This is a genomic window from Vibrio sp. QJM3NY_27 (assembly GCF_057785955.1).
The window spans coordinates 1,268,775-1,326,445 of the sequence record NZ_CM173511.1 but is presented as its reverse complement, the minus strand read 5'-3'; the positions used below and the strand labels follow the sequence as shown (position 1 = coordinate 1,326,445).

Sequence of the window (57,671 nt, the reverse complement as noted above, 5' to 3'; positions counted from 1 at the left end):
CAAAGCTCTTAACCAAAGGGGGATGGCACGTCGAATTTTGCTAGTAACTCCCGCAGGTCTTACCCAGCAATGGAAAGAAGAGTTACATGAGAAATTTGGGTTTGGCGATTTCCGTATTTACGGTGATAACTTTAACATCGATGAACCTCGCGAATGGGGTATGTACAATCACGTAATTGGGTCTATCGACAGGTTTAAAGATCCCGAACATCTGATGAAATTAATGCACGCGGATTCTTGGGATATCATCATTTTTGATGAGGCGCACCGTTTAAGCCGTCGTCAAAACGGTATGAGCTTTGATAGTTCAATGCGTTTCAAACTAGCTAAATCTCTGCGGAAGAAGACTGATGCTCTAATTTTGCTTAGCGCTACACCTCACCAAGGAAAACACGACAAGTTTATTAGCTTGCTTGAACTACTGCGACCAGACCTAAAAAAGAAAATCGACACTTTAAAGCTCAACCCAGAGCTTTTGAAGGAAATGCTCTACCGAAATAACAAATCTGATGTAACTGATGCTGAAGGCAATTTCATCTTTGAAGGCAAGGTCACTAAAGCGATTACAGTTGAAGTTGATGAAGCATTTTCAGCTTTTGATCGTGATTTGCAAAGTTATCTCCGTAAAGGCTATGCACAAGCAAAATCTCTCGGTAGTGCAGGTAACGCTATCGGTTTTGTTATGACCATATACCGGAAGCTCGCAGCTTCAAGTGCTAAAGCAATAAACTCCGCACTTCAACGCCGTAAAGCACGTTTGGAAGGAGAACTAGGGCAACTACCAAAACTTGAAGACCTGCTAGATGCAGACCAACGATATATCGGTGAGTCCGAAGAGAATTTCGACCACTCTGCTAAAGAGTTTTTCGATGGCGAGATAGCGCTTTTGGATGAATTAATTGCTAAAAGCGAAACCCTACTTCTCAATGATAAAAAAATTAACGAATTTCTAAATGGAATTATCAGCCAGATACTTAACAATAACCTCAACGAAAAAGTTCTAATCTTCACCGAATATCGCTCCACACAAAACTACCTACTTGAAGCATTAAACAAAAGGTTTGGTTGTAATAAGGTCGAACTGATCAACGGTTCAATGAAACATCCAGATAGAAGGGAAGCGATAAAACGATTTGAAGAAAGTGGTCAGTTTTTGATTTCTACCGAAGCTGGTGGAGAAGGTATTAACCTCCAAAAAAACTGTCACATTATGGTGAACTATGATCTTCCTTGGAACCCTATGCGCTTAGTTCAGCGGATTGGGCGCTTATACCGCTACGGTCAAAAGAAGCGTGTTATTGTTTTTAATATCCATTCCCCTGGAACAGCTGATGAACAAATCATTGAGCTCATGTACGAACGAATCAATGAAGTTGTTAATGATCTGTCCACCGTCGGTGATGAATTTCATGAACGGTTGAGCGATGACATCTTGGGTGAGATCGCGGATTTGGTAGACGTTGAATCTATTCTACGAGAAGCGACTTTAGAAGGAATTCATAGAACTCAGCAGAGAATTGATGATGCATTAGAAAAAGCTAAGAGTGCCGCTAATGTTCAGCAAGAGTTATTTGAGCATGCATCAAGTTTCGATCCAAGCGATCTTAGAGGCGGCTTCATACCAAGCGAGCACCACTTGGCGAGTTTTGTTGAATCAATGTTTGGTTATCTTGACATACAAATCATAGATAAAACGCATGGCGGACAGGTGTGGCAGGTTCGCTTGTCCGAGGAGTTACAAGACTCTTTAGGAACGCGAAAATCTCGTTTGGATTTAACACTGAATCGGGATATTGCATCTAACCGCGAGAACATTGAAGCTCTCGACCTTGACCACTTGTTGATGCAGCACATGTTGGAAGTCGCTAAGTCCTACAGCTTCCAAGGGCAAACTGCGTCTATCCTATCTCCTGCCCCATTATCGGGTTCTCTGTTCTGTGGATTTCTGAGATGGCAAAATAATCAAGGAGTTAGGCAGCGCCAAGAGTACATGACTTGGTATGTAGACCCTAACGGTGATACGCGAGAAAACGACTCTAGTGTAATAGATATGTTTAAGAACCAATTCTCATCGTCTCGTTATACTCATGAACCTGAGCAAAACAAATTCGACTTCAAACTCTTGGAGATTTCCGTTGATGACAAGTTAGCGGAGCTTTCAAGCAAATGGATGCAGCCTGAAAACTCTGAGCTAGTTGCTGCTGCTTGGCTAAATTCAGACAGTTGATGTTCTATAATTCTCTCCAACAAACGCAAATAGGCGAAAGTATTTAGGTCTAAGTAATAAAAAAGTTCGAATTCCGAATAAGGAATCCGAACTTAACTTACAAGCTTTAGCGGCCTAGGTAAGCCGCGATAGCCTCTTCTCTTCCATGCCCTAACTCTTCGGTAATGACCATTCTTGCTTCAAAGTCGTGCTGTTTGTCCATTCCGGTTAGTCCCTTGGTTAACGGCCCCCTCCCGCAGCAGGAGCATTAAAATCCGTCAATTCAAAGTATCGCTGAGCCGCATACGCATGCAATGAACCATGCACTTTATCTAAGCCTATTTAGATAAAAATTCTTTTGTGTTTTTTCATCTAAGAAGCATATTTAGTATTACTGAAATCATTACCCCAACACATATCAACAACCTCACTATTTCAAGTACTTATAACTTGTGCTTTAATGCACCAATATGCTACTGGGTGAATTGAAATGGCAAAAAAACATGATGGGATTATATGGCACTTAATGGACGCTCCATGGTGGCTAAGCGTATTGCTATCAGCATGTATTTATTTTGGACTTTCATATCTATTGCCTAGCTTAGCCATTGAAAGTGATAACTTTCTCTTTAAAGCTATAGCTCCAAATTTACCCTTGATGGCACCATACTTTACGTTCTTATTTTTGCTTCCTGCACCGATAGCGTTTTTCAAGCAGTACAAGAGGAAGAGAACCTTTCTTACGACGAGCTCTCAGCTTAGAACGCATAAAAATACCTCACCGCTAAATAACCTAAACTGGATAGAGTTTGAAAGTTACATTGGGGAATACTTCAAGTCTCAAGGATATTCAGTAAAACAATCCTTCACTCAGAAAGCTGACGGTGGTGTAGATATTTGGCTGACAAAGGATAATGAATTAAGCCTTGTTCAATGTAAGCATTGGAAAACTCGCAAAGTGGGAGTGCAAGTTCTAAGGGAAATGTACGGTGTCATGATCGCGAACAATGCCAGCAAGATGATTATTGTAACATCAGGAGACTTCACTTCTGAGGCCGTTACCTTTTCCCTAGATAAACGCCTTTGGTTGGTCAACGGCAGCGAACTAATTCATATGATTGAAGATGGGCGAAGCTTTCAGAATAAACCATCAATACCTACTCCAGCACCAACAGCTATCGGTGAGTCTAGGACCTGCCCACGTTGCCAGTCTAAGCTCGTAATACGTGTCGCTAAGCGGGGAGCTAAAACTGGAATGTCTTTCTATGGTTGCTCAACGTATCCCAGATGTCGTTATACATGTGATTGTTGAATTCCCATGTGAATATTTGTTGTGTTTTTATTGAGAGTACGTATAGGTATTCCCCTCCTAACTTAAAAATATCCAGAACCTTCATGCACTGAATCTTACCCCGTGGCACTTTAGCTCGAAAGTACTCCATTGCTTCTTAGCTCCGCCGAACAGAGTCCTTCGAACATTCTAGAACAGACCATAATTAAACTACTCCATGTGTACGGTAGTTATACGGATATTTTCGGTAGGTTTCTTACGAATATCTCTTTCGATTCACACAATAGCGTTATACTTATTGAGTTTCATAATAGACGACAGCAACATAATAAAAACGCAGATACGGAAGAGTTACCTCCGTAAAGCCTTAGGTATTTACATATAGTTTTAGCTATGAGGGGGTCAAATGGGTGACTGGGATCATTTACATGACATGCATAATGAAGGTTATAACGCTGATCAGATAAGTGACGCAGCAGCTTGCGGGTATAACCCATATGATATTAACCTAGATCTATATGCTTTAGGGTTATCTCCTAAAGAATGGGAGGCGGCTGATAGTAATTTCACTTCAGAGTTGCCTAAAGTTAACCCCAAGTTAGAGGTGATCTTTGAGGAGCTGGTAAATAATGCCGAAGCTTTCTACAAGCTTACAAATCGTTATTTGCAGATTTGGGGGGAATTAGGAGAGTTATACGCCGAAATTAACTATGGGATCAAGCGGCATAAACCACAAACTAAAGGGTCAGACGGAAAGCTAGGAAATGACTTTATCGAAATAAAAACGATTTCTCCTGAAAAGAATAAAGAAGAAGTGAAAGTGAAACGCGCTGGAAACTTTAATAAGCTTCTAATTGTAAAAATATCTTCCGACTTTACGTTTGAAGGGCAGTTAATCGCCCGAAAAGATCTACCGAAAGGTGAAGGGAAACATGCAAGAGCTTCATGGGCTCGTAAGAAAACTGTAGGTACAAAACCACAAACTGTAATCACAAAATCAATGACTGGCTCACCTGAAGCCAAAATATATGCAGCCCTAAAGCTTCCTACTTATTTAGACACCGAACTTCAAAACAAGCTTGGTTTGTCAGAGTCAGATTTCACCAAAGCAGTTAGTGAGCTTTCTAAATCCCAAAAGATTAAGCGTTCACTAGAAGATAGTAAAAAATGGATACGTAATACAAAGTAACCTGGTAAATCGACAAGACAGATTTGCAACGATTGGCATTCTCAGTTCAAGTAGAATTTAGTGCTTACAGTTCAATTCTAAATAAGTTGAGTGATGGCGTCGTTCACTGCTTAATGCTACATCAGTCAACCCTCAATCTAGTAAATTAGTAAAATCGGTAACTAATAATTGTCCAGAATAGTGCCGACTGGTACGTACAAAACGAAACTGCCTCAAAGTCATTTTGGGTAGAATTTCTACTACTTTTCGATTCAGCTAATTTGTCATAGCTGAAGTTATCAAAATGCTCACACCTTTACTTACGTGGTCAGATTTACCGTATCATAACGTCAGTAGGCGATAAGAGTAGGGCTGTGATTAAGTAACCTGCCCCTTAAACAACCTCACCCTGCCCTCTTAAACTTGACCTTAACAAAAGTCATACTAATAGTGTGGTTATCTCCCAAAGTGCAACTAGTATTGTATGTGATATCTATTCATTCGACTAAAACTGATTATGGAGGTCATTTAGAATGAAACATACAGATGGAATTGAATTTTTTGACTCAGATGACATTGAAGAGCTCAATGCAAAACAGATTAACGCGTTGTCACCTGACGAAAGAGCAGCTTTGAGCAGTGCCGAAGCAAGACTGAAGAGTAGCTATACCGAAAAGCAACGTCTCATGGATATGTATACCGATGAGATGAAGCTATCTGGAAAATCACTGGGTATTAAACATCAAAAAGCCTCAACGTCGAAAAAAGAGTTCATAGAAAAATCGCAGGCTCCTAACTACTTCATTTGCTTAGCAGGGATTAAAGAATATTTCGAGTCTAATGAGAATCTGATCGCTTTCAAAAACACTGGAGGACTTTTTAACGCAGGTGTGTGTTGGTGGCATTCGCGCTTGCAGCGAGCTGCATTATACCTTACTACATACAGACCAAATGAACCTAAGTGCTCCAAGAAAGAAGCGAAAAAGATCATCCGCAACCTAATTAAAGCCAAAGAGGTAGCAGAGATTAGCGGGTTCAATAATTTTTCTGAGTTCTCAATAGAATTCAAAGAGGAAATACAAAAGTACCTAAATCTATGGCAGCTTTATGATGGTCTCCTACTTTGGCAGTGGATCAATGGGCTTTCTGGTAGCTATGAGACAACACCTGAAAAGCTAAAAAAATACATGGATGAGATCTATGAAGAAGTAGCGGTTAGAAAAAGAATCGCTTACGTAAAATTGCAAATAAAAGGGATCGATTCTCATGCATTATTAATAACTGAAATTGAACAAGCTTCCGATGGTCAGGGGTACATCTTTAATTTCATTGATAGCAACAGTCCCGATTCAGCTTTTACTGCTTACTACATGTACGGACAAACTCACCTAGACCTATACAATAAATCCGTACCGTACCTGCAAAGAGAGGATGACATCGATAAGTTTTTAAGTGCCATCGATAAATACAGCACTGGCCTATGAACTTAATTATGGTTCCTAATACTTCAATTTCTGAACAGAGTAGCTTCACTATACGTTGCTACTCTGTTACTTGGCACCAAAACTACGAGCCCGTGTTATTTTTTACCCTGTTAAGATACCCCATTTAAGTGCTCAATTTCCGTCTAATACGCTTTTACCCATTTTTTATCAAAGACGGCACCAGCTCAATCGGTGTCGTTCTGCGTTTTAGGCGACTAAAAGTTACCCGAACGACAGACAACGCGTGAAGCCTGTAACAAGCTTTTGCCCCATTCCTTTTCAGCGCGAAAGTTTACTCACAATCTGTGATTGTACGTTTGCCTTACCTGTAGTTATCCGAGGGAGTGTCGAAGTAAGCTTTTTAAAAATTATGCGTCATTTTGCAATCTAATACACAATATCTATCATTAACCCATTGATTGTAAATTGATCAATGATTAAAAAGGCTGCATGATAGGAGTATAAAAAGCGTTATGTGTAATCCAAAGTTCAGGGAAAGAATGAAAGTACTTATTGCAGGAGCCAATGGATATATTGGTAGCCACGTGACGAAGATGTTTGTTGAAAGTGGTTTTGAAGTTTCGACATACAGCAGGGCTAGCGGTGTCCTACCTGATGCTAGAAAGCTCACTAAAGTGCCCGCAGATTTATCTGGTTACTTTGATATTGTTGTAAATTGTGCTCGTCCACATTGGTCAGAATTTTCGCCAGAGGAAATAGTTGATATAGAGTCCAAGCTGCTAACGCAGTTGGATAGGCTAGCGGCTGAAGGTGCGACCAAAATTCACACTTCGGGCGTTTGGCTATTCGGTAATGCGTCTCACAACGACCTCAAAGTGTTTAGGTTGAAGCCTTTAGATGTGGTGAAACTGGACGCAGTTACAATAGGTAGTGCTATTAAAAAGAAGTGGCATGTAGTTTATTGTCCTAGTTTGGTTTATGGCGGTGAAAACTGTCAGCTAAAGCGAATTGTCGACTCTTTATCTGACCAAACGATTCAAGTAGCTATACCATCTCAAGGTCATAACCAATACATCCACGTCAATGACATCGCAAGGTTTTATTTATCGTTGGTGCAAGGTCGAATTTCCTCAGCACAACATTTTATTGCCGAGGCTAAGGGGTATAGCCCTGAAGAGTTTTCCCAGTTGTTGCTGGACTCTCGAATCATAAAAAAAGTCAGCAAAAGTAATTGGCGTGAGTTTGAAAATATCTTTAGCTTTTCGGCAGTAGAAATAGAAAAACTGAATCTTAAACTTCCAGTTAGCCCTTTGTTTGAACCGAAAGAGTCCTTAAGGAAGTACATAGAAAATTACACATACAAGCGTTTAAGGTTTCAAGATACTTTGTCTAATCCCAATCTCGCATGTTAGAACCAATACTCTAACGCGCTTCTGTCCAATAGCGAGTTATAATTATTCGGATTCCGAATTAGGAATCCGAACTTAACTTGTGAGCTTTAGCGACCTAGGTAAACGGCGGTAACCTCTTCTCTTCCGTGTCCTAATTCTTCAGTGATCACCATTCTTGCCTCAAAGTCACGCTGTTTGTCCTCTCCTATTAATCCCTTGGTTGACGGCCCTCCCGCAGCAGGAGCATTAAAACCCGTCAACTCAACGTATCGCTGGTGCGCATACGCATGCCGTAACCCATGCGCTTTGTCTAAGCCCATTTTGATACAAGCTCGTTCGTATCTTTTCATCTGAGAAACGTACTTAGCATTTTCTGGAATTAAAGAGCGATCCCCTACCCACTTTTTCACCTCATCAATTAACTGACGTTGTTCCAAAGTCCGAATAGGCACATCTCTAGGTCTTGCGCCTTTGGTTTTTACTAGATGTAAATGGTCGCCTCTATCTGCCAAATGAAGCTGGACTTTCATACATTCTTCTCGGCGCAAACCAAACGCGGCTTGCAAACGAAAACTCGCGTCAAGATACCTGTCATCGAGTGTTGCTAATTTTGAATTTACTAAGAATCTGGCTTTATTCTGGTTGGTGACATATTTGCGGTTTTCAATACCAAGGGAAGCGTTGCTTTTAGGAACTAACCCTGGCTTCCCGATTTTTTCAGAGAGCCAGCGCAGGTGAGTCATACGCGTCTTGATTGTGCCTGCTGCTAGACCTTGATCTTGCCAATGAGTTACAAGCTTCTCGATATGCTTGCGGCCCAAGTTCCTTAGCTCAAGCTTTCTGACGTTAAGCTCTCTTAGTTGTTTGTCAGCTAACTTTAGTATCTTCTTTCGCTCTGCTTGAGTCGCTTTAGAGCCATCGGGGTTACGATTTAGTACTCGGGTAATTTGGTAAAAAAAGTTCGTTGCCATAGTGCTACCTCAATATGTTGATTCTAAAAAAAAGAGCCGCTTTCGTTGGCGGCTCTTATCTCAGTCATTTCAAGGTTCTTATTTCATGGGTACAGTAGTAAGTATCAATGCGATTTCAGATTAGTGTTATTGCTCCCGTTCATTTCGAATGAACGCCTACTGCTTAAATCAAGTCAGTAAGTAATGAAGCGAGACTACTGCGCGGTTCAGAAATTCCGAACAATTGAATGACTGTAAGCCATGTGCAATTGCTAATTCCCAGAAGCCCGTTGGGCGTTTGAGATAAGAATGCGCTGGTAATTAAAGGATTTCTTCGTCTAGTAGTCTTTGCAGCAACGGCTGCTTTTTAGTTCTCTTCCATTATTGTCTCAGCTCATTCTACTCGCAACTTTTGAGGCGCTCTCAGCGCCATAGATTCTCGCCGTCATTCTTTTTCAATTCCGATAATTCGCTTGTAGCCCCCTATTGGTGAGTGCTGCCCGTCCTGTCACTCCCCAAATTTTGGAGTGACAGGACTAGATACCCTTTTAGCTAGGCGCAAAAAAGGCCGAATATATTCATATTCGGCCTCTACAATAGAGCTATTTCGACTGAAGTCTTTTAGCTTTATGAGATTGGTATTAACCTACTTCATTTACTAGGTTTTCTCTTAGCCAGATGTTTTGTGGATCATTTTGATTTATCAAAACATCAAGTGGAACTTTTACTCCACGTATTAGATCAGCACTTCTTATCTCTTCCCTTAGGGTGTTAATCTCATTTGCTAAGTTTATTGGAAAGTTAACATTTGAAAGCTGTATTTCCCCTGTATACCCTAAGGTTTCAAACTGCTTTGCAAGCACTCCTAAAAAACCAATGACATAATCACCAATCCATTTACGGCTCGAAATATCTCTATATCTATTCGGATACTTAAACATAATATCGAGTTCGCGCATCTCAATACAGACGGTTTTACCAGAGAAGTTATAGTAACCATATGCTCTGATACCGAACGATGAAAACTCTATCCAGGGGTTTACTTTGTTTTTGACTCTATTCATGACAATTCGACTTGCCAGTACTGTCGATACAGTACCATCAACAAATTCAAGTTCATTGATGACGGATTTAGCATCGCTCCAATCAAACGAGTCTCCCAATGAAAGGAGATGGTTCACAGCAGCATGAGATATACAATTTAACCTATTGTTTACTACTGCTCCCAATACGGAACAATCCAAATGGATATCGGGGTTCAAGTGAGCACGAATAGCAGGTAAGTGAGGTTGTAACAAGACCTTCAATATTTCTAAGTCCTGCTTGTTTGGAATTGTCGAGTATTTGTTCTTACTGTCGAGTACCGCTAGATCAGAGCTACTGCATAACTCTTTAAAATTGTCACAACCATACATAAATGCGACAGCTTCTTTTGCAAAACTGAGCTTGATCTTTAAAGTTCTTGAAATGTACTTTGCGTGGGCCTCAGATTGGCTCACTGATGGGTATTTAAGCATGATTAAGCATCCTATTAGATTCACGGGCTCACGAACCGTAATAAAGATACAAAATCGATGAAGTGATAATTCACTTCGCGCTGCTTTCGCTTCATCCGTGAGCTGATAGGTCGCGCATAACCTATATCTGACTGTATTCAGTAACCGTTTTCGAGTCAATACCATGTGCATAGATTCAAATTAAAGTTAATAAGGTAAAGCGACCCTTTATCAAATTCGGATTCCGAATTCCTCCAAAACTAAACAACTGACAAAAATCATTTCTGACCACTTTTCGGCATAACCTCAACAGGTGGCACTTGGTGCCAAACAATGTCACTTGTGCCTGTATAGATTTTTGTCGTTTTAGCGTTCGCGTGTGCCATTCGCTCGGTAGCGCTCTGCCCTTGCTGTTCAATCATTCGAGCAGCTAACCCTCGAATTTCATGATAGGTCGGCCTTAGCGATTTCTTTAGGTGACTATAAAGCCCTAAAGAGTCTCGAACCTTACTGAACTCTTTACTTATATTGTGGTGATGCACTTGGTAAAGATGGTCGGTCTCTTTTGAAATGCCACGTTGCTGCTGTTTGGGTTTACGGTGAACGATATAAGGACAAATCAATCTCGATGTTTTAGAAAGATCGACAATGTCTTTAATCGTCTGAGTGACAGGAATGGCGACAGTGGAAGCATCGGACTTTTTCACCTTTTCTCGGTGAACATATAGCATTCCATACACAGCATGCCCATCAACATACTCCACCTCTTTGTCAGGGTTCCAAAGAATCCCACAAACGCCTTCCCGTGGTTTATATATACGATAACGAAGCCTATAGATCTCCCTCACAGCATGAGTCGTCTCAAGAGTTAGGCTCATTGCGACCTTAAGAAACAGTGGCGCTGCATCGTAGACCTTTTGGTAGTTTTCGATATCTAGGTCGTGGCGAGCTTTGGTGTAATCTTCTCTGGTCAATCGACGCTGTTTTTTATTGAGAACAAAATTACTCTCTATAGCGCTTTCATCGGCAAGGTAGGAAAACACCTTTTTAAGGTTACTGATCTTATTGTTGAGCTGACGATTACTTAACTCTGAATAGTATTTCGAAAGGAACTCATTGATATGCTGTAACTTGATCGATTTGGTTGGCAACCGCCCCATAAACTCATCAAGGCGGTAACAGTCCCTCTCCAAATTTCGATAAACGTCTTTGGAAAGCCGTTCTTCTTTCTTCACACGAGACAACACTAATGGAAGCCACTCTTTTAAAGGCCGATTAAATTTGTCCTTGCGGCCTTTAGAGACAGCTTTGCGAAATGGGGTCATCTCAGAAAGGGAGAACGCGCTTCCTAGCTCAGGGCGATACTGCAAGTTATAAACATGCGCAGCTTGTATCGCTTCTTGCTCTACAGTCCCGATAGGAAATAGCTTCTTCACACCATCTACGGTTGTAAACCGAAATCGAGATTGCCCCCTATGGCTCATTTTCACCAAGAATGGAGGGTAATGAGCCGTTTCTTTGCTTCTAGCTCTACCAACCATTTATGACTCCAAGAATCTTAGAAGTTCACTCACCCTATCTGCAGGGTTCCCGATCTCGTCGTCAACACAGACTAAATATCGGCCCGTTGGCGTTCTAGTGCCCTCAAGCTTGCCGTGTTTAATCCAGTTTATGATGGTGGTATTGCATATCCCTGAATCAGGGTAAAACTCATCAATAAATTGTCTAGGTCTGATTTTACGCGTCGCCATGTCATTCTCCTTACCTTTCTCACTACATGAAAATTAAGATTTTTCATCTACTGGTAGAAAAACTATGCACGATTTTTTCAGTGACATTCTATTTGCGCAGCAATTAACGAAAAGGATTCCCGAAGCGTAAAACGATTCAACGAATCGATTTCAAGCCCACTTTAGGGTGGACTAATACAGTAGTACCGAGTTGCTAATACATTGATTTTATTTGACTATTTCATTGGCCTTTTTAACCGTTTTTTAGGTCAATTAGAGCTTAACCACCAGCTCTAAATACATGAAATGCATATAAATCAATACTATACAGCTAAGATTACTACCAACATCGGGGTTTCACCGTTTTTGAGCCCTCAAAAACGTCGTAAACATGTTATCGAATCCAAACTAAAGATACCTACCCACGCGCTCTACTTCTTTCAAAGCAATACCATCGGCTGCTATACCAACAGGAGCTGAACCTAGTGAATACCACTTAACATCATCAGCCTCTTGAGCGGTGATATCTCCTTCCCAGTCACTCACGATAAAATAATGAATCAACTGAAGCTCTTTCGTAGGATGGTAAAGCGAGCACAAGTATTTGTAATGAATAGGAACAACATTAAGCTCTTCATCGAGCTCACGAAACAACGCCTGTACCTGATTCTCACCTTTCTCAACATGACCGCCAGGTATGGTAATCAAGCCGGGATCCGTTTCTTTAGATTCACTACGCTTTTCCAATAATACTTGTGATTCGTTCAGCAAGATAAAAGAGACACACTCATATACATCCATCGGGGTTTCCTTAAACCGTTATAACGGCAGCTAAGTTTGTTTTCTAGCTTGTATTAATGCTTAACTTACAACAAGCTTTTTGCTCAGCCTTTCATACAATTCAAAAGCTTCCGTTTTAGATATCAAATTTCCGAGAGCGTATTGATGTGCTAACTCAATATCATCGTTTAGATTTGGGTAATAGCACTTGGCTACTGCAGCGCACTGAGACAAATCTGTGTACCAACTGCCGTCTTTCTCGGCCACAAAGTAATATGCTGCTCGAACTAGCTTCTTGCCAATCACCTTAACAACATCCGCATCTGTCATTGTTTTGAAACTCAGGGTCATTTGCTTAAGAAAAGTCGATAAATCGCCATTAAGAGCTTGGGCTATTTCAATGCTTGGTTTGTATCGTGAAAACTCAACAGATAAATCATTACCCCAAACACAACTGCAACAGTGCTTGAGCCAAAAGTGCCAATGGTATTTTTCTTGAGGCAGCAGAACATCCCGCTGGAAGCCAGGATCGATATCAAGCTTGCTCACTTGAGAATATGCTTTGGGAATGGTGTCAGAGAGATGCTTAAATACTCGCTTCTCTTTTGGGCCAATAGGCGTAGTCAGTACGATAGAAACATCCAAATCAGAGCTACCAACAATGGCCGTTCCTCTAGGCACACTCCCATACAGGTAGATACCATCAACTTGACCTGGGAGCTCTCTTAGCAACGAATCAACGACTGCTGACACCACGTCTTGAAATTCAGGCGCAATGTTCTTTGGCGAATAAAGATTTTGAATGAACCCTTCTCGATCGAGTCCTCTAGTTTGTTCTTGCACCTTGGGTTCCTATTTTAATCGTTATAATTAATCACACCGGATTCTGATGATGATTTGAGGAGTGCCAGTGGTTAAAGTAACATTAACTCTCGCTTAGTTTTATCGTCCAGCTTTTCAATCGCGTAGCGAAAAGCAACTCTTGGTATTACAGCATGCTTAGCGTTTAAATAACCAATAACCTGTTGAGGTTCCTTTTTACTGAGGACTTTAAGCATCCAACCATATCCTTTCTGTACGAGGTCATGATCATCTTTTAACAATAAATCCGACACACGAAACGGATCCAACGCAGAATATCGATTCTTATTGATAGAATAAATTAAGGTGACAGCAGCAGCTCTACGTACAGAAAAATTGGAATGCTCGACCCATTTGGTTGTGAGTTCGAACAAATCATTGTACTGAGACAGTAACTCACCAAACGCATGAGTACAGAAATCATCACAATCATTCCAGTCAGTAACGTAGTGGAGTAACCAATGTTCAAATATGAAGAACGTTTCTTTAGAATATTGTTTTCTTACTCTAAAAGCCCAGTCGTAAGCAATAACACCTAACGCCCAATCCCTTTCTTCAAGCAATTGAGTACACAGGGACAAAACATTAGAGATATCTTTATTTTTGATGGTTTTAAAAACGAGCGCCGATATAGATCGAACCTGCCCTGTTTTAACACTAGCCTCTGGATAACCAACGTCTGAAAGATGAAGCTTTACCGTTTCAACGATATTCATTAATTGCCAAACCTTCATAGAACTAAAATTAATATCAAAGTGAGATACACAGCACTTAAACCATACGCATTGGATTTATAAAATATAAGTTACCTTAATCACAACATTCATTATTGAGCATTTAAATTACCACTAAAATAAGGATATTCCCTTTGGTAAGAGTAACTTATAATGCATACTAGCGGCCTTTAAAAGAGGTGCTAAATGAAAAAGAACGGTTTTACACTTATTGAGCTTGTTGTCGTTATTGTGATCCTTGGAATACTCGCCGTAACTGCTGCTCCAAGGTTCCTCAACGTAAGTACTGATTCTCATATTGCAGTTGTAAAAGGCACTGGAGCCTCTTTTAAAACAGGGGTCGATCTTGCCTATTCAAAAAATTTAACCTCAAACGGTGGCGGTGCTTCCACGAACGTCCCTATCTATGATGACTCTGCAACAGGTCAGCTCGATTTCAATGAATGGGGATACCCGGCCCAACAATGGCACTTACCCGAAGAGTCCCCAAGATTAGATAACGCTGAAGACTGCATTTCGGTATGGGGCGCACTGCTCCTCGATCCACCTAGTATTTCAAGTTTCAATTCACCAGAAGAAACCGACTACATTGCTGAATATATACAGACGGATCAGTGTATCTATCATTATCGAGTCGTGCCGGGAGTTTCCATTAACTACAACTCAATGAATGGTGACGTCACTGTAGACGATGAGCCAGATAACTAAGCGCTAAATGTTGGTCTTTCAGAGTACTTGGGAATTTACGGTTTCTCTCAATAAAAGTGCCACACATTAAGAATCAACAGCACACATTTAAGACTGACTTATTTTGGCGTAAACAAGCGTGCTGTCCATATCTCCTGATGGCAAACGTCGATCATTGGCTAAGCGATCTTCAAGTTGATAGCCACATCGTTTGGCCACGGCCTGACTTTTAAGATTCGAGCCTGCCATCCTAATTTCGACTCTTTTCGCACCTTTTTGAGTGAATGCATATTCTTCGATAATTCGGACAGCTTCACTCACGTAACCCAAGCCCGTTTTTGATGTTCGCAACCAATAGCCGATTTCAAAGTAAGGGACAGTATCGTCTCTGATCATAAAACCAATAGCCCCGATAAATACCCCTGTTTGCTTTTCAATAATATTGAACCAGAACTCGCCAGTAAAGTTGGCGAAATTATTGGTAGCATCTTGAATGTTAAGTTCTAGCTGCTCTTTACTTAGAGAATCAGAAACCCAAGGTAAGAATGGGGAAAACTCGGCCTTGCACTCATTTATCACCTCAAACATCTCTTCGCTGTATTTTAATGATGGAGGGGTTAATTTGAGCCTTTCACTTTCCATCACCAAGCCTTTTTCCAATCAGAACGTAGAACCGCCAACACAACGGTATCCCACCATTGACCTTTGAAGAATCGATGATCTTTAAAACACGCTTCTTGTTTCATTCCCATTGACTTACATAATTTAATCGCAGCCAAGTTCTTGCTGATGGTTTCGGCGTAGATACGGTGTATGCCTAACTCTGAGAAACCAAAATCAGCGAGGGCTTCAGAAGCTTCTATAGAAAGCCCTTTTCCCTGAATTTCCCTCGAGAAAGCACAGCCCATTGAAGCTTGTTTATCGCGTTCAAGGCGTAAACAAACTGTTCCAATAAACTTCCCCGAGTCTTTGCTTTCAACCGCTAATTGAAAAGACTGGCGCGGAACTTCCAAAGCCTGCGCAACAAACAACTGAGTTAGCTCTCGATATTTGTTAGGTTCACAATCACTTTCGTCATAGAAACGCTGATACTTTACGTCTTGAGACATCGCAACAAACGCACACTCGTCTTCGAGACTCATATCTCGAAGAATCAACCTGTCAGTTTCCAGCTTAAACATCAAAGTTCCTTTTTATCTTATAGCCTTGAAGGGAAAAGTCGCGGAGGTGTTTACTCGTATACTTTCCCGTTATGCTATAACCAACCATGAGTGTGATGATTACGAGGGTCTTTGTGCGTCCAGTGCATGACGCCACCTTTCTTGTTCCATTCATATTCACCATAAAATTCAACTCGATCGCCCTTTGCCAGCCCCTGAACACGAGGTGCTAAGTCAATATTATGCGCGACTAACAAGGTTTGTCCGCTATCTAGTCGCAAAATGAATTTCTGATGTCGAGATCCTTTATTATCATCAGGAAGTACTCGATACACCGTACCCGAGCCGCGCACCTGAACGTCGCTTTGGTGATTTTCGTAAGCTTGCTTAAATCGCGTATCATTCGCTTGAACATGACTGATGCCGAAGCTAAGCAGCACCAAAAGTAGAGCGCAAAATTGTTTCATTCCTTTCATTTCCCATATCTGTGTGTTGATTTGGGATACTGACTGGGCATCCCATCTTTTAACGATGCTTGTACTGAGTCGGACAATAACCTCTCGAAACGTCCGAACTGCGCAGTTTTACATGCTTGGTCGAGCGCCCAGAAACACGTGAGCGCCACAGCTTAAAACTGCCAAGCTTGAGATGGCTACGCATAAAACGAGTCACTTGCGATTCATTCAAACCAAATTGCAGTTCTATTGCTTCAAACGGCGTTCGGTCTTCCCACGCCATTTCAATAATTCTTGATTCATTCTCTTTAGATAACATCATGCATACTCTTCCTTTATAAACTGAGAGAAATACGCTCGTCTTAGATTTAAAGATCACAGGGTGACCACTTTGAACTCCACGACTTATAAAGTTCGATAAAACAACAGGCTAGCAGCGAGGCAATCATGGGGTTAAATAAGCTTGTACGAACTCTCTAAGCACTCTCGCATTGTTGTGGTATTTGCTATCCCCGCACTTTATGCCATCCACTCTGATGTCCGGGCTGGAATAAGCAGGTATAACATCTCTCTCATAAGACATTACTGTGCCTCTCTCTGAACAAGTAGCACCGAATGAATATGCAGGAGCTTTCGGATAGCTGCCAGCGATAAAATGATCGATACTCTCGTGATCTTTTAACACCTTTTTATAGTCGTGGTTAGCGCCACTCAAGTGACCAATTTCATGTTCCATTGTCGAGTCTGGGCAATTTATCGCCAAAGAGAAAAAACGAGATACCTGAGATGCGACACCACAATATCGAGACTCGAACGCAGAATGATAATTAGAAAACACAACCCCTGAAAAAACAGGACGGCCGTCTTCTGTGATTTCTTTAATTGGCTCTTCCATCGATAATTTGAGTAGCCTCTCTGCTGCGCCCAAATCTTGAAACCAAAGGCTGTCGATTTCTGGCGTATAAGTCACCTTGGTAACTTTTCTCGTCATAGGGATGCAGGAGTTCTTCAATACCAGATTCGAATAGCTTTCCCATGTCGCTATCTTAGAGGCTATAAATGCTTTGGAATATTCGGCTAACACCGATTCATCAACATAAAGGTGTATTTCTGTATTCAAAACCTCGCTCTGTGCACAAGTAGGAAACTCGATGCTTTGAGCATTGGAGAGTCGACTATTGCTCAACACTATAATCAAAACACAACCAACTAACTGGATGAGCCTTTTAAAAGAACTCTCACTGACTCGTGTATTCATTTCCACCCTCTCCCTATATTCAAAACCACAAAAAGCATCACAAATGCCGTGACTTAAGATTCATATCAATCACCATTACACATATAAGCATTGGCCTCTCAAAGTAACCTGCACTATCTGTGTTTTTCAGAAAACAAAAAGCTCGCCATGCAATGACGAGCTTTATTGATTATGGGAGTTCAACGGTTATAAGACCCTGGCATTAACAAGGCCCAAATACGAAGAAATCTAAAGTATTAAGACACCTGATCGCGCAAAGCCAATTCAACGTTTTTCAACACTTTGAACTCTTCGCGAGTACAACCGCGTGCCACGGAAACCCAATGGTCGCCAGTTTCATCGGCTCCTTTAAACTCTGCACGCAATTCATATCTTCGCCATGTAACAAACGCCAAGATAAAGGTCAGTGCAAGCATCGGTAAACCGAACTGAGGAACAAATGCCCAAGTCGCAGCCGAGAGAACTAAAGCCAACGAAACAATATTGATTGCGTTTTCTTTAAGACCCAATTGACGAATTTCTAACTGTTTGATTTTACGTAAGCTATACACATCTTTCTTCACTCGGAGTTCGTTAGAGCTCACCAGAAAATCTGATGCTTTGTATGACCTACGGAGTCGCACTAAATTCGCTAACCTGTTGCGTGTTTGGTTCTTTTTCATCGCCTTTCTCCATGTTATTAAAGGTTAGTAAAAACTAATATAATCATGAAGTTAATGAACGAGCGCTTATTTTATAAATCAAACCAATATTAAAATCAAGCTTATACAATTAATAACACTTATAACAACACCATCTTACATGTTAAATTTCAATAGAAAGAAGGCTTATTAAGGAATCTACTCATCATAAATCGGTGTACTTTAGTTAAGTGAGATATAGGCCGATAGTGATTCCGATAATCGACCGAACATACTAAACGGCGGGCATGGTTCACCCTGCTTTGTAACTACTTATTTCAAAGAGATTTTTGCAATGAATCTCACGCTCTAGGAATGCTGAACCACGGTCACATAACGCTCCATCTTCCATAATCAGAACAGCCACCCTCCCTCTTGATCATTGATTTTTTGAATACCAAAATCATTCAATTGAACATATCAACATAGCTTATCAATTAAGCAATTGATCTCATAACAAAGAGACTGTACGCTTGCGTTATGCACACGGTTACCCAATGGAGATCACGATGAATGAACTACTGACATGCGCTATGGAACAGAAACAACGAACAACAGTGACGAGTTTATTCGCAAGAAATGGATTCAAGATCGCGGCTACTGACTTTGATGATGTGACTTTCGAACGAGAGAGTGTATTGGTCAATGTTCGTTTTGATGCGTCTTCAAACGTTGAATCGATTTCAATTCTAAACAACTAACGAGCTCACAAGCAGGTCGCTAAAATAATTGAATGCCAACATTCGAGTCATTTTAGCGTATCTTGCGACCTGCCCTTTTCTACTTCATCCCCGTCCTCTTCTCTTCCAAAAGCCACCGAGTGACAATTAAATCAATAACTCGCAATTCCATCAGCTTGGCTTATATTTATTAGTACCCTTTGAACAAAAATTCGAAATAATGCCTATGTTCCTAACTCGGTTAATTTATGTCAGTACGCTTTCCGAATGTTGTGATTCCAAAGCATTGGAGGAGATACTCGCTATCTCGCGAGATCATAATCGGCAGAGCCATTTAACGGGGCTTCTCAGCCATAATCAAAAGTACTTTCTTCAATGTATTGAAGGGTCTAGAGAGGCCGTTAACCACACGTACAATCATATTCTTAACGACGAGAGACACAATCACGTCGCAATACTTTATTTTAAAGAGATTGATAGTAGGGAATTTGGAGACTGGTCGATGGGAGACATTCCGCAGTCCAATTTAACCGAGCTGTTGAACTTACAGTTTTCAACATCTGATCAATTTAACCCGTATGAAATGTCTGGCGAAAGTGCTTACCGAATGCTTTTAGAGTTAAAGCAAAATTTGCCATCTGAATAGGTCTTCGACCCAACTTAACCCCTAGAGCGAGCAACAAAAAGCCCCAACGTAGGGGCTTTTTGCGTTTTATAGAGGCATCTATTTGTTATTCTTCAGTAATTTCTACTCTCGCTGCTCACCGTCTCTTATTCACTGCCAGCAAGCGCTTGCTGTTCGGCAGTAATATCAGATTCTTTAAACACAATAAATGCACGACGGTTTAACGCATCGGCTTGCTCTGTTCGCTCATTAATCGCTGGCTGTAACTTACCAAACGACTTCACTTCCCAAATGAACTGCTTAGGGTCGAGTTTGGTTTTGAGGTATTCAACCACCGTTTCGGCGCGGCGCTCGGCCAACTTCTCATTATAAGAGAGCGAACCCGCTTGGTCGGTATGCCCTGCTACCATGATACTGCCTTGCAAGCCACTCAACTGAGCCGTGAAATCATCCAACTGAGTTAAGTCTTCTGGCTTAAGCACTGATTTATCAAAATCAAAGTGCGGCGTCATTGCCATGTACACCTTACGTTCTGGTTTTGGTGGTTCACAAAAAGGCATCACTTCGTACTTTTGAGCCTCTTCAAATACGATAAATGCACGGCGGTTTTCCGCTCGGTCTTTATCAGTTTTACCAAACAACAGAGGTTGAGTCTCACCAAGGTGCTTCACTTCCCAATCGTAATTCGTTGGATCGAGGTGCGCTGTCAAATAGTCTGCGACGGATTTAGCGCGACGCTGTGAAAGACGTTGGTTATATTCCAATGAGCCTTTGTAGTCGGTGTGACCAACAATTGTGATACGCCCTTTTAGACCTCTGATCTCTTCTACAAAGGCATCTAAGTTGATCGCATCTAAGTCGCGTATTTTGTATTTATCAAACGCAAAATGCTCTGCGATAGCAACATGCACCTCACGTTCAGGCGCCAAACATTCACTGATTAAAAACTTAGACACATCTAAGCCAGCAAACTTGTCTCGGTTTTCCTGGCTCACGTAGGTGTCTGTTGCACAGCCAACAAGCAGCAAAGCGCTCATTACACCACTGATTAGGCCAATTGTTATTTTCATCTTACTTTTAGTTCTCAACTTACTTTTCGTTTTCAATTTTTAAGTCTCTACTTTCACCCCTCTTGGGGGCTGGCTTAAATCTTACCGACCAAGTTAATGAACACGCCTGAAGCATCGTAATCGTCATCGTTGGTTAGATCGCTATCAAACGCAGAGAAGTTATAACCAATGCCTATCTTTAGGTTCTCGCCAATGTGCTTGTTCACCGAAACTAACGCTCCGTGTTCTAACTCATCATTGAGTGTGTCTGTTTTCCAGTGATACTCACCCGTGACGTCCCACTCCTTCATCACACGATAAGAGGCGCTAAGTCCGTACAAGTCGATGTCACTTTTAACCATCTCATTCGCACCAGATGCTCGCTCGAAGGCTTGTTCTTTATCTTTATGTGCGTATTTAGTACCGACATCCCAGTGTTGGTCGATCGAATAGATCGCTTCTACTTCAATGATCTGGCTGGTTTCGTCTTGATAATCCACATCGCGATCCAATTGATCGAAATCTGCAATGTAGGTGTAGCGACTCAGTAGGTTCAATCGATCGTTGTAGATCGGACGATACGCTAGTCCACCCGTTGCTTCGGTAAATTGCGCCATGGTTTCGCCCGTTGTTTCGCTTTCGGTGATGGAGTAGTTGTACTTGCCAAACAATGTGTACTCTTCCGTTAAGTGATGCGTATAACGGTTGGTCGTCACGATTTGTTGAAGCTCTCGTTGAGCGATGTCTGGATCGTCTTCGCTCTTATCCACTCGATATTCAAATTTGTGGCTTAAGGTGATGTCATCCAGATCAATCGATGCATTGAAACTGATGGATTCACGCTCTGTGGTGATGTTCTCGTCATCTTCAATTTCACCAAGCTGATAACCGATGCCCATCTCGACGTCTTCCGTCACGTCGTAACCAAAGCCATACGAGTCGATACGACCGTGACCATCGTTTTCATCAACGAACTGGTTCTCTTGGTAGAAATCGACACTGCTGGTGAGGTCCGCACGCTGACCGACAATCACGTTATTTTCGCCTTCGTAGTTATCATCAACGTAGGTCACGTATGTAGAGTGGTCATCAGATACATCGTAAGTCACCGTTGCTTCAGCAACTTGGCCACGGTCGCCGTCGGTGTATTCACCACCCAACGACAAGTCTTCCAATACTTGGAATTCAGCACCAATCGACGCGCTATCGTTCTCGTCGTAGTCATCCGATTGAGAGACTGTGGTTTGGCCTTTAATGTAGACGCTATTGTCGCTGTCCCACATGTATTCCAAACGCACACCCGCCAAGGTCGCATCGCTGTGCTCGTCGTTTTGGTTAAGCTCTTCAGTTTGTTGCCCTGCCGCCGAAACTTTGATGTGCTCGGTGATTTTAACTTGAGTCTCGACCTCAATGGTTTCAGTATCCGCTTCTAAATTGCCGTCGACATCACGCTCTTCATTGGTAGAGAAACGAGATAGAACCGCCAAGCGATCGGTCGCTTGCAAACGAAGTTCTGCACCGTAGGCTTCTTGTTCTAGGTCATCGCTACTGCTTGCGTAACTGTATCCTGCATCTTTGTCTCGATACCAAAGTTTCAGGTCATTGCCAACGGCACCAAAAATAGTTGGGGCAAGATCGTAAAGGCTGGTCACAGCAGTAATTTGAATGCTGTCACCTTCACGATCTTCTAATGTGTCGCCAATTGGCGTAAAGGTTAAACCACCATCAACCGAAACAAAATTCGACTCTGTTTGAGTACCTTCACTGTGTGCAAATTCAGCTTTAATGTAGGTGCCTTCTGTCGCACGTAACGTTAAGTCGGTGCCGTAAGACTCGTAGTCTTGATTGTCCTTTTCTTGAGTCGCATACGTCACGCCCACGCCAATGTAATCGTTGACCCAACCTTTGGCACGACCACCGTAAGACATCGCGTCTAACGAATCCGAACCTTGAGGGACATACTCATAATCGACAACCAGAAAGTTTTCGTAGTCGTCGCCGTTTTCAATCACGCTGCCGAAGCTATCAGACAAGATATTATCGAGCGGCTTGGTCAGAATAATACGGCCTTGGTACGGGTCAAAGTCATAGTCGACACCCGGCTCAAGCGGGATTTCATTTTGTACTAGACCAGATTCATCTTTTACTTTTACGTAAACCTTGTCGCTTCCCGGTACCGCTTCGCCGTGGCGAAGAAAATACAGAGAACCGCCCGTACCTAAGAACTCATCATGCGCATACAAGGAGTCAGCTTCTGCCGTAAATCCGACCACGTTCAAGCGGTCTTCACCGTATTGGGTGGTATCGCGAGTGCGGTAATCAGCTTTGAAACCATATAAGCTACGGTTGTAGTCGTTGTTCTCAGTACCGGTTAAACCTGTGTTGTAGTTACCCCACAAGTATTGCGATTTATCGTATTCCACATTGAGGTAAACCTTACCCTTAGTGTTGACCACTTTTTCGATGTTTGAGCTGTCACCATAGTTACCGTAATACAGCTCATCGTCGTCTTCGAGGATATCGAATACATCCGAATCGTCTGATGCGAACGGATGTTTGAACATGTCTTTGATCTCACTTTCTCGAGTATCGAAGTGAGTGGTCACGCGAAGCTTGTCACCAAATTTACCTTGACCAAAGTAGGCTAAACGACCTTGATTATAGATGTCATTTTGATACTGGTCATCGACACTTAATGCATCGCTATTGCCAGAAACATTGTTCTTACCAACATAAAGATCAGCCAAACCCGTTTGCGCGTAATAAGTATCTGGGATACGAACGTACAACTTGTAACGGCGTTCATCACCGTTATCAAACACAACCTTGGTTGGGAAAATATAGGAGTCTGTAGGTAAGTACTGCTCTGCGTATAAGTTGCCGTCTTCAACGTCAAATTCGTCTTCACCGATGATGACCTTATCGACGCCTTTTAAACCGGTACCAATGAATTTGGCTAGGCCTGCATTGGTCGGGATGTTGTGACGCATCAGCTTTGCCTGTCCGTAACTTTTACCTTTGCTCTCTTCATCGTCGTTATCGTTGCGATCGATATCGACTTCAGAATCAGGCTTTACTAAGTCCGTCACACTAACGGTAGTCACATCCATGTTACCATCTTTGTCCCACGCTTTTAGGCGGAACATCAACTGCTCACCAACCGCAAACTGGTAGTCGACATCGGTTTGACCATCCCAGTTGATGTCAGAATCGTTTGCCAGTTTATCGCCATCAAGCACAGCGATTGGCTCAGACAAGCCAAAGTCACCCACACGGTACACTTCCAATTGGTACTTTTTGATGTAGTAACCATAGTTGGTGGTGATGGTGAAACCGACGCTGTCACGCAGTGTGCCTTGTTCGACTTCTAATTCATCACTGACACTGACATCTAATACTGGGTCAAAGCGAGTGATGTCACGGCTTGCCCAAATAGCGCCTTGCTCTAGGTAAATACGTGAGCTGTCTTGGTCTTGATTCGGTTTGGTGATTTCAATGCCAGTCGTCTCAGAACCGAGTTTTTCAAGCTTACCTGTGTCTTTCGCTACCGCCATCACTGGGATGGCAGTCAACACACACGTCGCTAAACGAGACTTACTAAATACTTTCATACAATTTCCAGATACGGTTCCAATGGCTTACTTCTGTTCACTTTCTTGATCTTTGCGATGAACGCTAAAGTTGAACTTGGTGAGCTTGTTCGGGGTAATTCGCAACACTTTCGGGTTTTCGCTCACCACTTCCATAGAGGTGGATAACGAATCAGTGTCCAACTTCACTAGGAAGTTCTTACCTTTCTTATTGAGTACCCATTGGTCGGGCACGTGGTAACGACCGTACTGGTCTGTGTAAATAACGATTCCCTCAACCGTCATCAACTTAACGCCCGGAATACCATCTTCGTAAATACCTTTGTTCTCGATAACGATTTCCCACAGGTAATCCTCGCCATCACGATACAGGTTTCTGGTTACGTTGAGGTTTTCCGCGCTCAGTCCCTTCTTCTTATCGGATTCATGCTTAAACTGAATCTGACCTTTTATGTCGAACTCAATACGAGAGCCCGCATCGGTCGTGACATAGAAATCAAAGCTCTGCTGTGTGCGAGTCTTAAATTGGATAACCACTTTGCTGGTTTCTGGCAGTGTTCGGTTTACTGAATGACCCCAAAGATCGCCAAGATCCAAGCCCTGCTCAAGCCCAGAGTTTATCGCGCCATCTTGAACTGCAACGTCTTGACCATCACGGATGATGTGTGTCGAGTCAGCGATGTAGCCTTGCGTTGATAGGTTCGCAGTTAACTCAACATCAAAAGCGGTTGCATCAGCTTGGAATCCATCCTTGTTATGATCTTCAAAAACTTTACCGATGATTGATGAGGTATCGAACACCTTATCCGGCTCTACGGTCACTTTAGCGGTGTCTTCATTGGAAACAGCCGAGCCATCCACTTTCGCGACTGCGGTGTTGATGTAGTCACCAAAGGTGGCACCTACCGATACACGCAATAAGTATCGAATACGTATCTTCTCGCCCGGATCAAAGTTCAACGAAGTGAACATAAGCTTGCCGGTGTCAGATGGCTCTTGCGAGATAACCTGATCGTCTTCCGTATCAAACTCACCATCGATACCGCTCAACACGATTTCTGATGTGTCCACGATATACTTTAAGCCCCCCGGATAACGGTCTTCTACCGCCACGTTCTTAAAGTAAGATTCATTGTTGTTTTCGACGATGACCTCGTACTCAACCGCATCACCGACTTGCGCGGTATCTTGCAGTGCAGATTTAGTCAGCTCCAATTCCCCAGAGTTATCAGGAATCTTCTTGATGTGAGTGGTTACGCTGTCGCTGGTTTCGGTACCGTCAGATTCGGTCGCCGTGAAGGTATTAGTAATGTCGTCATCCAAACCTTTACCTAATGTACCCACCACTTCAAATGCATAGGCATTTCGCTTTTGGGACTTCAGGTTAACGGTAGTGTCTAGGTCTTTGCTCGACGGGAAGCTATGACGCTGAATCACCGAGCCTGTGTCATCGACTTCCACGCCTTCAATCGTCCAGTCAGTAAACACTTTGTTGCCAACGCTATTTTGCAGCTCGCTGATCTCATCAGTGAGTCGCACATTCGCTGCATTACCTAAACCATTGTTGGTCACGGCTAGGTAATAAGTGACACTGTCGTCATCTTCAGTGTATTCAGGTTTGTCTGAACGCTTTTCGACAACCAGATCTGCACCCACTGGCGGTAAATCCAGAGCTGATACTTGGTCTGCCACTGCCTGCATCGAGGTTTCTGATGCCAACATGCCTTTAGAACGAGCACGCATCGTTGGGCTACCGGTTAAATCAAGGTAGTAGCCAAGCACATCGATGTTGGTCAGCATGTCTTCGTTAACTGTCAGGGTGAAGGTGTAATCAATCTTGCCGCCCGGCGCGATATCGACCAAAGTGAATAAGTCTTTGTCATGATCAAACGTACCCGGTTGCGTTTCAGCCCCTTCCGATTTAGCGGTAAGTGTCCAACCATCAAAAGCATTGCTGCGAGAACCGTCGATGTAATCACCCATTGACTCAGAGAACTGGGTGTAAAGCGCGACATCTTTAGCGATGCCACGACCAATGTTTTGTACCACTAAGTGATACTCGACTTGGTCGCCCGGCACGTAATAAGGTGCGTCTGTAAAGAGATCGGCTTGAACAACCGCGGCAACAGTTTGAACCGGAGGGCTAACCACATCACCGCCGTCGACTTGCGCTGTATTGATGATACGCCCAGTCGCAGTATCGACCACGGTACCTTTTGAGCGGAATACAACCGTACCGTGCGGAGCAATATCCACACTGTATTCCGTCGGGCTAACTTGCTCGGTCGTAGTCCCGACCGTGGTTGAGTCAACAACCAAAGAAGTGGTTCCGTCAACAAAAGCAGGCCCAGTGGTACCATCGTAATAGCTCACCTCAATGGTACTCATATCATCGACAACGCTTAGGTCACTGATGTAGTTGTTTGAGGTGTTTTCAATAGTGATCAAGAATTCTAGCTCACCACCCGGTTCATACTCGGTTTGTACGTTGGTTTTCGTCGCAACAAACTCAGAGCCTTTCGGCGTAATGACTACCGTCGAGTCTTGTGGTGTACCGTTGTAAGTGATGGTTGCCGTGTTACTGATATCGCCAATCGCCGTAGTACGAATCAACGCCTTAACGTGGAAAGTCACTGTGCTCTGTGGCGCAACATCCATACTCACATCAATGTCTTCACTGAGGTCGAACGTCTTTGGAGTTACTACGGAGCGATCATCTGAGGCTTCAAAGCTCACTTCCCATAATAGAAATGCCGACTCTTGTTTATCCGCGGTCGTGTCGACTTGAATGTCACTGATGATGTCTTGCAGCTGAACGCTAGATGCAAACGCCTCAGAACTGTTGGTTACGGTGATGTCGTAGTTAATCAGTTTGGTTACTTCATAAGATGGCGTATCAACCGTCTTCTTGACCGAAACCGTCGCCAGCACTGGTGTGCTGGTTGCCGAGTCATTTAAAGTTGTGCCATCAAAGGTCGCTGATGCGATGTTAGTAATATCGCCTGTCGCAAGCGCATTCGTCGCTACTTGAATCGTAAAAACAATGCTGTCTTCCGGTGCGATATCGAGCGTCTCCTTGAGGTCTTCACCACTGGTTGCGTCTGGTACTGGCGTTTCACCCGTCGTCGATACCGCTGAAATTTGGATTGAAGCAGGATCAAAGGCTTGATTCATCTCACCACCAGCAATCGTGGTATCAACCGATTTCAACGCATCTTCAATCACAACATCTTCTGCCCAACCTAAGCCGTTATTTTTAACGGTCACGGTGTATTGAAGTGTTTCTCCCGGAAGGTATTCCGCTTTATCGACGTCTTTCGTGATCTCGACTTGTGCGTCTTCTGGAATGTAAGTCGCGTCTGCGGTGTATTCACCATCATTGCCAGCCACTTTAACAACGTTAGTGATCTCACCTTTGGCTTTGTCATTCACGGTATTGGTGACAACAAACGAATAGCTATCGCCGGGGTGAATGCTGTAAGTGGCGCTGTAACCTTGAGTGGTATTGGACACATCTTTGCGAGCATTCAATGTTGGGTCGCCACTACCATCAATCTGCTCATCGCTGATGATCCAGTTGCCGGTAAGGGCTTGTTCTTGATCTGGGCTATTCGCCACTTCTGTCATGATGGTATCAATACGATCCGTCAGGATTTGATCGACAAGATAACCTTCACCCGTGTTAGCCACAGTGATCTTGTAGGAGATAGGTTGACCTGGTTGGTACTTAGCGTCAGGCTCGACAATCGGGGTGGCTTCTTTGGTTAGCACCAACTGTCCCGGTTGAGGCGTGATGTACCCCTCTCTTAAGCGAGCAATTTTCGAATCGTCCAAGCCATGTCGTAGGTATGCAGTATTGGTAAAGCGACCAATCGCGTCATCACGCACCTTGCCTTCAACATGGATTCGAACAACCGTGTACTTGTCACCACCGCCAGTGCCCGCATCATCACGCCCTGCCATCTTGACTGACTCTGCAGGTAAATCGATGTCTGGGCTGCTTTGCCCAACGAGCTTGTCTAACTCTGAGAAATCATTCGCGTTAGGATCAGATGGTGCAGAGTTGTATAAAATATCGTAATCGACACGCCACTCTGTGAGTGCGGTTTGCATTGAACCATCGACCGTTTCGACTTCGAAGCCACTGATGATGTCGCGGATTGAGAACAGGCCAGAATCCACATCGTCATTAGTGATGTCGATGTAGTAATTCACCGTTCCACCCGGTACGTACGTGGGTGTATCTGTCCACTTATCGATTAAGATATTCGAGCGACCGGGGTCAAGTACGATGTCGTTGGTGTCATCGCCGTTCACTTGTGCCGTGTTAGTAATGGTACCTGTTGCCGATGTTGAAACCGTGCCTTTAACATCGAACACGATGCGTTCGCCGGGGCGAAGATCGACAGTCACATCCAACGGGACACTTCCGTTGTAGTCGCCCTGTACGTCATAAGATCCTACCGGTTCAACTGCAATCGCTGTTGCCCAATCAGAGAACGCATCATCGCCATCTTCCGTTTTGATGGTATGGATGGCATCGATAACACGTACATCATTGGCAATGCTATCGCCCGTGTTATCTAACGTGACTTGATATTCAACATCACCACGTGGTGCATAAGTACAGCTGCTGCCATCGTTTGAAGGAACTGAACAGCCAGCCGATTCACCATCGGTGTATACCAAGGTTTTGAAGTAGTCGAGTTCAGCCGCTTGTGGTGGAATCGTTTCTGATGTTGCAGACTCATTTTCTGCCGTCACTCGGTTAGCTTCAATAATCCCCAAAGCGTCATCACGGATGACACCCGTTAAGTTGAACGTCAGTATCTCACTTGCGGCAATATCGGTTTCGATATTCAGGTTACTGTTTGGGTTATAGCTAGGAACATAGGTATCTACGTTAGCATCAATACCATTGCTGATTTCGTGAGTGATATCGCCCGAAACAAAGGCAGATTCCATTGTTCCGCCAATAACCTCAACTTGAATATCCTTTACCGTGTCTTTGATCTGAATGTCATTTGCCCAACCGTTTTCAGGGTTAGTGACCACAAATTCATACTCAACTTCATCACCCGGCAGATAAGTATCTCCATCGTTAAACGGGTTACCATTAATCGACACCACGCGTTTTTCAACGCTGATATTATTGCCAAGAGGCATTAGAGTCGCAGTGCGAACCATACCGTCATAATTCGCTTTGTTTTGAATATCACCCAACGCATCCTCACGAATCACAGCATGGATGGTGAACGTTAGGCTTTCTTGAGGTGCGATAACAATGTCGTTATCAATATCGATGTTATTGCCCGGTACAAAGTCAATCGCGTCGGTAATAGAGCCTGTCGCCGCCGTTTTATCTAGGCTAACTTCCCAGCCAGCCAAGAACGGTTGTCCTACAGGATCACCACCTGAAGTGGTGCTGTCTTCTGCAATACGAGTCTGGATTGCAGAAATGGTATCTTCAAGATGAGAGCCATACTCAATGCCGTTACCCGTGTTCTTAATTTGAACTCGGTAGTAAACCTCACTCTCACCAACGGCTTGAGAATATTCAGTTTTTTGCGAAGAGAACCCAGCATCATAAAACGCCTTTTTCGAGAATGTTATCTCAGGTTCTGACATCGACGTGGGTGGAGACACAGCGATAAACTGGTTGCCATCATCTTCATCGATATAAGCTTTGTTGGTAAAAGAGCCTACCGCTTTCGGGCTGATTTTGGCTTTGATAACATAACGTACAAAACCTGATGACATTGCGCGACCAAAATTATCTGCCGAGATATCGAAGTGCGTATCGATTGGTTGATTGTCTTGGATCGAGTTATCAACATCTGGGTCAGAAATACCTGAGCTGTCTGCAGACGTTTCGATAGTCCAACTATCAAACGCCGGACCTCGACTACCATCGTAGTATTGAGTGGTTATCTGATCGATGTCATCACGCAGGCTGATGTCATCAACGTGAGCCGCCGCGATATTCTCGATATAGATTTCATACTCGATGTAACCGCCTGGCATGTAGCTCGTTGCTCCCGGAATTTTGTTACCATCGGTATCGTAGTAATCTACTATATTTTTTTCATAGTCAATTTGGCGAACGGTTTGTGAAATATCATGGGAGATCGTATCTCCATCGACAGTGAGCACATTGATAATATTGCCATTGGCTTTATCATTAATAGTCGCGACCACTTGATATTCAAGCGTGGCACCCATTGGAATATCGGCTTCTAGATCTAAGTTACTGTCTGTTGATGTATAAACCTTGCCCGCACCCGCACCTGCATCCACGTATTCAGAATCAGTGCCCGTTGCGATAGAGGTAATGGTCCACGTTGAATACGCAGGTCCAGTCGTTCCGTCTACGAGATCGACGGTAATATCTTTGAGGTTATCAACGATTGGAATATCGTGAGCGTTACCTTTGCCGTCATTCTCAATCACTAAATGATAGGTCACGGTTTGAGCGGGCTCGTACACCACTTCATCGGTGGTTTTATCAAAATCTAAGTGGTAATCATCAGGGATGACCACTGTATCTCGATAGTGAATATTACCGACCGCATCAGGCCTAATAGTACCGGTTACCGTGTAAGTCACGTCTTCGCCGGCATCGATATCAATAGAGGTCACAATGTCAGTGTCGTTCGCAACATCACCGTCTTTTGTCCCATCGGTCGTACCCGCGTTTGTAGGGTCACTCTTAACTACCGCAACCGTAAACTTGTTGGTACCCGTTCCACCGTCAAAGAATGGATTGCCTGAACTGCCATCTTGTAGCTCCACTGATATGTCATTAATCAGTTCGTTAACGTCAACGTTGTTTCGATAACCGCGCCCGTCTTGAGAGTTGTACTTGATGGTATAAGTCAACTGATCGCCCGGAGAGTAACGATTAATATTGGTTGTACGAACAACGCCGCCACTGTTATGCACTTGATGGTTTTCAGCCACGGCACGTTTGGCATACTCACAATCGTCAGTACAACCGGCATTATCGTCATGAATCAGCACTGCTTCGTTGCGGATTATGCCGCCGTCTCTGTCAGCGACACCGTTAGATACCGCATTGTCTTTGACATGCGCCTTAATACGCACCGTGACAAAGTCTTTGGCCGGAATTGAAACTGGGAACTCCACATCTTCAGTCGTTTGAGGACCGAAACCTGAGCCAGTATCAACAGACCAATAGTCAAACGGGTTTTGATTAAGAACATCTTCTACTTCACCATCTTTATCATTCGCTAGCGTAGTGGTGATCTCACTCAGGCGATCCATGAAGATAAGATCGGTCTCATCAGTGTCGCTATTATTGCCAATAACGATGGTATAGGTGAGATCTTCACCCGGCGTGTAGCGGACAACATCGGTCGTTTTGGCTAATGAAACATTGATGTCATAGGTACTGTGTGAGTTATCTATTTGAGCGGAAGAGCTGTGGTCACGGTCTGTAATAGGATCGTAAACATCAACACGGTTGGATACTTGTTCTTCTTCATAGTCAGACTTAACAATGCCGCTCACCTCATAGTGAACCCACCCTCCAGGAGTGATATCAACGTCGGTATTGATGTCAGTGTCGTTAGCAATGTCACCGTAACGAGAACCCGGTTTATCGGTGTTGGTCGAACCTACAATTGTCCAGCTATCAAAGAAATTAAGTGTTGAAATGCTATCTTGTACCGTTGCGTCATTTGCGTAGCCGATGCCACGGTTATAGATATAAATATCGAACGTAGCGCGCTCACCTACAAGAAAATCGGTATTACGAGCTGTCTTAGCGACAACAAGATTAGGTTCATTTGGGTATGTGCGAACGGTATCCGATAGGTTAGTATCTGGTCCCGTCACTGTTGCGGTATTGGTGAACGCTCCCCAAAGAATCTCGCTGTCGACACTGCGATCGAGTGTCCCAACAATGGTATAGGTAATCGTCGCACCTGGCGGGATCTGAGCGGTGGCATCCAAATCATTATTATCCGAGAACGATCCAGGGTCGGTTACGGCTTTCACCCACGGAGAGTCTGCTTCTCTTTCTGCACTGATCGTCCACGATGAGAACACAGGCTTGGTTTCACCCGGTTCATGCAGTAACTCAGCCTCTATCGTGCTGATTTCATCTTTAATATTGATGTTAGACGCGAAACCATTCCCTTCTGGGTTGGTAACGCTGATTGTATAAGTGACTTCCTTTGTCGTATCGGTGTAAGCGTTTTGTTCATTGTTGCCATCGACACGCTTATCCAAGACTAGGTAATAGTCTCTTGGGTATGAACCTCTGTCGGAATAAAGCACGCTGTCTACCGTCACTTCATTTCGAATCTCATCATCGGCAATCGGGTTTACCACCGCTGCAATGCTGTAGATGATTTTGTCGTGTGGGGCTAGCTTCGCTTCCACATCCAAAATGTTCTTATTGCTCTGATTACCTAAAATTTCACCGCTAAAACCGGGATCACTGTTTATTGAGACTAAGTCATCCGAACCATAAGATTTCGCCGTCACAACCCAGCTCAAATACGCTTTGGTCGGCTCATCCGTGATTGATTTGGTCATGATTGATGCAATGTCATCGTATACTGGCACATCGATCGCGTAGCCATCACCGTTGTTTTCTACAGTAATTTCATAATTAAGATCGCCACCTGCAGAGTAGTAGCGTGAATCCACTTCTTTTTGGACTTTTAATTTCGAGTTTGGCATTTGAACACCAGAGCCTGACTCGCCTAAATTATCCCCTAAGCACAAGCCCGCATCGGTACCATCATCAACAATCTGACCAACACTTGTGTCTGCTACCTTTGCTGTCAGCTTGTAGTGAACAAAGCCCTCAGGTGCTAGATCGACTTTTAGGTTGATGTCGTTCGTAGTCCAAGCTCCATAATTAAATGAGCCATAGTTAGAACCCTCACCGCTGCTCTCATCCACTTCTAGCTTCCATTCAGAGAATGCAGAAGCGGTGGTGCCATCGGCTTGCTCTGTCACAATACAAGCGAACTTATCGATCACTTCAACATCGTTAGCGAAGAATTCAGTGTCTTTGTTAGAAATAACAATGTCATAGACCACTTCATTTTCACCCGATATCCCAGGTACATAAGTGGTATCTGTTGTGTTCTTGTTGCGGGTAATCTGGCTTGATGAAGAGTTTAGAACTTCTTGTGTATCTAGAGGGTTAGTCACCACATCAGCAGAATCAGCCGTGCCTTCGGCATTCACTACACGTGCGATAACTTTAGGAATTTTGCCAATTGAAACAGGGCTTACATCGACTTCAACCGAGTAAAGGATCTCTTCGCCAGGGTAAATAGAGACTACATCATCCAGTGAATGGTTGGATTCTACGCCGCTATCAGCCAGTTGAGAGGTACTGTTAGGCCCAATAGTAATAACTTTATTGGTCCAAGATTCGTAAGGATTCCCCTTGGTATCGTTAGCATTTTTATCGTTGCTGACATCGTTACCTAAGTCGGTCTCTAAATCGGCAAGTAGCTGCTGAATAGAATAGTGATACGCAATACCAGAGTTTTCTTGGTTGGTTACCGTAACCGTGTAAGAAAACTCATCGTCAACAAGATAGTTCTCTGTTTGGTTCAAGGTATGTTTAAGAGTGACATTAGGTGCTGTGGGTGGCGTTGTGATTGTGTCACCCGTTACCAGCGCATCTCGTGTTTCTGCGGTTATGTTGTCATTAACAATGTCGCCGACGAGTTTGTCGGCAACAGTCGTTCGAATTGTGTAGGTGATAGATCCGCCAATATCTATCGATGCATCAGCGACTGACAAGTCCCCTGAAAAACTATAGGTACCCGCATCACTTTCGCCGCCTTGGACCTCGGCAGAGTTCACGTTGTCAGTGAAGGCCTGTTGAAGAACACCATCGATGTCGAATGCCTTGATATCTGAAATAGCATCTTGAACATCAAGCGTTCTAATCACCGAATCGCCAGTATTCGACACCTTGATCGAGTACGTGAGTTCATTCTTCAGTTGGTAGTTTGTCTTGTCTACTGACACCACAACATCATGTTGGTACACACCACGCTGAATGGATTCTGTATTTGATTCAACAGCATCCAACAGTCCAGTGCTCGCACTAGCGACATTATCAATCGTACCTGCAGCGTCGGCAGAAACGGTGGCCACCATGATATAGGTCACCGATCCACCAGCCGCAATACGTACACCTGATGCATCTAAGTTTCCGAAGCGACTGTAATCACCTGGAGATGAAAGGAAGGTGGATTGCGCTTGAGTCGAGACTTGCGAGAACGCACTTACATTATTCCCTTGGTCATCTGTCGTTAAGATATTTAACAGCTCATCTTTAACGTCCAACTCAGTGATAGCTTTATCCGACTCATTCGTTAAAACAAGCGTATAAGCCACCTGCTGGTCGTTGTCGTAAGACGCACTGTCAACAGACAGATCTATAACAAGACCCGTTGTGTCCGCATAGGAGGTCAATGGAAACAGCAGAATGGATAAGAAAAAGGCAAGATTGTATCTGAACATTAACGCGCACTTCACAGTAGATTGACAAGTGTCTAGGCAAAAAGCCATAGATTTGACGTCACCAATTTGGCACTTAGCCTATTAGGGACATGCGCAACATACAGTTCAAATAATCCGAACAATTAACATCCGTAAAAAACAAATTACTGAAGATGTTAAATAGAGAGTCTGATGTCTAAATTAGAATCAAGACATTGAGTTAATTATCAGAAGGTTAATGTTTTAATGAGTGAGTTTTCACAGTTGTTACGTAACTTCAGAAAGGAACTTCAATTTACACAAACAGAGTTTGCAACCTACTTAAATCAGCTAGACGATGAGTTTAATGCGGTAGACGTCGTAACGATAAATCGCTGGGAAAACAGTAAGGTAAAGCCTAGTGCATACAAAGCACTCAAGATCTTACAGTACCTTGGCGGAGATTTGTTTGAGACAATAAAGAGCTTTAAATCCGAACAAAAAGACACACTAATCGAACTGTTTTTAAACGAATCCTATGGTTCATTTCAAAGTAGAATTTCAGCTCTATCAAGCCTGAATGAACAACAAGGCAGTCGCAGCTTTAAGTCACAGCCTTTAATGTCAGAGCCTTGTGACACTGGCGTTATCGACAGAATCAAACTACTTTCTAAATTCACAAAAGTCGATATTTCGCCACTGAACCAAATTGATTTATATCTTTATTACTGTGAAAAAAAAGCACACGGTCACAAGCTCATCAATACAGATGGCGACATCGTGAGTCACAACGTAGGCTTTTTCTTTGAAGAGCATCAATTCGAGAATTTAAAGACTCAAGAGCTAGATCTAAGAATGGCTTGCTCTTTAAATTCAAGCAAAAGCATAAATTATTTTAATATAAGCTCACACTCAGAGACAAAACATCATGTTATTGAGCATATAGTTTCAGATATACAGTTACTTTCTCAGAATGAAAATATAAAAAGATACTCTGTTTTAGTAAAAGATCCCAACATGATGAAACTCTTGAAAGGCGTGGGATTTGAAGTATTCAAATTTTCAGAACCTTCTGCTAAAAAATGTAATATCACATTCAAAAATAAACATTATAGCTACTGTATATTAACGATTGACAAAATAGACTATCTGACTAATCGGAATGTAATGTCACTAATCAAAGATGAATATTCTACCATGATGAAATTTCCGCAATTACTGCGCGAAGCGCGCAAGAAGTTGAAGTTAACGCAAAAGGATTTTGCGGCATACATTAATCACTTAGATGATGAATTCAGCTCTGTAGATGTCGTAACGATAAATCGATGGGAAAATAGCAAAGTAAAGCCAAGTAATTACAAAGCCCTAAAGTTATTAGACAGCCTTGGTCTGGACTTGTATACAACGTTGAAATCCTTTGATTCCGAAGATAACGAAGACAGTGCACTACTCGAAGACTTCCTTCGTGAGAGGTTCTTTTCGTTTCAAAGCCGAATATCGTCTATCACTAAAGGGGAGATAGAAGAAGGCTGCGACTGTCAGATCATGCCATTGATGACAGATCAGAATGACAAAGCAGTAATAGATAGAATAAAGCTGATTTCACAATATACAAAGGTGGATTCTTCAGCCCTTGATACTATCGATCTGTTTCTCTATTGCAGTGAAAAAAAGGCGCATGGCAGAAAAATGGTCAATGTTAATGGTGATATTGTTAGTCATAGCCTAGGTTTTTTCTTCAACGAAGATATATTCGCCCAATACCAGAATAAGAACCTACATATTAAGCAAGCCTGTTCTTTAGAATCCAATCATAACTTAAATTACATTGTGGTTAGCGGTCATTCTGAGAAGCGCGAACAATCTATTGCGAACCTAATTTCCGATATGAAGCTTCTTGCAAGAAACACTAAGATTAAAAAGTATTCCATGATCATAAAAAACCCCAGTGCATTGGACCTTATGAAGAATATCGGATTTGAAATCTATAAGTTTTCTGAACCAACAGAGGAAAAGTCGAACATCACCTTCAAAAACAAAAACTACCGCTATTGCGTACTTACTATCGACAAGATTGAATTACTGAGTAACAAGAATGTTATCGCATTCATTAATAAATATGGTTAAGCACCAGATTTTACTAACTATAGGAATCTTATACTAAATTCTTCTTAAGCTTCTCTTCCAACGCTTGGATACACAGCTTGATAGCGATAGGCGTATTTGAAGCGAATGGGTTTAGCGCATAAACCGTGTTGGTCGGTAGTTGGAATGCTGGCATCACGTCGACAATTTCATTGGATAACTGAGGAAGACAAAAATCTGGAATCACACCGATACCAACGCCAGATTTGATCAAAGCAAGACAACTGTGAAAAGAGTTCGTGGTGCAGCTTGCTTGTTGTTGATAAACAAAGTCTTGCTCATTTTGAGAACTAAAATGATGAGTCACCTGTTTTCCCTGCCAAGAGTTTGCAATATAAGGAATAGATTCAAGCTCTCTATCTCGCATGCTTTCAACACCACACAACACGTCTTTAAACTCACCTAAGCGTTTCTGCTTAAGATTACTGTCACGCGAGCTTCCCACACGTACCGCGAGATCAATATCGTGTTCCATGAAATCTAAGTGCTGATCATCGCTGATCAGTTCTGGCTTTAGCTTGGGGTATTGCTTCATCAGTTCCGCAACAACGGGCGCAACCAATAAATCCATCAACGCGTTCGGAGCCGTGATACGAATCCGACCTTGTGGCTCTTCTAGCTCAGCTTTGGCCATATCCCAAGCCGATTCAGCGATCACGTTAATGTCTTTGCAACTCAAATAAAAACGCTCACCCATGCTGGTCAGAGATTGCCTGCGTGTTGTGCGCTTAAGAAGAGAAGCGCCTAGCTCTTGTTCTAAGATTTTGAGGTGCTGACTGACGACAGATTTAGATAACTCAAGCTTTTCAGCCGCAGCTGATACTGAACCCTGCTCTACGATATGAGCGAAAATCGACATCTGCTTTAACTTACTCATCTTATTGTTCTCTTTTTACAAACAGTATTTTCTATTATCTCTGTTTTTCAAATTAATTTCCAAGACTAAACTCAATTCAACTTATCGAGATACCAAGTCAAAAAAACAGTGCTCGACACAATACTGTTATGGAGAAAGACAATGTTAGACAACCAAATTTTAGAAGCATGTAAGCAGGGCATTAACGCGTGGCAAAAAGCTTTCAACAGCCAAGATGCGAAAGGCTGTGCAGATCAATATACTGAAAGCTGTGTAATGGAAGCGCGTCCGTTTGGTACTTTTGAAGGCCGTGAAGCGATTCAAGCATTTTGGCAAAACATCATCGACCAAGGCTTCAAAGACGTTGATTACACCGATGTAAAATGGGAAGAACACCCAGAAGGTGGTTACATTCTTACCGCTAGCTGGACAATGAACAAAGCGTTTGGTGTTGTACATCGTGAGCACTGGGCACTAGAAGCGGATGGTTGCGCTCGTTTAGTCAGCGATGATTTTGAGGTTCAAGGCGAACGCTAGAGCTGTAATTAAAAGCTAGAAGCTCAAAGCTCAAAAACAGAAACAGAAAACAAAAAGCCAGCAATCCAAATTGGACTGCTGGCCTTTTAATGTTTGACTCTGTCGCCTTTTCACTTGATTTGAAGGTGATTCAGTGACTCTACACAATCACTCAACACGCTCATCATTTCAAATCAAAATGTCTGGTAAGACAGAGCAAATACAAGTCAAAGTTACAGTGCTGCTTTCTTCGCTTCTGTAATCCAACCATCGAACGTGCTTTGGTTCGCTTTAATCCAACCGTTTACGTGCGCTTCGATATCTGCAGAGCTGTTCTTACCTTTACTCATCATCATGTTCTGAGCACTTACATCATTGATGTTAAGTTTGATGATTTCGAAAAGCTTCGCTGCTGATGGGTTGTTCTTAGCAAACTCTTTGTTCGCAATAATGCGCATTGAGTTCATTTCGAAGCCGTAGTTTTTGCCGTTAGATAACGTCGTGTCCACATTCGAACGCTCGCCAGGAAGTGCTGAGAAAGGTACTTCTAACCAAACTACATCTTCGTTAGGTACCAATACGCCACTTACCCAGTAAGGTGTCCACGTGTAATAAAGGATTGATTCACCCTTTTGGTAACGAGAAATGGTATCTGCGATGATCGCCGCATAGTTACCTTGGTTGTGAGTCACCGTATCGTCCAATTTGAACGCTGAAAGTTGATGTTCAATCACCATCTCACAACCCCAGCCTGGGTTACAGCCTGTAAGGTCTGCTTTGCCATCACCGTCAGCATCAAACAGCTTCGCGATTTTCGGATCCGTCAGTTGACCAATGTTAGTGATGTTGTATTTTTCAGCCGTTTTCTTATCAATCAGGTAACCTTGCGCAGCACCACTTACATATTGACCTTCACGGTAGAATTTTTCATCACCACCCGCCATTTTGTATTTATCAGCATGAAGCGGGAACCAACCTACCGTTAAGAACGTTGCGTCACCTTTTGCGATAGAGGTGTAAGCTACGTTGTAGTCCACTTCTTGTGTTGATTTTACGTCATAGCCAAGTTCTTCTAAAGCGCGGTTAACAATCAACGTTTGGAATGTTTCTTCCGCTACAGACGATTGAACTGGCTGAACTGATACACCTTCACCCGGTAAGCTTGCTGCCCACACGTTCGTTGATACTGCTAATGTAGAAACGATGCTAACTGCAAGTTTGCTCTTCCATGAATTATTCATTGGTGTTTTTCCTTAATTGTAGTTCTGATTTGTTACCGCGATTTATCGCATTGAGCACAAGAGAAACAGGGCCCATGTGGTACCAGCGTAATTTTGTATTACCTGCATTTACCCCGAGAACTTGGGTAATGCGGTCAAGTAGGATGGCGAGAATAACGATGCCGAGACCACCAACAGCGGCCAGTCCCATATCTAGACGGCCGATACCTCTCAGTACCATTTGACCTAAACCACCCACCGCGATCATTGATGCGATAACCACCATAGATAGCGACAACATCAGTGTTTGGTTCACGCCCGCCATAATGGTTGGTAATGCAAGTGGCAGTTGAATTCGGTAAAGCATCTGCTTTTTGCTTGCACCGAATGAATGACCCGCTTCGATCAAATCTTCCGGTACTTGCTGAATACCTAGGATCGTTAAACGTACCACCGGTGGCAGTGCGAATATAATGGTCACCACCACACCCGGAACGTTACCGATACCAAACAACATTACGATGGGTACTAAGTAAACGAAGGCTGGCGTTGTTTGCATAGCGTCCAGAATTGGTCGAACGAATTTAGCCGCCGTGTTACTTCGGGCGAGCCATATCCCCATGGGTAAACCGATCAACAGGCAGAAGAATACAGATGTCATCACCAGTGAAAGCGTGGTCATCGCTTCAGACCAAGCGCCAATCAAACCAATCATAGTAAGAGATACTGCCGTAGCAACACCCAGTTTCAGGTTTGAAAACTGCCATGCCACCAAGAACAAAATGATGAGCATAAATGGGGCTGGCGTAGACACCAATGCCGTTTCAAATGAACTTAGAATGAAATCGATAGGTACACGAATTGCTTGAAACAATGGTCGTCCATGTTCAACTAGCCAATTCAATCCAGACTCAACCCAAGTATCAACAGGCAGAACGGCTTCTGCAAAAGGATTAAGAGGATCAAAAGGAATGGTTTCTACGGTTTCACTGCTTAGCCAATCTGCCGATGGTGAAGTGTCAGCGGCTTGACCCCAAGGATCACTTGATGGCTGAGCGGCAGGAGCAGACTGTGACCATGGGTCATTATTTGTTTGTTCAGACGACATGATCTACCCCTTATCCAATGTTTGTAGCAAACGTGACTTAGTTACCACGCCAAAGTAATTACCTTGCTCATCCACAACAGGAACTGAGTAAGGCACACCACCAACAAGGCCAAGCACGTCATTGATTGGTAAATCAGGGTTCAGCGTTAATCCATCATCGAGCTGCGCGCTCACTAATGATTTGTTCTCTTTGTGAGCTTTGCGAAGGGAGTCAATGGAAACAATGCCGGAGTAAAGACTGCTCTTCTCAACAACGATGCCGTATTCACGGTCGTTATCCATTAGGATTTGCAGAGCGGAAGCTGGGCCGTCGTGTTCTGACTTTTTAAATACCGCAGCCGGTTTCTTACGCGCAATATCTTTCACAGTAAGTACGCTTGCGACATTTACACCACGGAAAAAGGCTTCGACATAGTCGTTCGCTGGGTTGTTAAGAATTTCGTCTGGTGTGCCCACTTGAACCACTTCACCGTTTTGCATAATGGCAATACGGTCACCGATTCTCATCGCTTCATCCAAATCATGGGAGATGAATACAATCGTTCGTTTATCGTCATTTTGAAGACGAATCAGTTCATCTTGCATTTCAGTACGAATCAAAGGATCGAGTGCCGAGAACGCTTCGTCCATTAACAGGATATCTGGGTCACATGCCAAGGCACGCGCTAGACCAACACGTTGTTTCATACCGCCAGACAATTCATCTGGGTACGATTCTGAGTATGCGCCAAGGCCTACGCGCTCTAACGCTTCAAATGCTGACTGTTTTCGTTTATCTACTTCAACACCTGCCAACTCAAGGCCAAATGCAGCATTTTCGATAACTGTCATATGCGGCATCAGTGCGAAATTTTGGAAAACCATGGAGATGTTGTTGCGGCGGACTTCGCGCAGTTCATCTTCTGAGATGTGGGCAATGTCTTTGCCTCGAAGAAGCACATTACCTTTGGTAGGTTCGATTAGGCGGTTAAGAAGGCGTACTAGGGTTGATTTGCCAGATCCTGACAATCCCATAATCACGAAAATCTCGCCTTCTTGAATACTAAGAGAAACATCGTTAACACCGATCGTTAACCCTGTTTCTTCGAAAATTTTGTCTTTATCCGCGCCTTCATTAATCATCGAAAAAGCACGGTCGGTATCTTCACCAAACACCTTGTACAGTCCCTTAACTTCCAGTATGGGATCCATATAATCTAATCCTTTCTTAGCTATTTTAACTTAAAAATGGTTATTTAAGCTCGAAAAACGATTAGCACTCTAAGCAATGTGAAGCTGTAAATCAAGGGGTTGCGTTCGGTAACCCTTATCAAAAACAATCATTTCGCCAACCAAAATTAAGTTTCAACATCCAGATGAAAACCACCAAAATACTGATAATAAAGGATATTAAAACGATATAAATGCGTTCGAGATTATCTATTACTTACTGATAGATTATTGAATATTTATTTCACATTAAAACAATTAATGGGTGAAACAGACTAGGATCCAACGCAAATACTTCGTGTACAAATAATTCGAATACAAACTATTTATTGTAGTTTTAACGATATCTAAAAACTGGAAATTTGCGCATTACGAAGAGCAAAACCTCCCCCTTTCTTCTTTATCGACGTAACAAGAAGATCGGTATAGCTTCGGCAAGAACGCAGAGGTATTCACAACCGCTCATTTAAACCAACAGAGGGCCAGAAAGTCACTATATAAAAATAGAAATAGCCGATGGAATAAACCAAGTTTGGCACTGGTCAAATTGATAGAATTATCTTCAGTATCCAAAACATAACGCCAAGTGTGATGCTTACTGCAAACTAATGAGTGTCGATTATCTAAGCCGAAAGACAACTTGTAGAGTCCTCATTGCTGAGCCATTATTTATAGAAGAAATCGACATACTTTCCGCGATTATTAAAGAAAAGGACAAGGCGCTCGAATGATAAAAATGCTGGTGTGTGACTTTGACGGTACGCTTGATGGGGGTTCATCTCATGGGGTTAATCAGTTATTTGACTACTTAGCGGAGCAACCCGATATCCGCTTTATCATCGCGACGGGTAGAACTCTGCCCTCAATCCGAGTGGGTTTGGCATCAAATAACTACCCGAAACCACACAGTATTATCAGCGATGTGGGTACCAGAATTCATCACGTTCACTCCCAAAAGCCTGATCATATTTGGCACAACCAATTAGAAGCTTCTTGGAACAAATCAAAGGTAGAGTCAGCACTGGCGCCACTCGATTTCATGGGCGAACGCTTAGAGAGCCATCAGGGTGATTACAAAATCACTTTTGAAGGAAAGCTCTCAGAGCCTCAGCATGAACTGATCGAATCGAGCTTAGAATTACATGGGATAGATGTACACCTCACTTACTCTCACGATTGGTACCTAGATATCACGCCTAAAGGTGTCAATAAGGCCACAGCGATTCATCATCTACTTAAACAACATGAGTTGAGCGTTGAAGAAGTGTGCGTTGCCGGTGACTCTGCCAACGACACCTCTATGCTGACGATAAAGGGCGTAAACTCAATATTAGTGGCTAACCATTATCCTGAGGTCGCTCACTTGTCTGATCGAGACAATGTGTATACTAGCAGAGCAACACACGCTGAAGGTGTGTTAGAAGGACTCAAATACTGGCAATTGCAAACGGTAGCGGGCAGTTAAAACGGGTGTAGTGAGATACTCTTCGTTACTTCACGTCCTTACTTCCAACCTGGAAGCCAATGCTCCTTGTCGGTTAGATCTCGCCAATTAATGGCTTCCTCTCGTTTGGTCATCACTGCTTCTATCAAGCAACGAATCACCTCCCCTTCTTCGAACTCGACCTCAGTGACCATAAAGTGCTTTTCTTTCTTAACTGGGCTAACCGCGGTCCATTTACTGCGGAGCAGTTTCGTTGGGTTAATTCGATTCATGATCCTTTCCTGCACAGTTGGTTGATGTTTTATCTATAAGCTTCAAAGAGTTAAAAAGATCATTTTAAGTTGAAAAAGCCCACGACTAAAATCCAGATAAGTCATAACTAAAGTCAATAAAACAAGTCGTAGACTCGGTACAATAGCTGCCACCAGTTCAGAGACTAATCCCCATGAACCAAACAGAATTCCAGCAAAAAATAGCGAGTTTCACCGCCATAGAACAAGCGCTTGATTACTTTGAAATTGGCTTTGATAGCAAGTTTATCGACCAAAATAGAATAGAGCTCGTGAAGCGCTTTAATGGTTATCTGATCCTCTCGAAACCCGATGATTGGTTTTCTGGAAGAAGAGCACTGAAAAACGCGTACTGTAAGGTTCAACGCAGTAAACTGGATCGCTACACACGTTCTGCTTGTCGTGGCTGTACGACTTGCCAACGCCGCTAGTTCAAAATCAGATAGCTTAAACGTAGATAACAAAAAATAGAGAATTGAAATAACATCTCATTACGATTTAGTTAGTGGTTTGCTCGAAAAAAAGTGTGCTAGTCTTACGGCAACTCAACTACGAGATAAAAACTACAATGAAAATTTTCAGCAATTTCGAAAGCGGCAACATTCACGTCGTTTCAGCAGATTCACCACAAAATATTCAACTGACTATCCCAGCAGACAACCAGACTGAAATCTCTCAGTGGTTTCACTTCCGTTTAGAAAGCGAAGCTCAACAAGCTCACCACTTTGAAATCGGCCAATTGGCAACATCTGCTTACCCTGATGGGTGGAAAGATTATGATGTTGTAGCATCTTATGACCGTGAAGAGTGGTTCCGAATTCCATCTCAGTTCGATGGCGATACATTAAGCTTTGATATCATCCCTGAACACGATTCAATGTACTTCGCGTACTTCGCGCCGTACTCATACGATCGTCACCAGGATCTTCTGCACAGTGCTCAAACGCACCCGGCTTGTAAGCTTGAAACTCTAGGTCACACGCTAGACAACAACGACATCACCTTGCTAACCATTGGTGAGCCAAGTGAAGATAAGAAAAACATCTGGGTTATTGGTCGCCAACACCCAGGCGAGACTATGGCTGAATGGCTAATCGAAGGTCTGCTGCAACGCCTGCTTGATGAGACAGACACAGTCGGTCGCTCTCTTCTAGACAGCGTTGTTTTCCGTGTTGTGCCTAACATGAACCCAGATGGCAGCATCCGTGGTCACCTGCGCACTAATGCGATTGGTGTAAACCTTAACCGCGAATGGCAATCACCTTCTCTAGAGCGCAGTCCTGAAGTTTTCCTTGTGCGCGAGCGCATGCTAGAAACTGGCGTTGATCTGTGCCTAGATATTCATGGCGACGAAGCAATCCCGTATAACTTTGTAGCAGGTAGCGAAGGCACACCTTCTTACAACGAGCGCATCGCGAAGCTAGAGAACCACTTCAAGCAAGCGCTTCTGACTATCACGCCAGAATTCCAAGATGAATTTGGTTACGATAAAGACGAACCGGGCAAAGCAAATATGACCGTCGGCACAAATTGGATCGGTGAGCAGTTCAAATGTTTAGCTTACACTGTCGAGATGCCGTTTAAAGATCACATCAGCCACGCTGACGAACTTTACGGCTGGTCTCCAGAGCGCAGTGTTGCATTTGGTCACGACATGCTAGCAGCGGTTTGGGCAACAGTAGACGAGCTATAAAACGAACCATAGACAGGCTAAGCGCCTTAGTTTGTCCGTATAGTTAGTTTGCTTGCATATATAGCAAAGCCCAGCACTTGTGAAAGTGCTGGGCTTTTTAATATCGGATCTGAATGAATGACTTGGGCTTTAAGGCATCTAACTTTAAAAGCTTTTTATGCCACTCTGAGGCTAGCAAAAAATACTGGGTATCTTTGTCTAATGTGTCTTTGTTCTGACACCATATCTTTGAAGCTTGGTCCTTCTAACAACTGAACGATAACTTCGTCGCCTTCTTGTCGCAGCACTGCACCACTAATATCAATGGTGTTGTTATCGTGCAGTCTTAAACTGCCCGCCATTGAGAAGCCTCGATAAACAGGAATGATGTTACGCATCATCAAGCGCACACCCTTTTCAGACACTTCGCTGACATGAAAAAGCTCATCCTTAATTCGCATCACTGGACGTGCCTTTTTTGGGTACTTCAAGCGGTAATATTTGCGTTTCTGGGTGAATGACTCTTCACTCATCTGCGACTCCCTGTCTCTGTTTATTCGGTCAAGCAATAGCCTTTAGCTTCAATTGGATTTCGAACGAACACATTCACTGAATTGATATCTGACCATTATATCGACTTTACGAGCTAATGCTTTAGAGATTTATGCACAGAAACAAGGATTGTTGAGTATTCAGTAAAAAGTGAGATATGAGTCGTAGATGCTAGGGGGTCGATTATTAACTATGAACCCTAAAGCTGAAACAGCGCCAACTGAATACTGAAGCCAACAAACAACAACCCGCACACAATGTTCATCCATTGAGACGTGCGCTTTTTCGTCAATAATTTCTTAAACGTATCAGCCATCAAAATGACAACCAAAAACCATGTAGCAACCACTGTCGCCTGTATCGCGCCCAGCATTAAACTGTCGGACACAATGTGATCCTTAGAAACAAACTGAGGGAATATCGAAAGGTAGAACAGAACGATTTTAGGATTCAGTAGGTTAGTGAAGAGTCCTTTGAAAAACTGGTTATAAAGCTTACTGCCCGATGCGCTCACTATAGCAAGCACGCCCTCTTGAGCTCGCAATGCCGCCCGAAAATGGTTGTACCCAAGCCATGCTAAGTACAATACACCCACCCACTTCAGTCCCTCAAAGGCCATTGGAGTCTGAGATAACAGTAAGCTCATGCCATTCGCAGAAACAAACGCATGAAACAAGAACCCGCATGACACACCCAACACGTTAATAAACGCAAACAACTTTCTTTGAGTTAAAGCCGTGCTCAATACCAACAGAGCATTTGGGCCTGGAATGATCGCAATAAAAAACACGATGACAATAAACAGCCAGATACTTTCCCAACTCATTTCGCTCTCATTTCCTTAAAGCTTCCTATTCATTTCTTGATCATTTTAGGGCAGGTATTGTACGTCCATTCAATACCATTACAATATGCCAAACGTTTAATTAGCTTGCCTTAGTTCAGTTGTATGGATAACGCTTAAATTTAACGTGTATAATTCACCCGTTTATCCTGTAACACAGCAAAACTCATTCTCTAACATTTATAGCCCTGTTAGACTCCACCTCTATTTTGATACTTGGTTCATTTATGTCATTTGATAACCTCACCCTTAACGCAAAAACCGTCACAGCGATCCCTTCTCAATTCGACAAACCGACTGAGATACAACAAGCGGTAATTCCATCAATTATTGCGGGTAAAGACGTACTTGCGTTGGCTCAAACGGGTAGCGGAAAAACATTGGCGTTCGGCTTACCCTTGCTGAACAACATCAACCATGATGTGAATGGACTGCAAGCGCTTATCATCGTCCCGACACGTGAACTCGCGTCTCAAGTGACTGAATCTTTAGAGCCGGTGGCGACAGCGCTCGATATCAAATTCGTAACCTTAACCGGTGGCGTGAATACTGATGATCAGCAGCAACAATTACTAACCCAACCACAATTAGCAATCGCTACTCCGGGGCGTCTACTTGCTTTAATCAAAAGTGGTGAACTGGATGTCGCTCAGTGTTCATCATTGGTTCTTGATGAAGCCGACCGCCTGATCGACATGGGATTTTGGCCAGATATTCAAGCGATTATTGCAGCACTACCGAGCAAACGTCAGTCACTGTTGTTCTCTGCGACACTTCCGCCCGAATTAGTGGGGCAAGCTCAAGAGCTTCTTTTAAATCCAGTTAAAGTCACGACACACCAAGAAAACAGCGTGGTCGCGACTATTGAGGAAACACTGTATCTAGTGAATAAAGGCAGTAAGGCTCAAGCACTTATCGCCCTACTTCATCAGACCCCATGGCCGCGAGTATTGGTGTTCATTGGTGCGAAAGACAATGCCGACGCATTAACCAAGCGATTGAATAAAGCCAAAATCAGTGTGAGTGCGTTACATGGAAATAAGAGCCAAGAAGAACGAGAGCAAGCATTAGAAAGTTTCAAAAATGGCGAGACTCGAGTGCTTATCGCGACAGACGTGATGGCTCGCGGCATCCATATTGATCAGCTGCCTGTCGTGATTAATTTTGATTTGCCGACACACTCCGCAACTTACGTACACCGAGTTGGTCGCACAGCAAGAGCAGGAAGCACTGGTTGCGCTATCTCTCTGGTTAGTCACAGCGAAACTGATTACTTGAATGCGATTCGTAATCTGACCAATAAGCCTCTTGTGCTACAAGAATTAGAAGGTTTCCCTGTGACAGACAAACCTGCATCGGAAGCGACAGCTCGTAAACGTCCACCTAAAGACAAAATGGCTAACCGAAGAACCGCAAAGAAGAAAAGTGCTAAGCAATTTAAGAGCAAGCCAAGTTCTTCAAAATAACCAGCTCTTCAAAATAACCATAGAAAATCGATTGGCCCAGTTTGTACTGGGCTTTTTATATGCAATCAGATGTAAAATCACAACCTATCGACTCAGACAAAATGCCAATTTAAATGACACTTTTGTGAATTATGATGCCAAGGTATTGATTCTTGGTTGCTCAAAAAAAATACTTTCTGATCACGTTGACGCCCCTATATCTGGCAACTAGATTTTTCTATTAGTGTCTAAAAACCGGGAGGTCATTGAAATGAAACGTGCAAGCTCTACATATCGATTACAACTGATTAAGGAAGTGGCTACTCGCCGAGATCGTCAGAGTTCCAATGACCCAATGGCAAACTACATACAAAACCTAATCGACAACAAAGACGACTGTGATACCTCGGTGGAACGCAACCAGAGGTTCAGTGGTAGTCATTTTGATGAGCATATTGGTGGTTGGGTTAGCGACCACTGGGGTAGCAAGTAGTCCGATATCTCCAGTCACTCGTGTCATAAATAAAGCAGCGTAACCGTTGTAGAATTTATCTCCGCATTAACCTATCATCTGCAACAAATCCCTATCATTGAGTAAGCAGAAAGTGTCTGAGTTAAAAAGAGAAAAAGAAGTGATGGTTGCCTTCCAAGTGATCCCTCGCGTTAAAGAAGGCAACAACTTCGAAGTAGTTGATAAAGCCATTGAAGTTGTGAAAGCAGCCGATGTGCCTTTTCAAGTTGGTGCGATGGAAACCACAATGAAAGGTGAGCTCAATCAATTACTCGATATCGTTAAAAAGGCAGAGCAAGCTTGTTACGATGCAGGGGCTGTAGAAGTGATAACCAACATTAAGATTCATAGTAAAACCACCGAGGCCGATGATACATTTTGTACATACCATCGTGGTGTAACGAAAGCGAATCACATGTTTGTTTAATAATATGTTTATTTCAGAAAGCTGTTTATTTAAGAAAACAGGGGGTTAAGAAAGACTCTGAAGAACCAGTGATGTTATTGAAAAGGCATGTCTGAAAGGTGAGAAAGGATTTCCATTCGTTCTTCTTCTGACATCGAATGCCAATCACGCGGGCTCTCTTCAGGGTCATTTTTCGCCCCAATGTTTTTTCGATCCAGTGCTTTAACCGGTTCTTTTTTGAGTTTTACGTTCTTTTTATTCATACCGACATCACTCCTTCTGGTACAAAGGTACCTACCTTAATATTACACCCCAACCATTATGTAAAGTAATAGTTACTTCGGAGTTAAATAAAATCTTGATACTTCCTCTTTAACCGAAAAGATCTCTTTGGGGACTTGTATTTCCCTCTTCGTCGACCGACTTACCAACCAAGTTTTTTTGCTTCATTATCTTCCTCCGATAGCGCTGACGACACAGCTTAATCACGTGCAATTGTTCTGACGGAGTCATCGACATCCAATTAAAGCGCTCTTCTCTTTTGCGCATACAACCATTGCAATAGCCTTTATCATCGCTTGAGCAAACCCCAACGCAAGGGCTTGGAACCTGGAAAAACTCTAACTGCTCCACCATGCCTCCTTACACATCAAAATCGAGCTTACTAATTAAAAAATAAGCGATTAACTTGTCGCCTAGCTCGTGAAATTCATACTAAACTATGACCTTATACTGACACATATAGTGTTTTGTAAACTATACTTTGAACCCATCAAGTTACACTTATTCGGTAACTTCGTTCTTTCCTTTGGAGCCTTATAATATGAAGTTTAGTTCAAAAAAATTACTAGCAGTAGCCGCTTTACCTATGATGCTAGCAGCATGCACAACAACAGGTGACAACGCGATGCAAGTAACACCAACCGATCTACAGCACCATAATTGGGAACTTGCGCAAATTGATGGCAAGGACATTGTGAAAAGCGAAGACCAAGCAGCTCCTCGTCTAGAGATCGGCGAAAAGATGACTGCAAACGGCATGGCTGGTTGTAACAACTTCTTCGGTCAAGGCGAGCTGAAAGACGGTCAATTCCGTATCAAGCAAATGGGCATGACAATGAAAATGTGTCACGGCTCTGCGATGGAAATCGAACAGTCGGTTTCTGCTACTCTAAGCGAGTGGAGCGACGTAACCCTAACAAACGATACGCTAGTACTGAAAAACGATGTACACACGCTAACGTACACAATTCGTGATTGGGTAAACTAATCCGTTCTCGAAATAGATATTGATTAAAGGAGCCTTCATGGCTCCTTTTTTATTGCCAGCTAACCCTCACAACACCTTCAAAATTAACACTCATCGCCTACTTTTCGTACCAACCTCCAATAAACCTCAAATATCTCTCATTCAGATGCAATAAATTCACTGGTTTATCGGTCTATTGCTAGGATGGTAAGAGCCTAGAGTCTGTCGAGCTTTCGAGACGATTGCATATCGAACATAGTTTAACCAAAAAAGACCAACACGCCCTCCCTGCTTGTTCTCAAGTAATTGATTGAATTTACTGTTGAATTAGAATTTTTTTCAGAAACAGATAGAATAACTGTAGGGAGTTCTAAATAACAATGCTCTTACCCGTTCACTACCAAATGGAAAAGTTTATGAACAAGATAGTAAGTACGTTAGGAATCATGGCAACCGTTGCATACAGCGCAACCATTTATGCTGATGAAGCAACATCAACCAATAACTGGAACCAAATCGAACAGCAGGCAGAGGGACAGACTGTCTACTTTCACGCTTGGGGCGGTAGCCAAGAAATCAATCGTTACCTACAGTGGGCGGGCAAGAAATTACAAAGTGAGTACGGTGTTACCTTAAAACATGTGAAAGTAACCGATATTGCAGAAACTACCACTCGCTTACTCGCAGAAAAGGCGGCAGGAAAGAACACTGAAGGCAGTGTCGATATCGTCTGGATTAACGGCGAGAATTTCCGTTCAATGAAAGAAAATGCCTTGTTGTTTGGACCATTCACTCAAACACTTCCAAACTGGCAGTACGTGGATAAGTCTTTGCCGATCGATGTCGATTTCTCGGAGCCGACAGAAGGCTTAGAGGCACCTTGGGGCGTTGGGCAACTTGTCTTCATCCACGACCAAGAAACACTGCACAACCCGCCACAATCGTTTTCAGAGATGTTGAGCTACGCTCAGGCTTTCCCGAATCGCTTAAGCTACCCGCGCCCACCAGAGTTTCACGGTACGAGCTTCATTAAGTCTCTACTGATTGAGCTAACAAACAACAGTCCTGCGCTTGCTAAACCCGTTTCAGAAGATACCTTCCAAGAAGTTACGGAACCACTGTGGGCTTACTTAGATAAATTCCATAAAGTGGCATGGAGAGGCGGAAAGCAATTTCCTGCAGGTACATCTGAAAGCATTCAACTTCTGGATGACGGACAGCTCGACCTCGCGATTACGTTCAATCCAAACTCTGTATATTCAGCACAATCAAGTGGCCGACTAGCGGAAACCACCAAGGCTTATGCGTTAGAAAGCGGCGCTCTGTCTAACATTCACTTCCTTGCGATTCCTTGGAATGCCAATGCAACCGCGGGTGCTCAAGTGACCATCAACTTCTTGTTGAGCCCAGAAGCACAATCTCGCAAAGGTGACCTCAATGTCTGGGGGGACCCTTCTGTATTGAGCAGTAAGTACCTAACCGGCAGCGCTAAAAATACTCAGCAATTTAAATCTATTGATGAACCGCATCCTAGTTGGCAAAACGCGCTCGAGAAAGAGTGGCTTAAACGATACGGTAACTAACCTCCATGCTTCGCGCTCTATATTTTGTTGTTATAGCTGTGTGCATTATCCCAACCATTCCTGGGGTAGCGGGAGTCGTAGCTTCGTCACTGAGTTTCATCCCGCCCCTAGGTTTAGATGAGCCAACACTCAACGGCTTTAGCCAAGTCTTTCAATGGGAAGGGGCTTGGCACTCTATTGGCTTAAGCCTAGGTTCAGCGGTCGCCAGCAGCTACATTGCCTGCTTCCTGACCTTTTGTATTCTTCAGGCTTCTTGGGGAAACAAGTTTTGGAGAAAGATTGAGCTAACGCTATCGCCAATGCTTGCCATTCCGCATGTGGCTTTCGCTATCGGCTTTGCTTTTCTGTTTAGCCCAACAGGGCTTGGCGCAAGAGCCGTGCATCACTTACTTGGTGAATCGGCTACAAGCTCTGAATTGGCTTTGCTGATCAAAGATCCTTACGCGTTTGGCCTAATCATTATGCTCGCACTCAAAGAAGTTCCTTTCTTGTTGCTGATGAGCATATCGATACTTCAACAAATCGATGTAGAACGTATCACTAAGGTGAGTGCATCACTCGGTTACAGCCGCGCTCAGATCTGGTGGAAGTGTATTTTCCCGCAATGGTTTACTAAGCTTCGCTTCCCAATACTGGCTGTGCTCGCCTATAGCGTATCGGTTGTCGACATCGCTCTGATCATTGGCCCAACCAACCCACCGACTTTTGCCGTTTTGGTATGGCAATGGTTCAACGACCCAGATCTTAATCTACTACCACGAGCTGCTGCTGGTGCGATCGTTTTGTTTGGCTTGGCTTCGTTGATCATCGCCTTGGCGCGTTTAGTTGAATGGGCAATTCTTAAGTACTTTCGAACTTGGCAATATTCAGGCAGAACAGGGGTTAACTTGCCGGGGAAAACCGTATTCACAGCTCTTGCAGCTTTGTCACTGATGATCATTCCATTGATGATTATCTGGAGTTTTGCGCAGCGCTGGCGCTTCCCTGATTTACTGCCTAGTCGCTACAGCATACGCTTCTGGGAGTTCGAGTGGGATGGCATCATGAGCACCGTTGGTCAAAGCTTATGGATTGGTCTTATTGCTGCTTCAATCGCTTTGTTGCTTGCGCTGGTTGCTCACGAATACAGAATCAAATACAAGTGGCAAGTCCCAGGCTTTATTATCGCTATTCCAATGTTGATACCTCAACTGTCGGTGTTATTCGGTATGCAAATCACCACCCTATACATTGGCAGCAGTGCCTATGAGCTTTGGGTTATTTGGGCGCATGTTTTCTTCGCCTTTCCATTTGTGTACTTGTCTTTGGACGGCCCATGGAAAAGCTTCAACGATGGGCTGATAAAAGCTTCACTGAGCTTGGGTAAATCGCCATTTCAAAGCTGGTATTCGATCAAGCTGCCTATATTACTGCCCGCCATCGCCTTCGCTTGGGCGGTTGGGATCAGTGTGAGTTTGGCTCAGTACTTGCCGACATTGATGCTCGGTGCTGGTCGTATTAGCACCATCACCACAGAAGCCGTTGCCCTAACCAGTGGTTTCGACCGCAGGGTAACCGCAATTTATGCCATTTGGCAGGCCTTGTTGCCTCTGTTCTTTTTCTCTTTAGCGATATTAGTCAGCCGACTTCAACTTAGATATCGCCGTCTTACTTTTAAAGGTTTTCTTACTAATGAGTCTGCACCTCAACGACCTCGCCATCCATAAAAACGGTGGCGAATCGCTGTTTTCAGCGCTAAACGTAACATTAGAATCAGGTCAAATATTGGCGTTGATGGGGCCAAGCGGCTGCGGAAAATCGACGTTGTTAGATGCCATCGCGGGTCACCTGAATGACGAGTTCTCATACTCTGGCACCGTTATTTTGAACGATATTCAACTAGACGACCTCCCATCACATCAGCGTGAAGTTGGTATTCTGTTTCAAGACGACTTGTTGTTTCCACACCTAAAAGTATGGGAGAACTTGGCCTTTTCGTTACCAAACTCGGTTAAGGGTTCAGATCGCCAGCAACAAGCAATGGAAGCATTAAAAGACATTGAACTGACCCGCTTGGCTGAGTCGTTTCCCGACCAAATATCTGGCGGCCAGCGAGCGAGAATTAGCTTAACTCGTATGCTATTGGCGAAACCGAAATTGGCGTTGCTTGATGAGCCGTTTAGTAAGCTCGACCAAGAACTCAGAGCCCAGTTTCGCGACTGGGTATTTGAGCAACTCACTAAAGCGAATATTCCGACATTAATGGTGACGCACGACCAAACCGATGTGCCTCAAGGGGCAAAAGTTCTGTCTTGGCCATGGAGAAGTAACCATGCTGGATAAGTACTCTATTAAGGTCATTAAGTGGCCATTAAATCAATCAGCCAAACTACTTAATAGATTCGGCATCACAGCCAACCAAACCACCCTGTTTGGGTTTCTGGTTGGATGTTTAGCGTTTCCAGCATTGGCATTTCAACAATACGAATGGGCGTTGGGGTTTATTGTATTTAACAGGGTTTGTGACGGGCTTGATGGAGCCTTAGCTCGAATCCAAGGCATTAGTGATGCGGGCGGTTTCCTCGACATCAGCCTCGATTTTCTTTTCTACTCGTTAATCCCTTTTGGCTTTGTTATCGCCAACCCAGAACACAACGCCATTGCCGGTGCATTTTTGATTTTCTCTTTTATCGGCACAGGCAGCAGCTTTTTAGCGTTTGCGGTTATGGCTGGTAAGCGAGGGATTGAAAACCCAGTCTATAAACATAAGTCTCTCTATTACATGTCTGGACTGACCGAAGGCACAGAAACCATCACTTGTTTCATTGCTTTCTGTATTTGGCCTCAACACTTTGCGGTTATCGCCTACACCTTTGGTGCTGCGTGTTGGCTAACTACGTTCATGCGTATTTATTTTGGGTTTCAGACACTCAAGAATCAAAACAACTAGTGTGAATTTCTGCATTCCTCATAAACAAAAACGCCGCTCATATGAGCTAATGCCGTTCGGATAAGCATTACTGCTTGAACCTAAACGGATATTTGGCTGGAACAAAGAGGACTGAACGTGGAAACGTTCGGTCCTTTCTTTTATCTGGAAGAATGAAGTGACTCAGACTTTCTCTCATCCTTTTAAGTTTGACTGGTAGGGTTCCGTCTGGACTTAAAGCTAACCAACGTAACTGAGCATCTATAAGGTTAATTGCAGCAGTAAAGCTTACCCTAGTCGCTCGAACCCCGGCTTCTGAAGCTATCTTAACCATCTCTAATCGCACTAAGTTATAGGCAAGTAATACGCCCCAAAGCTCTTGCTTCACACCGGCAGAAAAACGACTTCGTAAAGTGACGTGACTTTGCAGTTGAGTCTGTTTAATTTCACCATAACCCTCTTCAATCTCCCAGCGTTGCCAATAAACACGCAGCAGGCTTTCTAGCGAGTATTTGCTAGGGTCTGTAAGTGAAGTAATAAAACCTTTTATCTCACCTTTTGGCTCTTGATATAGGACTAATCTGGCTTCCCAACGTGCGGGTAAATTCGGATTCTGCCGTTGAGCTTGAGGAGAGATAGGCATTGAAATGAGCATGTCGTTTTCCGCATATTTCTCCAACACTTCATAGCGTAGTTTACGTTTTGCAGGCATTAACCAGTGAGTATTTTCCGCACTCTCTTGCCACGACAACAAAAGGTCTGCCGAGAAATAACAACGATCAAGTAAGGTCAATGAGTGTGCGGGGATATCATTGAATAGGCGCTTAGCTAAGGTCGTTTCACCGACATGACAACCATCAAAAGCCGCCCCCATAATCATTCGTGTTTCTGTTGACATCAAAGCGACTAAACGAAGTTGAGGGTAAGGTTTCAATTTTTTAGAGATGAACCCAAATTCTTCAGCGTTCTCTGTGGAATCTTGACATCTAAATGTTGTTCCATCCACAGCAAGTACATTAAGTTCTAAGTCTCTGTCTTGTTGAAGGATATCTCCGTGCCAAGCCTTCACCGTTGTGTTAAATAGAGCTGCTAATGGGCTCTCATCTAGACGTCGACGTGAATCAGTTAGGACACTAGGTGCGACACGAGACCAACTATCTTCAGGTTTAGGCTGAAGCGCAATGTCTAATGAACTGCATACCTCTTTGATAGACATGTTGCGTTGCAACCCCATCCAAATAACTAACCAGACAGCTTGCTGCGCGGGAAGTCGGCGTCGTCTTATGCTCGCTTTATTTGTTTCAAGAAGAGCTTGTTCTATCCACTCAATCTGAATAGCGTCGACGACAGATTCATAATTATCGGCATCTTCAATGGTCTCGTGTGCCATTGCTAATTCTTGTTCAAGCATAAAAAATCCCCATCAACATTGTTGATGAGGATTATCTTCTAACTGCAGGATCGTTCAAGTCTTCTTAAACGATCGGCATTAGCTCATATGAGCGGCGTTTTTTAGCTGATTCTGAAATTCAATTAAGCATCGGCAGAGGCTTTAATTTGAAATCTCAATACCTTTAGACTTGAATCAAGATCGACATCGACAAACTCAGGTGGGTTGTCTAAACGTTCGATAAACTCAACACTAGGCGCTTCTTCTGCCATCGTCTCAATTAGGAAGTTTGGCGATACTGCTGGTGAGTTAACACAAGCAATCACTTCTCCGCCTTCTGTTAGAAGATCAGGCAAGCGACGCAAGATCTTTTTGTAATCTTTAGTTAAAGCAAAGCTGCCTTTTTGGAACGAAGGCGGGTCGATGATAACCAACTCGTAAGGGCCACCCTTTTTGATTTTTCCCCACGACTTAAAGATATCGTAGCCAAGGAAGTTAACCGAGCGCATGTCGTGATCATTCAAACGGTGGTTATCACGGCCTTTGTTTAGCGAGCCACGTGACATATCCACGTTCATGCATTGGCGAGCACCACCAGCGATAGCCGCGACTGAGAAACCACAAGTGTATGCGAACAGGTTAAGGACATTCTTATCCTTAGCATTGTCTTGTACCCACTGGCGACCATTACGCATGTCGAGGAACAAACCAAAGTTCTGGTTACGGCCAATGTCTAGTTGGTACTTAAGACCGTGCTCAACCACGATGGGTGAGTCATTAAGTTCACCCCATAAAACCTCTGACGGCGCACCATCGGCATAACGATGTTGCAGAACAATACTGGTGCCCTGCTTTACTTGCCAGATATCTTTATTGGTGAGATCGACCAGTCCTGCTTTAAGAGATGATAAGAACTCGTCATCTACTTCTTTGAATACGTTAACCAATAACTGCCCATCAACCCAATCACATGTTAGTTGATCTAGGCCTGGCCAAAACTTACCGCGACCGTGAAAAATACGGCGTAGTTCATTCGGCACTTCATTAAGTTGCTGTTCAATATGACTAAAAAACAGAGGTAAAGCTGATGCTTCCATTATTTCACTCACTTAGTGTTTAGCTTTGGCCAAGTTAATGACCAAGGTTCAAGCCAGTTGTCTAAACCATTAGACACGATCTCTTGATGCCACTTCTCACCCAAGGAGTTTAGGCTTCTTGGATCGCAGACATATTCGTAGGCTTGTGATTGATAGGTAAATCGAATCGCGAAGGCATGCAGATAACCTCTGTCCGCCTCACGCGATGGATTATAAATAGGGTCACCAACAATGGCTGAGCCGATCGACTTCATCGCAACACGGATCTGGTGAGTTCGCCCCGTATAGGGTTTACATAAAAATAGACGCTCACCGGGTTCAGCCGTTGCAGATAAAAACTGGGTAATCGCTGGGTTTTCTTTGCTTGTCAGTAACTTCCAGCTCGAGCGTCGTGAACGCTCCATATCTCCTGAAATCAGCCCCTGCTTTTTCTTCGGCTTCTTCGAACCAATCGCAAGGTAGTACTTCTCGACTTCACGCTTTGCGAACAGCTGTGAAAGCTCACTTGCTG

Annotated in this window: 49 protein-coding genes and 1 pseudogene (2 of these 50 cut by a window edge); 21 read left to right on the top strand and 29 right to left on the bottom strand. The window is 43.3% G+C overall.

Annotated elements, in window-relative coordinates; translation table 11 throughout:
• A protein-coding gene (locus tag AC3CIA_RS06045; RefSeq protein WP_488518694.1) for a DEAD/DEAH box helicase crosses the window boundary here: on the top strand, positions 1-2,227 show its 3' portion. Its footprint begins 593 nt before the window's first position; only the last 2,227 of its 2,820 coding nucleotides appear in the window; the start codon falls outside the window, past its left edge; the stop codon is at positions 2,225-2,227.
• A 106-nt stretch (positions 2,228-2,333) separates the two neighbouring features.
• On the opposite strand, the pseudogene AC3CIA_RS06040 reads toward AC3CIA_RS06045, so the two are convergent.
• Positions 2,334-2,548 (bottom strand): annotated as a pseudogene (locus AC3CIA_RS06040) (integrase); the annotation flags it as partial.
• A 148-nt stretch (positions 2,549-2,696) separates the two neighbouring features.
• Between AC3CIA_RS06040 and AC3CIA_RS06035 the strand changes: the two are divergent.
• The 4 genes from AC3CIA_RS06035 (at position 2,697) to AC3CIA_RS06020 (ending at position 7,522) form a co-directional block, all read left to right on the top strand.
• Positions 2,697-3,518, top strand: a complete 822-nt coding sequence (locus tag AC3CIA_RS06035; RefSeq protein ID WP_488518693.1) for a restriction endonuclease — start codon at positions 2,697-2,699, stop codon at positions 3,516-3,518.
• Between the two features lie 385 nt (positions 3,519-3,903).
• Positions 3,904-4,686, top strand: coding sequence for a hypothetical protein (locus tag AC3CIA_RS06030; protein WP_488518692.1), 783 nt, complete (start codon positions 3,904-3,906; stop codon positions 4,684-4,686).
• 512 nt (positions 4,687-5,198) lie between these two features.
• Positions 5,199-6,149: a hypothetical protein gene (locus AC3CIA_RS06025; RefSeq protein WP_048658376.1), complete on the top strand. Its 951-nt coding sequence runs from the start codon at positions 5,199-5,201 to the stop codon at positions 6,147-6,149.
• Positions 6,150-6,649: 500 nt separating this feature from the next.
• A complete protein-coding gene (locus AC3CIA_RS06020; protein ID WP_488518691.1) occupies positions 6,650-7,522 on the top strand; it encodes an NAD-dependent epimerase/dehydratase family protein in 873 nt (290 codons plus the stop codon).
• A gap of 86 nt (positions 7,523-7,608) precedes the next feature.
• Here the strand turns inward: AC3CIA_RS06020 and AC3CIA_RS06015 are convergent, their stop codons facing one another.
• The 7 genes from AC3CIA_RS06015 to AC3CIA_RS05985 form a co-directional block, all read right to left on the bottom strand.
• On the bottom strand, positions 7,609-8,472 hold the full coding sequence (locus tag AC3CIA_RS06015; RefSeq protein ID WP_488518690.1) for a phage integrase N-terminal domain-containing protein: 864 nt from the start codon (positions 8,470-8,472) through the stop codon (positions 7,609-7,611).
• Between the two features lie 620 nt (positions 8,473-9,092).
• Positions 9,093-9,968, bottom strand: coding sequence for a hypothetical protein (locus tag AC3CIA_RS06010; protein WP_488518689.1), 876 nt, complete (start codon positions 9,966-9,968; stop codon positions 9,093-9,095).
• 257 nt (positions 9,969-10,225) lie between these two features.
• Positions 10,226-11,488 (bottom strand): site-specific integrase, encoded by a 1,263-nt coding sequence (locus AC3CIA_RS06005; protein ID WP_102413546.1) that lies wholly within the window; start codon positions 11,486-11,488, stop codon positions 10,226-10,228.
• The gene (locus AC3CIA_RS06000) at positions 11,489-11,698 is read right to left on the bottom strand and encodes a MerR family transcriptional regulator (RefSeq protein ID WP_010434910.1); all 210 of its coding nucleotides are present in this window, start codon (positions 11,696-11,698) and stop codon (positions 11,489-11,491) included.
• Positions 11,699-12,085: 387 nt separating this feature from the next.
• Positions 12,086-12,478: an NUDIX hydrolase gene (locus AC3CIA_RS05995; RefSeq protein WP_488518688.1), complete on the bottom strand. Its 393-nt coding sequence runs from the start codon at positions 12,476-12,478 to the stop codon at positions 12,086-12,088.
• 60 nt (positions 12,479-12,538) lie between these two features.
• Positions 12,539-13,300, bottom strand: a complete 762-nt coding sequence (locus AC3CIA_RS05990; RefSeq protein ID WP_488518687.1) for a nucleotidyltransferase domain-containing protein — start codon at positions 13,298-13,300, stop codon at positions 12,539-12,541.
• A gap of 71 nt (positions 13,301-13,371) precedes the next feature.
• Positions 13,372-14,034: a DNA alkylation repair protein gene (locus AC3CIA_RS05985; protein ID WP_237299456.1), complete on the bottom strand. Its 663-nt coding sequence runs from the start codon at positions 14,032-14,034 to the stop codon at positions 13,372-13,374.
• A 204-nt stretch (positions 14,035-14,238) separates the two neighbouring features.
• On the opposite strand from AC3CIA_RS05985, the gene AC3CIA_RS05980 reads away from it, so the two are divergent.
• Positions 14,239-14,760 (top strand): type II secretion system protein, encoded by a 522-nt coding sequence (locus tag AC3CIA_RS05980; RefSeq protein ID WP_017083309.1) that lies wholly within the window; start codon positions 14,239-14,241, stop codon positions 14,758-14,760.
• An 87-nt stretch (positions 14,761-14,847) separates the two neighbouring features.
• On the opposite strand, the gene AC3CIA_RS05975 is transcribed toward AC3CIA_RS05980, so the two are convergent.
• The 6 genes from AC3CIA_RS05975 to AC3CIA_RS05950 all read right to left on the bottom strand — a co-directional run bounded on the left by AC3CIA_RS05975 (position 14,848) and on the right by AC3CIA_RS05950 (position 18,274).
• Positions 14,848-15,381: a GNAT family N-acetyltransferase gene (locus tag AC3CIA_RS05975; RefSeq protein ID WP_065205504.1), complete on the bottom strand. Its 534-nt coding sequence runs from the start codon at positions 15,379-15,381 to the stop codon at positions 14,848-14,850.
• Entirely contained in the window at positions 15,381-15,920 is a 540-nt protein-coding gene (locus AC3CIA_RS05970; protein WP_488518686.1) for a GNAT family N-acetyltransferase, read from the bottom strand. The genes AC3CIA_RS05975 and AC3CIA_RS05970 overlap by 1 nt, the downstream gene beginning before the upstream one ends.
• A 74-nt stretch (positions 15,921-15,994) precedes the next feature.
• The gene (locus tag AC3CIA_RS05965; protein WP_488518685.1) at positions 15,995-16,366 is read right to left on the bottom strand and encodes a DUF3465 domain-containing protein; all 372 of its coding nucleotides are present in this window, start codon (positions 16,364-16,366) and stop codon (positions 15,995-15,997) included.
• A gap of 58 nt (positions 16,367-16,424) precedes the next feature.
• Positions 16,425-16,676, bottom strand: a complete 252-nt coding sequence (locus tag AC3CIA_RS05960; RefSeq protein WP_237299458.1) for a TIGR03643 family protein — start codon at positions 16,674-16,676, stop codon at positions 16,425-16,427.
• Between the two features lie 123 nt (positions 16,677-16,799).
• Positions 16,800-17,612 (bottom strand): hypothetical protein, encoded by an 813-nt coding sequence (locus AC3CIA_RS05955; protein WP_488518684.1) that lies wholly within the window; start codon positions 17,610-17,612, stop codon positions 16,800-16,802.
• A gap of 236 nt (positions 17,613-17,848) precedes the next feature.
• Positions 17,849-18,274: a hypothetical protein gene (locus AC3CIA_RS05950; RefSeq protein WP_004734639.1), complete on the bottom strand. Its 426-nt coding sequence runs from the start codon at positions 18,272-18,274 to the stop codon at positions 17,849-17,851.
• A 527-nt stretch (positions 18,275-18,801) separates the two neighbouring features.
• Here AC3CIA_RS05950 and AC3CIA_RS05945 point away from each other — a divergent pair.
• On the top strand, positions 18,802-18,993 hold the full coding sequence (locus AC3CIA_RS05945; RefSeq protein WP_004734640.1) for a hypothetical protein: 192 nt from the start codon (positions 18,802-18,804) through the stop codon (positions 18,991-18,993).
• A gap of 205 nt (positions 18,994-19,198) precedes the next feature.
• On the top strand, positions 19,199-19,618 hold the full coding sequence (locus tag AC3CIA_RS05940) for a BLUF domain-containing protein (protein WP_017079037.1): 420 nt from the start codon (positions 19,199-19,201) through the stop codon (positions 19,616-19,618).
• A 125-nt stretch (positions 19,619-19,743) separates the two neighbouring features.
• Here AC3CIA_RS05940 and AC3CIA_RS05935 read toward each other — a convergent pair whose 3' ends face one another.
• The 3 genes from AC3CIA_RS05935 to AC3CIA_RS05925 all read right to left on the bottom strand — a co-directional run bounded on the left by AC3CIA_RS05935 (position 19,744) and on the right by AC3CIA_RS05925 (position 34,676).
• Positions 19,744-20,667: an OmpA family protein gene (locus tag AC3CIA_RS05935; RefSeq protein ID WP_488518683.1), complete on the bottom strand. Its 924-nt coding sequence runs from the start codon at positions 20,665-20,667 to the stop codon at positions 19,744-19,746.
• A 74-nt stretch (positions 20,668-20,741) separates the two neighbouring features.
• Positions 20,742-24,257, bottom strand: a complete 3,516-nt coding sequence (locus tag AC3CIA_RS05930; RefSeq protein ID WP_488518682.1) for a hypothetical protein — start codon at positions 24,255-24,257, stop codon at positions 20,742-20,744.
• A 27-nt stretch (positions 24,258-24,284) separates the two neighbouring features.
• Entirely contained in the window at positions 24,285-34,676 is a 10,392-nt protein-coding gene (locus tag AC3CIA_RS05925) for a hypothetical protein (protein ID WP_488518874.1), read from the bottom strand.
• A 306-nt stretch (positions 34,677-34,982) separates the two neighbouring features.
• Here AC3CIA_RS05925 and AC3CIA_RS05920 point away from each other — a divergent pair, with 306 nt between their 5' ends.
• On the top strand, positions 34,983-36,842 hold the full coding sequence (locus AC3CIA_RS05920) for a helix-turn-helix domain-containing protein (protein ID WP_488518681.1): 1,860 nt from the start codon (positions 34,983-34,985) through the stop codon (positions 36,840-36,842).
• A gap of 28 nt (positions 36,843-36,870) precedes the next feature.
• Here AC3CIA_RS05920 and AC3CIA_RS05915 read toward each other — a convergent pair whose 3' ends face one another.
• Entirely contained in the window at positions 36,871-37,737 is an 867-nt protein-coding gene (locus AC3CIA_RS05915; protein WP_488518680.1) for a LysR family transcriptional regulator, read from the bottom strand.
• Between the two features lie 141 nt (positions 37,738-37,878).
• On the opposite strand from AC3CIA_RS05915, the gene AC3CIA_RS05910 reads away from it, so the two are divergent.
• Positions 37,879-38,253 (top strand): YybH family protein, encoded by a 375-nt coding sequence (locus AC3CIA_RS05910; protein WP_029222090.1) that lies wholly within the window; start codon positions 37,879-37,881, stop codon positions 38,251-38,253.
• A 212-nt stretch (positions 38,254-38,465) separates the two neighbouring features.
• Here the strand turns inward: AC3CIA_RS05910 and proX are convergent, their stop codons facing one another.
• Genes proX through proV form a run of 3 tightly spaced genes read right to left on the bottom strand, consistent with a single transcriptional unit; the run spans position 38,466 to position 41,751 of the window.
• On the bottom strand, positions 38,466-39,473 hold the full coding sequence (gene proX / locus AC3CIA_RS05905; RefSeq protein ID WP_065205515.1) for a glycine betaine/L-proline ABC transporter substrate-binding protein ProX: 1,008 nt from the start codon (positions 39,471-39,473) through the stop codon (positions 38,466-38,468).
• On the bottom strand, positions 39,466-40,560 hold the full coding sequence (gene proW, locus AC3CIA_RS05900; RefSeq protein WP_004734649.1) for a glycine betaine/L-proline ABC transporter permease ProW: 1,095 nt from the start codon (positions 40,558-40,560) through the stop codon (positions 39,466-39,468). Before proW ends, proX begins: the two co-directional genes overlap by 8 nt.
• 3 nt (positions 40,561-40,563) lie before the next feature.
• Entirely contained in the window at positions 40,564-41,751 is a 1,188-nt protein-coding gene (proV, locus tag AC3CIA_RS05895; protein WP_017079026.1) for a glycine betaine/L-proline ABC transporter ATP-binding protein ProV, read from the bottom strand.
• Between the two features lie 745 nt (positions 41,752-42,496).
• Here proV and AC3CIA_RS05890 point away from each other — a divergent pair.
• Positions 42,497-43,234, top strand: a complete 738-nt coding sequence (locus tag AC3CIA_RS05890; protein WP_428786631.1) for an HAD-IIB family hydrolase — start codon at positions 42,497-42,499, stop codon at positions 43,232-43,234.
• A 38-nt stretch (positions 43,235-43,272) separates the two neighbouring features.
• Here the strand turns inward: AC3CIA_RS05890 and AC3CIA_RS05885 are convergent, their stop codons facing one another.
• Positions 43,273-43,485, bottom strand: a complete 213-nt coding sequence (locus AC3CIA_RS05885; RefSeq protein WP_146457346.1) for a TIGR02450 family Trp-rich protein — start codon at positions 43,483-43,485, stop codon at positions 43,273-43,275.
• A gap of 173 nt (positions 43,486-43,658) precedes the next feature.
• Here AC3CIA_RS05885 and AC3CIA_RS05880 point away from each other — a divergent pair, with 173 nt between their 5' ends.
• Both AC3CIA_RS05880 and AC3CIA_RS05875 read left to right on the top strand, forming a co-directional pair.
• On the top strand, positions 43,659-43,934 hold the full coding sequence (locus AC3CIA_RS05880; protein ID WP_004734654.1) for a nitrogenase-stabilizing/protective protein NifW: 276 nt from the start codon (positions 43,659-43,661) through the stop codon (positions 43,932-43,934).
• A gap of 137 nt (positions 43,935-44,071) precedes the next feature.
• Positions 44,072-45,196 (top strand): M14 family metallopeptidase, encoded by a 1,125-nt coding sequence (locus AC3CIA_RS05875; protein WP_114633252.1) that lies wholly within the window; start codon positions 44,072-44,074, stop codon positions 45,194-45,196.
• A 155-nt stretch (positions 45,197-45,351) separates the two neighbouring features.
• Here AC3CIA_RS05875 and AC3CIA_RS05870 read toward each other — a convergent pair whose 3' ends face one another.
• Complete coding sequence (locus tag AC3CIA_RS05870; protein WP_054546628.1) at positions 45,352-45,708, bottom strand: hypothetical protein; 357 nt, start codon at positions 45,706-45,708, stop codon at positions 45,352-45,354.
• Positions 45,709-45,926: 218 nt separating this feature from the next.
• Positions 45,927-46,553 (bottom strand): LysE family translocator, encoded by a 627-nt coding sequence (locus tag AC3CIA_RS05865; protein ID WP_054546629.1) that lies wholly within the window; start codon positions 46,551-46,553, stop codon positions 45,927-45,929.
• Between the two features lie 245 nt (positions 46,554-46,798).
• Between AC3CIA_RS05865 and AC3CIA_RS05860 the strand changes: the two genes are divergently transcribed.
• The 3 genes from AC3CIA_RS05860 to AC3CIA_RS05850 all read left to right on the top strand — a co-directional run bounded on the left by AC3CIA_RS05860 (position 46,799) and on the right by AC3CIA_RS05850 (position 48,954).
• Entirely contained in the window at positions 46,799-48,037 is a 1,239-nt protein-coding gene (locus AC3CIA_RS05860; RefSeq protein ID WP_488518679.1) for a DEAD/DEAH box helicase, read from the top strand.
• A 250-nt stretch (positions 48,038-48,287) separates the two neighbouring features.
• A complete protein-coding gene (locus AC3CIA_RS05855) occupies positions 48,288-48,509 on the top strand; it encodes a hypothetical protein (RefSeq protein ID WP_004734659.1) in 222 nt (73 codons plus the stop codon).
• 142 nt (positions 48,510-48,651) lie between these two features.
• Positions 48,652-48,954 (top strand): thiamine-binding protein, encoded by a 303-nt coding sequence (locus AC3CIA_RS05850; RefSeq protein ID WP_017065764.1) that lies wholly within the window; start codon positions 48,652-48,654, stop codon positions 48,952-48,954.
• Positions 48,955-49,028: 74 nt separating this feature from the next.
• On the opposite strand, the gene AC3CIA_RS05845 is transcribed toward AC3CIA_RS05850, so the two are convergent.
• On the bottom strand, positions 49,029-49,196 hold the full coding sequence (locus AC3CIA_RS05845; protein ID WP_017079018.1) for a hypothetical protein: 168 nt from the start codon (positions 49,194-49,196) through the stop codon (positions 49,029-49,031).
• 109 nt (positions 49,197-49,305) lie between these two features.
• A complete protein-coding gene (locus AC3CIA_RS05840; protein ID WP_017079017.1) occupies positions 49,306-49,569 on the bottom strand; it encodes a DUF1289 domain-containing protein in 264 nt (87 codons plus the stop codon).
• Between the two features lie 187 nt (positions 49,570-49,756).
• Here AC3CIA_RS05840 and AC3CIA_RS05835 point away from each other — a divergent pair, with 187 nt between their 5' ends.
• The 5 genes from AC3CIA_RS05835 (at position 49,757) to AC3CIA_RS05815 (ending at position 54,694) form a co-directional block, all read left to right on the top strand.
• Positions 49,757-50,203, top strand: a complete 447-nt coding sequence (locus AC3CIA_RS05835) for an META domain-containing protein (RefSeq protein WP_004734625.1) — start codon at positions 49,757-49,759, stop codon at positions 50,201-50,203.
• A 395-nt stretch (positions 50,204-50,598) separates the two neighbouring features.
• Positions 50,599-51,765 carry an ABC transporter substrate-binding protein gene (locus tag AC3CIA_RS05830; protein WP_065205520.1) on the top strand — a complete coding sequence of 389 codons (1,167 nt, stop codon included), beginning with the start codon at positions 50,599-50,601 and terminating at the stop codon, positions 51,763-51,765.
• 5 nt (positions 51,766-51,770) lie between these two features.
• A complete protein-coding gene (locus AC3CIA_RS05825) occupies positions 51,771-53,471 on the top strand; it encodes an ABC transporter permease (protein ID WP_488518678.1) in 1,701 nt (566 codons plus the stop codon).
• Positions 53,437-54,087 carry an ATP-binding cassette domain-containing protein gene (locus AC3CIA_RS05820; protein ID WP_054541029.1) on the top strand — a complete coding sequence of 217 codons (651 nt, stop codon included), beginning with the start codon at positions 53,437-53,439 and terminating at the stop codon, positions 54,085-54,087. The genes AC3CIA_RS05825 and AC3CIA_RS05820 overlap by 35 nt, the downstream gene beginning before the upstream one ends.
• Positions 54,077-54,694 carry a CDP-alcohol phosphatidyltransferase family protein gene (locus tag AC3CIA_RS05815; RefSeq protein ID WP_171307766.1) on the top strand — a complete coding sequence of 206 codons (618 nt, stop codon included), beginning with the start codon at positions 54,077-54,079 and terminating at the stop codon, positions 54,692-54,694. Before AC3CIA_RS05820 ends, AC3CIA_RS05815 begins: the two co-directional genes overlap by 11 nt.
• 67 nt (positions 54,695-54,761) lie before the next feature.
• Here the strand turns inward: AC3CIA_RS05815 and AC3CIA_RS05810 are convergent, their stop codons facing one another.
• The 3 genes from AC3CIA_RS05810 to AC3CIA_RS05800 form a co-directional block, all read right to left on the bottom strand.
• Positions 54,762-56,084: an IS4 family transposase gene (locus tag AC3CIA_RS05810; protein WP_488518169.1), complete on the bottom strand. Its 1,323-nt coding sequence runs from the start codon at positions 56,082-56,084 to the stop codon at positions 54,762-54,764.
• A gap of 122 nt (positions 56,085-56,206) precedes the next feature.
• The gene (locus AC3CIA_RS05805; protein WP_065205523.1) at positions 56,207-57,160 is read right to left on the bottom strand and encodes a class I SAM-dependent methyltransferase; all 954 of its coding nucleotides are present in this window, start codon (positions 57,158-57,160) and stop codon (positions 56,207-56,209) included.
• 8 nt (positions 57,161-57,168) lie between these two features.
• A protein-coding gene (locus tag AC3CIA_RS05800; RefSeq protein ID WP_171307767.1) for a TIGR01621 family pseudouridine synthase crosses the window boundary here: on the bottom strand, positions 57,169-57,671 show its 3' portion. The gene runs 196 nt beyond the window's last position; the window shows 503 of its 699 coding nt (coding positions 197-699); the start codon falls outside the window, past its right edge; the stop codon is at positions 57,169-57,171.

What these genes read in the sequence shown, in the direction of transcription:
- AC3CIA_RS05850 (WP_017065764.1), top strand. Translation starts at nt 48,652, where the DNA reads ATGGTTGCCTTCCAAGTGATCCCTCGCGTTAAAGAAGGCAACAACTTC.
- AC3CIA_RS06030 (WP_488518692.1), top strand. Translation starts at nt 3,904, where the DNA reads ATGGGTGACTGGGATCATTTACATGACATGCATAATGAAGGTTATAAC.
- AC3CIA_RS06035 (WP_488518693.1), top strand. Translation starts at nt 2,697, where the DNA reads ATGGCAAAAAAACATGATGGGATTATATGGCACTTAATGGACGCTCCA.
- AC3CIA_RS05820 (WP_054541029.1), top strand. Translation starts at nt 53,437, where the DNA reads ATGAGTCTGCACCTCAACGACCTCGCCATCCATAAAAACGGTGGCGAA.
- AC3CIA_RS05810 (WP_488518169.1), bottom strand. Translation starts at nt 56,084, where the DNA reads ATGCTTGAACAAGAATTAGCAATGGCACACGAGACCATTGAAGATGCC.
- AC3CIA_RS05910 (WP_029222090.1), top strand. Translation starts at nt 37,879, where the DNA reads ATGTTAGACAACCAAATTTTAGAAGCATGTAAGCAGGGCATTAACGCG.
- AC3CIA_RS05845 (WP_017079018.1), bottom strand. Translation starts at nt 49,196, where the DNA reads ATGAATAAAAAGAACGTAAAACTCAAAAAAGAACCGGTTAAAGCACTG.
- AC3CIA_RS05835 (WP_004734625.1), top strand. Translation starts at nt 49,757, where the DNA reads ATGAAGTTTAGTTCAAAAAAATTACTAGCAGTAGCCGCTTTACCTATG.
- AC3CIA_RS05880 (WP_004734654.1), top strand. Translation starts at nt 43,659, where the DNA reads ATGAACCAAACAGAATTCCAGCAAAAAATAGCGAGTTTCACCGCCATA.
- AC3CIA_RS06010 (WP_488518689.1), bottom strand. Translation starts at nt 9,968, where the DNA reads ATGCTTAAATACCCATCAGTGAGCCAATCTGAGGCCCACGCAAAGTAC.
- AC3CIA_RS05940 (WP_017079037.1), top strand. Translation starts at nt 19,199, where the DNA reads ATGTTCCTAACTCGGTTAATTTATGTCAGTACGCTTTCCGAATGTTGT.
- AC3CIA_RS05995 (WP_488518688.1), bottom strand. Translation starts at nt 12,478, where the DNA reads ATGGATGTATATGAGTGTGTCTCTTTTATCTTGCTGAACGAATCACAA.
- AC3CIA_RS05975 (WP_065205504.1), bottom strand. Translation starts at nt 15,381, where the DNA reads ATGGAAAGTGAAAGGCTCAAATTAACCCCTCCATCATTAAAATACAGC.
- AC3CIA_RS05830 (WP_065205520.1), top strand. Translation starts at nt 50,599, where the DNA reads ATGAACAAGATAGTAAGTACGTTAGGAATCATGGCAACCGTTGCATAC.
- AC3CIA_RS06015 (WP_488518690.1), bottom strand. Translation starts at nt 8,472, where the DNA reads ATGGCAACGAACTTTTTTTACCAAATTACCCGAGTACTAAATCGTAAC.
- AC3CIA_RS06020 (WP_488518691.1), top strand. Translation starts at nt 6,650, where the DNA reads ATGAAAGTACTTATTGCAGGAGCCAATGGATATATTGGTAGCCACGTG.
- proW (WP_004734649.1), bottom strand. Translation starts at nt 40,560, where the DNA reads ATGTCGTCTGAACAAACAAATAATGACCCATGGTCACAGTCTGCTCCT.
- AC3CIA_RS05920 (WP_488518681.1), top strand. Translation starts at nt 34,983, where the DNA reads ATGAGTGAGTTTTCACAGTTGTTACGTAACTTCAGAAAGGAACTTCAA.
- AC3CIA_RS05875 (WP_114633252.1), top strand. Translation starts at nt 44,072, where the DNA reads ATGAAAATTTTCAGCAATTTCGAAAGCGGCAACATTCACGTCGTTTCA.
- AC3CIA_RS05870 (WP_054546628.1), bottom strand. Translation starts at nt 45,708, where the DNA reads ATGAGTGAAGAGTCATTCACCCAGAAACGCAAATATTACCGCTTGAAG.
- AC3CIA_RS05965 (WP_488518685.1), bottom strand. Translation starts at nt 16,366, where the DNA reads ATGAAACAATTTTGCGCTCTACTTTTGGTGCTGCTTAGCTTCGGCATC.
- AC3CIA_RS05840 (WP_017079017.1), bottom strand. Translation starts at nt 49,569, where the DNA reads ATGGTGGAGCAGTTAGAGTTTTTCCAGGTTCCAAGCCCTTGCGTTGGG.
- AC3CIA_RS06005 (WP_102413546.1), bottom strand. Translation starts at nt 11,488, where the DNA reads ATGGTTGGTAGAGCTAGAAGCAAAGAAACGGCTCATTACCCTCCATTC.
- AC3CIA_RS05985 (WP_237299456.1), bottom strand. Translation starts at nt 14,034, where the DNA reads ATGAATATCGTTGAAACGGTAAAGCTTCATCTTTCAGACGTTGGTTAT.
- AC3CIA_RS05915 (WP_488518680.1), bottom strand. Translation starts at nt 37,737, where the DNA reads ATGAGTAAGTTAAAGCAGATGTCGATTTTCGCTCATATCGTAGAGCAG.
- AC3CIA_RS05805 (WP_065205523.1), bottom strand. Translation starts at nt 57,160, where the DNA reads ATGGAAGCATCAGCTTTACCTCTGTTTTTTAGTCATATTGAACAGCAA.
- proV (WP_017079026.1), bottom strand. Translation starts at nt 41,751, where the DNA reads ATGGATCCCATACTGGAAGTTAAGGGACTGTACAAGGTGTTTGGTGAA.
- AC3CIA_RS05980 (WP_017083309.1), top strand. Translation starts at nt 14,239, where the DNA reads ATGAAAAAGAACGGTTTTACACTTATTGAGCTTGTTGTCGTTATTGTG.
- AC3CIA_RS06000 (WP_010434910.1), bottom strand. Translation starts at nt 11,698, where the DNA reads ATGGCGACGCGTAAAATCAGACCTAGACAATTTATTGATGAGTTTTAC.
- AC3CIA_RS05960 (WP_237299458.1), bottom strand. Translation starts at nt 16,676, where the DNA reads ATGATGTTATCTAAAGAGAATGAATCAAGAATTATTGAAATGGCGTGG.
- proX (WP_065205515.1), bottom strand. Translation starts at nt 39,473, where the DNA reads ATGAATAATTCATGGAAGAGCAAACTTGCAGTTAGCATCGTTTCTACA.
- AC3CIA_RS05955 (WP_488518684.1), bottom strand. Translation starts at nt 17,612, where the DNA reads ATGAATACACGAGTCAGTGAGAGTTCTTTTAAAAGGCTCATCCAGTTA.
- AC3CIA_RS05860 (WP_488518679.1), top strand. Translation starts at nt 46,799, where the DNA reads ATGTCATTTGATAACCTCACCCTTAACGCAAAAACCGTCACAGCGATC.
- AC3CIA_RS05950 (WP_004734639.1), bottom strand. Translation starts at nt 18,274, where the DNA reads ATGAAAAAGAACCAAACACGCAACAGGTTAGCGAATTTAGTGCGACTC.
- AC3CIA_RS05935 (WP_488518683.1), bottom strand. Translation starts at nt 20,667, where the DNA reads ATGAAAATAACAATTGGCCTAATCAGTGGTGTAATGAGCGCTTTGCTG.
- AC3CIA_RS05945 (WP_004734640.1), top strand. Translation starts at nt 18,802, where the DNA reads ATGAATGAACTACTGACATGCGCTATGGAACAGAAACAACGAACAACA.
- AC3CIA_RS05855 (WP_004734659.1), top strand. Translation starts at nt 48,288, where the DNA reads ATGAAACGTGCAAGCTCTACATATCGATTACAACTGATTAAGGAAGTG.
- AC3CIA_RS05930 (WP_488518682.1), bottom strand. Translation starts at nt 24,257, where the DNA reads ATGAAAGTATTTAGTAAGTCTCGTTTAGCGACGTGTGTGTTGACTGCC.
- AC3CIA_RS05815 (WP_171307766.1), top strand. Translation starts at nt 54,077, where the DNA reads ATGCTGGATAAGTACTCTATTAAGGTCATTAAGTGGCCATTAAATCAA.
- AC3CIA_RS05825 (WP_488518678.1), top strand. Translation starts at nt 51,771, where the DNA reads ATGCTTCGCGCTCTATATTTTGTTGTTATAGCTGTGTGCATTATCCCA.
- AC3CIA_RS05890 (WP_428786631.1), top strand. Translation starts at nt 42,497, where the DNA reads ATGATAAAAATGCTGGTGTGTGACTTTGACGGTACGCTTGATGGGGGT.
- AC3CIA_RS05970 (WP_488518686.1), bottom strand. Translation starts at nt 15,920, where the DNA reads ATGTTTAAGCTGGAAACTGACAGGTTGATTCTTCGAGATATGAGTCTC.
- AC3CIA_RS05865 (WP_054546629.1), bottom strand. Translation starts at nt 46,553, where the DNA reads ATGAGTTGGGAAAGTATCTGGCTGTTTATTGTCATCGTGTTTTTTATT.
- AC3CIA_RS05885 (WP_146457346.1), bottom strand. Translation starts at nt 43,485, where the DNA reads ATGAATCGAATTAACCCAACGAAACTGCTCCGCAGTAAATGGACCGCG.
- AC3CIA_RS06025 (WP_048658376.1), top strand. Translation starts at nt 5,199, where the DNA reads ATGAAACATACAGATGGAATTGAATTTTTTGACTCAGATGACATTGAA.